The sequence below is a fragment of the Arthrobacter sp. PAMC25564 genome (assembly GCF_004798705.1).
GTDB lineage: Bacteria > Actinomycetota > Actinomycetes > Actinomycetales > Micrococcaceae > Arthrobacter.
The window spans coordinates 1434605-1490382 of the sequence record NZ_CP039290.1 but is presented as its reverse complement, the minus strand read 5'-3'; the positions used below and the strand labels follow the sequence as shown (position 1 = coordinate 1490382).

55 protein-coding genes, 3 tRNA genes and 2 pseudogenes (2 of these 60 running past the window's edge) are annotated in these 55778 nt (G+C 67.2%); 16 read left to right on the top strand and 44 right to left on the bottom strand.

Features of this window, described 5'->3' with window-relative positions:
• Positions 1 to 1151 carry the 3' portion of an ROK family protein gene (locus E5206_RS06775; RefSeq protein WP_136321832.1) on the top strand. 43 nt of this gene lie to the left of the window's left edge, so the window shows 1151 of its 1194 coding nt (coding positions 44-1194); its start codon lies beyond the left edge, outside the window; it ends in the stop codon at positions 1149 to 1151.
• A 171-nt stretch (positions 1152 to 1322) separates the two neighbouring features.
• On the opposite strand, the gene E5206_RS19215 is transcribed toward E5206_RS06775, so the two are convergent.
• Positions 1323 to 1787, bottom strand: a complete 465-nt coding sequence (locus tag E5206_RS19215; RefSeq protein ID WP_168709285.1) for a hypothetical protein — start codon at positions 1785 to 1787, stop codon at positions 1323 to 1325.
• Between the two features lie 82 nt (positions 1788 to 1869).
• Here E5206_RS19215 and E5206_RS06765 point away from each other — a divergent pair, with 82 nt between their 5' ends.
• Positions 1870 to 4035 (top strand): hypothetical protein, encoded by a 2166-nt coding sequence (locus E5206_RS06765; RefSeq protein WP_136321830.1) that lies wholly within the window; start codon positions 1870 to 1872, stop codon positions 4033 to 4035.
• A gap of 129 nt (positions 4036 to 4164) precedes the next feature.
• Here the strand turns inward: E5206_RS06765 and E5206_RS06760 are convergent, their stop codons facing one another.
• From E5206_RS06760 to E5206_RS06735, 6 genes are all read right to left on the bottom strand, one after another.
• Positions 4165 to 5733, bottom strand: a complete 1569-nt coding sequence (locus E5206_RS06760; protein WP_136321829.1) for a Na+/H+ antiporter — start codon at positions 5731 to 5733, stop codon at positions 4165 to 4167.
• Positions 5734 to 5848: 115 nt separating this feature from the next.
• Entirely contained in the window at positions 5849 to 6508 is a 660-nt protein-coding gene (locus tag E5206_RS06755; protein WP_136321828.1) for an NAD(P)H-binding protein, read from the bottom strand.
• Positions 6509 to 6608: 100 nt separating this feature from the next.
• A tRNA-Met gene (locus E5206_RS06750) sits at positions 6609 to 6682 on the bottom strand.
• Between the two features lie 62 nt (positions 6683 to 6744).
• Positions 6745 to 6816 (bottom strand) — tRNA-Thr (locus E5206_RS06745).
• A gap of 244 nt (positions 6817 to 7060) precedes the next feature.
• The gene (locus E5206_RS06740) at positions 7061 to 9208 is read right to left on the bottom strand and encodes a DEAD/DEAH box helicase (protein ID WP_136321827.1); all 2148 of its coding nucleotides are present in this window, start codon (positions 9206 to 9208) and stop codon (positions 7061 to 7063) included.
• A 422-nt stretch (positions 9209 to 9630) separates the two neighbouring features.
• Positions 9631 to 10284, bottom strand: coding sequence for an MOSC domain-containing protein (locus tag E5206_RS06735; RefSeq protein ID WP_136321826.1), 654 nt, complete (start codon positions 10282 to 10284; stop codon positions 9631 to 9633).
• Positions 10285 to 10361: 77 nt separating this feature from the next.
• On the opposite strand from E5206_RS06735, the gene E5206_RS06730 reads away from it, so the two are divergent.
• Positions 10362 to 11552, top strand: a complete 1191-nt coding sequence (locus tag E5206_RS06730; RefSeq protein ID WP_136321825.1) for an acyl-CoA dehydrogenase family protein — start codon at positions 10362 to 10364, stop codon at positions 11550 to 11552.
• A gap of 209 nt (positions 11553 to 11761) precedes the next feature.
• On the opposite strand, the gene E5206_RS06725 is transcribed toward E5206_RS06730, so the two are convergent.
• The 4 genes from E5206_RS06725 to E5206_RS06710 form a co-directional block, all read right to left on the bottom strand.
• Positions 11762 to 13153 (bottom strand): cytosine permease, encoded by a 1392-nt coding sequence (locus E5206_RS06725; protein WP_168709284.1) that lies wholly within the window; start codon positions 13151 to 13153, stop codon positions 11762 to 11764.
• A 53-nt stretch (positions 13154 to 13206) separates the two neighbouring features.
• On the bottom strand, positions 13207 to 13371 hold the full coding sequence (locus E5206_RS19210; RefSeq protein WP_168709283.1) for a hypothetical protein: 165 nt from the start codon (positions 13369 to 13371) through the stop codon (positions 13207 to 13209).
• 466 nt (positions 13372 to 13837) lie between these two features.
• A complete protein-coding gene (locus E5206_RS06715) occupies positions 13838 to 15238 on the bottom strand; it encodes an NAD(P)/FAD-dependent oxidoreductase (RefSeq protein WP_136321822.1) in 1401 nt (466 codons plus the stop codon).
• 213 nt (positions 15239 to 15451) lie between these two features.
• Positions 15452 to 15832 (bottom strand): cupin domain-containing protein, encoded by a 381-nt coding sequence (locus tag E5206_RS06710; RefSeq protein ID WP_136321821.1) that lies wholly within the window; start codon positions 15830 to 15832, stop codon positions 15452 to 15454.
• 382 nt (positions 15833 to 16214) lie between these two features.
• On the opposite strand from E5206_RS06710, the gene E5206_RS06705 reads away from it, so the two are divergent.
• On the top strand, positions 16215 to 16625 hold the full coding sequence (locus tag E5206_RS06705) for a cupin domain-containing protein (protein ID WP_240690007.1): 411 nt from the start codon (positions 16215 to 16217) through the stop codon (positions 16623 to 16625).
• Positions 16626 to 16963: 338 nt separating this feature from the next.
• On the opposite strand, the gene E5206_RS06700 is transcribed toward E5206_RS06705, so the two are convergent.
• From E5206_RS06700 to E5206_RS06675, 6 genes are all read right to left on the bottom strand, one after another.
• Positions 16964 to 18562 (bottom strand): IS1182 family transposase, encoded by a 1599-nt coding sequence (locus tag E5206_RS06700; RefSeq protein WP_136320799.1) that lies wholly within the window; start codon positions 18560 to 18562, stop codon positions 16964 to 16966.
• A 161-nt stretch (positions 18563 to 18723) separates the two neighbouring features.
• Entirely contained in the window at positions 18724 to 20076 is a 1353-nt protein-coding gene (locus tag E5206_RS06695; RefSeq protein WP_136321820.1) for an MFS transporter, read from the bottom strand.
• Positions 20073 to 20585: a helix-turn-helix domain-containing protein gene (locus E5206_RS06690; RefSeq protein ID WP_136321819.1), complete on the bottom strand. Its 513-nt coding sequence runs from the start codon at positions 20583 to 20585 to the stop codon at positions 20073 to 20075. Before E5206_RS06690 ends, E5206_RS06695 begins: the two co-directional genes overlap by 4 nt.
• Positions 20586 to 20661: 76 nt before the next feature.
• Positions 20662 to 21939 carry a glycosyltransferase 87 family protein gene (locus tag E5206_RS06685; RefSeq protein WP_240690005.1) on the bottom strand — a complete coding sequence of 426 codons (1278 nt, stop codon included), beginning with the start codon at positions 21937 to 21939 and terminating at the stop codon, positions 20662 to 20664.
• Positions 21940 to 21945: 6 nt separating this feature from the next.
• Positions 21946 to 23148, bottom strand: a complete 1203-nt coding sequence (locus tag E5206_RS06680) for a cystathionine gamma-synthase (protein WP_136321818.1) — start codon at positions 23146 to 23148, stop codon at positions 21946 to 21948.
• 57 nt (positions 23149 to 23205) lie between these two features.
• On the bottom strand, positions 23206 to 24591 hold the full coding sequence (locus E5206_RS06675) for a cystathionine beta-synthase (RefSeq protein WP_136321817.1): 1386 nt from the start codon (positions 24589 to 24591) through the stop codon (positions 23206 to 23208).
• Between the two features lie 120 nt (positions 24592 to 24711).
• Here E5206_RS06675 and E5206_RS06670 point away from each other — a divergent pair, with 120 nt between their 5' ends.
• Positions 24712 to 25845: an SLC13 family permease gene (locus E5206_RS06670; RefSeq protein WP_136323997.1), complete on the top strand. Its 1134-nt coding sequence runs from the start codon at positions 24712 to 24714 to the stop codon at positions 25843 to 25845.
• Positions 25846 to 25890: 45 nt separating this feature from the next.
• Here the strand turns inward: E5206_RS06670 and E5206_RS06665 are convergent, their stop codons facing one another.
• Positions 25891 to 26331 (bottom strand): VOC family protein, encoded by a 441-nt coding sequence (locus E5206_RS06665; protein WP_136321816.1) that lies wholly within the window; start codon positions 26329 to 26331, stop codon positions 25891 to 25893.
• A gap of 162 nt (positions 26332 to 26493) precedes the next feature.
• Here E5206_RS06665 and E5206_RS06660 point away from each other — a divergent pair, with 162 nt between their 5' ends.
• A complete protein-coding gene (locus E5206_RS06660) occupies positions 26494 to 27474 on the top strand; it encodes a 3-methyladenine DNA glycosylase (RefSeq protein WP_136321815.1) in 981 nt (326 codons plus the stop codon).
• 30 nt (positions 27475 to 27504) lie between these two features.
• On the opposite strand, the gene E5206_RS06655 is transcribed toward E5206_RS06660, so the two are convergent.
• A complete protein-coding gene (locus E5206_RS06655; RefSeq protein WP_168709281.1) occupies positions 27505 to 28476 on the bottom strand; it encodes a hypothetical protein in 972 nt (323 codons plus the stop codon).
• Positions 28477 to 28621: 145 nt separating this feature from the next.
• Positions 28622 to 30298, bottom strand: coding sequence for an AMP-binding protein (locus E5206_RS06650; protein ID WP_136321813.1), 1677 nt, complete (start codon positions 30296 to 30298; stop codon positions 28622 to 28624).
• 100 nt (positions 30299 to 30398) lie between these two features.
• Here E5206_RS06650 and E5206_RS06645 point away from each other — a divergent pair, with 100 nt between their 5' ends.
• The gene (locus tag E5206_RS06645; protein ID WP_136321812.1) at positions 30399 to 30677 is read left to right on the top strand and encodes an antibiotic biosynthesis monooxygenase; all 279 of its coding nucleotides are present in this window, start codon (positions 30399 to 30401) and stop codon (positions 30675 to 30677) included.
• A 95-nt stretch (positions 30678 to 30772) separates the two neighbouring features.
• On the opposite strand, the gene E5206_RS06640 is transcribed toward E5206_RS06645, so the two are convergent.
• From E5206_RS06640 to E5206_RS06605, 9 genes are all read right to left on the bottom strand, one after another.
• Complete coding sequence (locus E5206_RS06640; protein ID WP_136321811.1) at positions 30773 to 31186, bottom strand: thioredoxin family protein; 414 nt, start codon at positions 31184 to 31186, stop codon at positions 30773 to 30775.
• A gap of 139 nt (positions 31187 to 31325) precedes the next feature.
• Positions 31326 to 31871, bottom strand: coding sequence for an acyl-CoA thioesterase (locus tag E5206_RS06635; protein ID WP_136321810.1), 546 nt, complete (start codon positions 31869 to 31871; stop codon positions 31326 to 31328).
• A 61-nt stretch (positions 31872 to 31932) separates the two neighbouring features.
• Entirely contained in the window at positions 31933 to 32661 is a 729-nt protein-coding gene (locus E5206_RS06630) for a Type 1 glutamine amidotransferase-like domain-containing protein (RefSeq protein ID WP_136321809.1), read from the bottom strand.
• A 14-nt stretch (positions 32662 to 32675) separates the two neighbouring features.
• Complete coding sequence (locus E5206_RS06625; RefSeq protein ID WP_136321808.1) at positions 32676 to 33218, bottom strand: GNAT family N-acetyltransferase; 543 nt, start codon at positions 33216 to 33218, stop codon at positions 32676 to 32678.
• Positions 33215 to 33418, bottom strand: a complete 204-nt coding sequence (locus E5206_RS06620) for a hypothetical protein (protein ID WP_136321807.1) — start codon at positions 33416 to 33418, stop codon at positions 33215 to 33217. Before E5206_RS06620 ends, E5206_RS06625 begins: the two co-directional genes overlap by 4 nt.
• Positions 33419 to 33429: 11 nt before the next feature.
• The gene (locus E5206_RS19205) at positions 33430 to 33579 is read right to left on the bottom strand and encodes a hypothetical protein (RefSeq protein ID WP_168709280.1); all 150 of its coding nucleotides are present in this window, start codon (positions 33577 to 33579) and stop codon (positions 33430 to 33432) included.
• 47 nt (positions 33580 to 33626) lie between these two features.
• A complete protein-coding gene (locus E5206_RS06615) occupies positions 33627 to 34064 on the bottom strand; it encodes a DUF1801 domain-containing protein (RefSeq protein WP_136321806.1) in 438 nt (145 codons plus the stop codon).
• Positions 34061 to 35653 (bottom strand): ABC transporter permease, encoded by a 1593-nt coding sequence (locus E5206_RS06610; RefSeq protein WP_136321805.1) that lies wholly within the window; start codon positions 35651 to 35653, stop codon positions 34061 to 34063. The genes E5206_RS06615 and E5206_RS06610 overlap by 4 nt, the downstream gene beginning before the upstream one ends.
• Positions 35646 to 36584, bottom strand: coding sequence for an ABC transporter ATP-binding protein (locus tag E5206_RS06605; protein ID WP_136321804.1), 939 nt, complete (start codon positions 36582 to 36584; stop codon positions 35646 to 35648). Before E5206_RS06605 ends, E5206_RS06610 begins: the two co-directional genes overlap by 8 nt.
• A gap of 206 nt (positions 36585 to 36790) precedes the next feature.
• Here E5206_RS06605 and E5206_RS06600 point away from each other — a divergent pair, with 206 nt between their 5' ends.
• Together E5206_RS06600 and E5206_RS06595 are read left to right on the top strand one after the other, a co-directional pair.
• Positions 36791 to 37405, top strand: a complete 615-nt coding sequence (locus tag E5206_RS06600; protein ID WP_136321803.1) for a GAF and ANTAR domain-containing protein — start codon at positions 36791 to 36793, stop codon at positions 37403 to 37405.
• A gap of 14 nt (positions 37406 to 37419) precedes the next feature.
• Positions 37420 to 37857 (top strand): DUF1810 domain-containing protein, encoded by a 438-nt coding sequence (locus tag E5206_RS06595; protein WP_136321802.1) that lies wholly within the window; start codon positions 37420 to 37422, stop codon positions 37855 to 37857.
• A gap of 52 nt (positions 37858 to 37909) precedes the next feature.
• Here E5206_RS06595 and E5206_RS06590 read toward each other — a convergent pair whose 3' ends face one another.
• Positions 37910 to 38488, bottom strand: a complete 579-nt coding sequence (locus tag E5206_RS06590) for a DinB family protein (RefSeq protein WP_136323996.1) — start codon at positions 38486 to 38488, stop codon at positions 37910 to 37912.
• An 87-nt stretch (positions 38489 to 38575) separates the two neighbouring features.
• On the opposite strand from E5206_RS06590, the gene E5206_RS06585 reads away from it, so the two are divergent.
• From E5206_RS06585 to E5206_RS19200, 4 genes are all read left to right on the top strand, one after another.
• A complete protein-coding gene (locus E5206_RS06585; protein ID WP_136321801.1) occupies positions 38576 to 38761 on the top strand; it encodes a hypothetical protein in 186 nt (61 codons plus the stop codon).
• A 135-nt stretch (positions 38762 to 38896) separates the two neighbouring features.
• Positions 38897 to 39163 carry a hypothetical protein gene (locus E5206_RS06580; RefSeq protein ID WP_136321800.1) on the top strand — a complete coding sequence of 89 codons (267 nt, stop codon included), beginning with the start codon at positions 38897 to 38899 and terminating at the stop codon, positions 39161 to 39163.
• A gap of 92 nt (positions 39164 to 39255) precedes the next feature.
• The gene (locus E5206_RS06575; RefSeq protein ID WP_136321799.1) at positions 39256 to 40455 is read left to right on the top strand and encodes an SLC13 family permease; all 1200 of its coding nucleotides are present in this window, start codon (positions 39256 to 39258) and stop codon (positions 40453 to 40455) included.
• A gap of 112 nt (positions 40456 to 40567) precedes the next feature.
• A complete protein-coding gene (locus E5206_RS19200) occupies positions 40568 to 41182 on the top strand; it encodes a PRC-barrel domain-containing protein (protein ID WP_168709279.1) in 615 nt (204 codons plus the stop codon).
• 33 nt (positions 41183 to 41215) lie between these two features.
• Here E5206_RS19200 and E5206_RS19540 read toward each other — a convergent pair.
• From E5206_RS19540 to E5206_RS06550, 4 genes and pseudogenes are all read right to left on the bottom strand, one after another.
• A pseudogene (locus tag E5206_RS19540) lies at positions 41216 to 41428 on the bottom strand (hypothetical protein); the annotation flags it as partial.
• 202 nt (positions 41429 to 41630) lie between these two features.
• A pseudogene (locus E5206_RS06560) lies at positions 41631 to 42101 on the bottom strand (ferritin); the annotation flags it as partial.
• A gap of 166 nt (positions 42102 to 42267) precedes the next feature.
• Positions 42268 to 42349: transfer RNA gene (locus E5206_RS06555), tRNA-Tyr, on the bottom strand.
• Between the two features lie 150 nt (positions 42350 to 42499).
• On the bottom strand, positions 42500 to 42754 hold the full coding sequence (locus tag E5206_RS06550; protein WP_136321797.1) for a hypothetical protein: 255 nt from the start codon (positions 42752 to 42754) through the stop codon (positions 42500 to 42502).
• A 200-nt stretch (positions 42755 to 42954) separates the two neighbouring features.
• Between E5206_RS06550 and E5206_RS06545 the strand changes: the two genes are divergently transcribed.
• On the top strand, positions 42955 to 43446 hold the full coding sequence (locus tag E5206_RS06545; protein ID WP_136321796.1) for a YajQ family cyclic di-GMP-binding protein: 492 nt from the start codon (positions 42955 to 42957) through the stop codon (positions 43444 to 43446).
• A 131-nt stretch (positions 43447 to 43577) separates the two neighbouring features.
• Here the strand turns inward: E5206_RS06545 and htpX are convergent, their stop codons facing one another.
• Both htpX and E5206_RS06535 read right to left on the bottom strand, forming a co-directional pair.
• The gene (gene htpX, locus E5206_RS06540; protein ID WP_136321795.1) at positions 43578 to 44447 is read right to left on the bottom strand and encodes a zinc metalloprotease HtpX; all 870 of its coding nucleotides are present in this window, start codon (positions 44445 to 44447) and stop codon (positions 43578 to 43580) included.
• 37 nt (positions 44448 to 44484) lie between these two features.
• Positions 44485 to 45756 carry an MFS transporter gene (locus E5206_RS06535; protein WP_136321794.1) on the bottom strand — a complete coding sequence of 424 codons (1272 nt, stop codon included), beginning with the start codon at positions 45754 to 45756 and terminating at the stop codon, positions 44485 to 44487.
• A gap of 127 nt (positions 45757 to 45883) precedes the next feature.
• Between E5206_RS06535 and E5206_RS06530 the strand changes: the two genes are divergently transcribed.
• Both E5206_RS06530 and E5206_RS06525 read left to right on the top strand, forming a co-directional pair.
• Entirely contained in the window at positions 45884 to 46351 is a 468-nt protein-coding gene (locus E5206_RS06530) for a Fur family transcriptional regulator (protein WP_136321793.1), read from the top strand.
• A 24-nt stretch (positions 46352 to 46375) separates the two neighbouring features.
• Entirely contained in the window at positions 46376 to 47884 is a 1509-nt protein-coding gene (locus E5206_RS06525) for a catalase (RefSeq protein ID WP_136321792.1), read from the top strand.
• A 78-nt stretch (positions 47885 to 47962) separates the two neighbouring features.
• On the opposite strand, the gene E5206_RS06520 is transcribed toward E5206_RS06525, so the two are convergent.
• From E5206_RS06520 to E5206_RS06485, 8 genes are all read right to left on the bottom strand, one after another.
• Positions 47963 to 48568: a TetR/AcrR family transcriptional regulator gene (locus E5206_RS06520; protein ID WP_136321791.1), complete on the bottom strand. Its 606-nt coding sequence runs from the start codon at positions 48566 to 48568 to the stop codon at positions 47963 to 47965.
• Positions 48569 to 48621: 53 nt separating this feature from the next.
• Positions 48622 to 50166: an amino acid permease gene (locus tag E5206_RS06515; RefSeq protein ID WP_136321790.1), complete on the bottom strand. Its 1545-nt coding sequence runs from the start codon at positions 50164 to 50166 to the stop codon at positions 48622 to 48624.
• 186 nt (positions 50167 to 50352) lie between these two features.
• A complete protein-coding gene (locus tag E5206_RS06510; RefSeq protein WP_136321789.1) occupies positions 50353 to 50760 on the bottom strand; it encodes a DUF779 domain-containing protein in 408 nt (135 codons plus the stop codon).
• A gap of 16 nt (positions 50761 to 50776) precedes the next feature.
• The gene (adhP, locus tag E5206_RS06505; protein WP_205760017.1) at positions 50777 to 51799 is read right to left on the bottom strand and encodes an alcohol dehydrogenase AdhP; all 1023 of its coding nucleotides are present in this window, start codon (positions 51797 to 51799) and stop codon (positions 50777 to 50779) included.
• A 56-nt stretch (positions 51800 to 51855) separates the two neighbouring features.
• Positions 51856 to 53379 (bottom strand): aldehyde dehydrogenase family protein, encoded by a 1524-nt coding sequence (locus E5206_RS06500; protein WP_136321788.1) that lies wholly within the window; start codon positions 53377 to 53379, stop codon positions 51856 to 51858.
• A 131-nt stretch (positions 53380 to 53510) separates the two neighbouring features.
• Positions 53511 to 54881, bottom strand: a complete 1371-nt coding sequence (locus E5206_RS06495; RefSeq protein ID WP_136321787.1) for a GAF domain-containing protein — start codon at positions 54879 to 54881, stop codon at positions 53511 to 53513.
• Positions 54882 to 55098: 217 nt separating this feature from the next.
• Positions 55099 to 55305: a hypothetical protein gene (locus E5206_RS06490; protein ID WP_136321786.1), complete on the bottom strand. Its 207-nt coding sequence runs from the start codon at positions 55303 to 55305 to the stop codon at positions 55099 to 55101.
• A 61-nt stretch (positions 55306 to 55366) separates the two neighbouring features.
• Positions 55367 to 55778: the 3' portion of an FAD-dependent oxidoreductase gene (locus E5206_RS06485; RefSeq protein ID WP_136321785.1), read on the bottom strand. Its footprint extends 1046 nt past the window's final position; the window shows 412 of its 1458 coding nt (coding positions 1047-1458); the start codon falls outside the window, past its right edge — the gene reads right to left on this strand; its stop codon occupies positions 55367 to 55369.

The window sequence follows — 55778 nt, the reverse complement described above, 5'->3', positions numbered from 1 at the left end:
TCTTGCGCCGCGTCAACGCCCAGGCGGTCCTGGGCCATATCCGCGGCACCGACGTCGCCACCGGGACCGAGCTGATGGCCTCGACCGGCCTGACCCGGGCGTCCGTCCTCGCTGTCTGCGAGGACCTGATCGGTCGCGGCTGGATCCGCGAACTGGACAGCCCCCGGCGGGATGACGAGCCGGCCGGCAGCGCCCGGAAAGGCAGGCCGGCCAAGCGCTTTGAACTCAATGCCCGGGCCGGCTTTGTGCTGGGTATCGACATCGGCGCCGGCACCACGACGGCGGCCGTGGCGGATCTCCGCGGCATCGTCATCGGACGCTCCAGCCAGAGCTTCCGGGCCGTGGATATCCCGGCGGAGGAGCGGATCGGCGTCGTGGACCAGGCCTGCCGCCTGGCCCTCTCGGCAGCGGGGGCTGACCCGGGCAGGGTCCTCGCAGCGGCTGCCGGCATCGCCGCGCCGGTGGACCGCGCCGGCAAGGTGCTGGCATCCAAGCACTTCTGGAGCCTGTTCGACGTCGGGCTCCGCGCCGCGCTGAAGGAGCTGCACGGCTGGACGGTCCTGCTGGAGAACGACGCCAATCTCGCCGCGCTCGGAGAACACTGGCGCGGCTCCGGCACGGGTGTTGACGATCTGGTGGTCCTGCTGGCGGGTGAACGGCTGGGGGCCGGGGTGCTGGAATCCGGCCGGCTGCTGCATGGCAGCGGCGGCGCAGCCGGCGAAATGGGCTACCTGGACCTGGTGGAGGGCGTCGGGTCCAGCGACGGCATCGCGAGCCTGGCAAGGCAGTGGTCCGCGGCCGGCGGCGGACCCGCCACGGGAGGCGTTCCGAGCGCGAGGCGCGTGTTCGAGGACGCGGCCGCCGGGGACCCCGCCGCGCTGGCGATCCTGGACCGGATTTCGGAGCGGATGGCCCGCGTGATCGCGACCGTCTCAAGCCTCATCAACCCGGAGCAGCTCGTGATCGGCGGCGCCGTCGCCGAGTCCGCTGCCGCGCTCCTGCCCGGCATCATGGCGGCACTGCCACGTTTTACGGCGACTCCCCCGCGAGTGACGGTCTCCCCGCTGGGCGGTGGCATCGTGACCATCGGTGCCATCCGGCATGCACTGGACTATGTCGAAGCGAACGCCCTGGAGCTGGGCCTAACGTAGCCAGTGGGAGCGAAGGTGCCCCTGGCCAAGGCTTTCCTTGATTTTTGGCGAAGATTAGCCATCAAATCGAATTTTCTGCGCAAGTCGGCTGGCCTTATTTTGTTCCCTCCGTAGACTGTCGTCCATTCCCGGTCTCCCGCGGCCGCGCTGGGCTTCAGTGGTGCGGCGGTCTCACGAAGGTCTAAAAGTGAATTCAATACGGAAGACAGCCGCGCTGCTTGCCGCGCTGGTCATTTCTCTGGGGTCGCTCCCTGTTGTCGCGATGTCGCCTGCCTGGGCAGAGCCGACGCCTGCACCGACGGTCACCCCGGCACCCGCGGCGACGCCGGTTCCCACGCCGAAACCTGCAACCGACACGACCGCGGCGCCCACACCCTCGACCACAACTCCTGTGGAGGCCACGCCGGCAATGCCGGCTCCCACGCCGACACCCACGGCACCAGCGGAGAACACCGGTGGTGCACCGACGTCGGTCCATACCTTCGAATCGCCGCCGCCCACGGGCAATAAGGGCGCCTCCGCACGAAAGATAGCGACGGAGGCATATTCACTGGCCCGGGCCGGCGTTATCAACGTAAGGATCGTAAAGGTCCAGTTGGCCGATAAGAAGGCGACCATTTCCGATTCGGACGCCACGGGTGCAGTCGGTACTGCAAGCTCCTATTGGCAGGCAATGTCCAATGGCCGGCTTTCGATGTCCTGGGGAACCCCGGAAATCTTGAACAGCAAGGCTACCTCGACCCAGCGGTACCCGGACATGATGAACACCATCTCCACCGAACTCGGCTGGCCGGCCAGTCCCAACCCATGGACCGCACTCGTCGTGTTCGTGTCCACCCCGACACTCTCGGACGGTGCCTACGGAGCCGGCTGGAGCTACAACGGGGCCAGCGGACGAGTCATCATGCCCCTTCCCGGCCCGGGCCAGCTGACGAACAGTGTCATTACGCACGAATTCGGCCACGTCTTTGGCCTGATGCATGCCAACGCCCTCCAGTGCGGAAGCGGCGCACAGGACGTCGCCACGAACGCGGACGGGTCGTTCGCCGATGCCAGCTGCAGCATCCAGGAGTACAAGGACACGCTTGATCTCATGGGGGCTTCGCAGGCAAGCCAGCCGGTGATCAGCTCCCCCATGTGGGAATACGGAGGATTCGGCAATGGTCAGGAAATTCTAAACGCCGGAACGGCCCTGGGTAGGAACTCCTACCAGTTGACCGCTTGGAGCGGGGCGGCCGACAACCGCGCCGTGAAGTTCACGGATGCCATCAGCGGCGAGGTTTACTACCTGGAACTCCGCCTTCCAGTGGGTAATGACTCGGCCGTCGCGACTGGGGGCAATCGCGGGGTAAAGATCGTCCAGGCTCTGGGCGCGGGCTCCATCGCCCTGCCGCCCAGCACGCTGGCTTTTGCGGGCTATTACAGCAAGAATCAGGCCTGGCAGGCGGGGCAGACCTTCACAACACACGCCGGGACACGTGTCTCGATCGATTGGATCTCCGACGCGGCGGCGGGGGTGACGGTGACCGCGATGCAGTTGCCGCTGGGTAGCTTCGACGCCCTCGCGGTCAGCAATTCCGCCTCCGGTACGTCCCTGCAGGTCAGTGGCTGGGCTGTCGACATGGCGGACAGCAGCGTGTCGACCCAGGCGCACGTCTACATCACACGGCCCGACGGATCCACGTCCGGATATGCAGTCCCGGCAAACGGCTCGCGCCCCGATCTCGACCAAGTGTTGCACGTTGGCCCGAATCATGGATTCAGCCAAGAGTTCGGAGTGACAGCCCCTGGCACTTACAAGGTCTGCGTCTATGCCATCGGAAAATTCGGCAACCCGCAGCTTGGCTGTAAGACCCAGACCGTGATCGGGACGCCTTCACCGATCGGGTCCCTCGACCAGGCCACGATCTCCGGGAACTCCATAACCGCCCGGGGATGGACCCTTGACCCCGGCACACCCGGCACCTCTATCCCCGCCCACATCTACATCACCGCACCCGACGGGACCACCAAGGGAACCGCGTTCACCGCAGACCAGGCCCGTCCCGACGTCAACCAGGTCATCGGGGTTTCCGGCAACCACGGCTACACCGCAACCATCCCCATCACACAGCCCGGCAGCTACAAGGTCTGCGCCTACGGCATCGCCGTCACCGCACTCTCCAACGGCAACAGCCTCCTCGGATGCCAGACCATCCAAGCCCCGCGGAGTCCTTCCCCGATCGGGTCCCTCGACCAGGCCACGATCTCCGGGAACTCCATAACCGCCCGGGGATGGACCCTTGACCCCGGCACCCCCGGAAGCTCAATCCCCGCCCACATCTACATCACCGCACCCGACGGGACCACCAAGGGAACCGCGTTCACCGCAGACCAGGCCCGTCCCGACGTCAACCAGGTCATCGGGGTTTCCGGCAACCACGGCTACACCGCAACCATCCCCATCACACAGCCCGGCAGCTACAAGGTCTGCGCCTACGGCATCGCCGTCACCGCACTCTCCAACGGCAACAGCCTCCTCGGATGCCAGACCATCCAAGCCCCGCGGAGTCCTTCCCCGATCGGGTCCCTCGACCAGGCCACGATCTCCGGGAACTCCATAACCGCCCGGGGATGGACCCTTGACCCCGGCACCCCCGGAAGCTCAATCCCCGTCCACATCTACATCACCGCACCCGACGGGACCACCAAGGGAACCGCGTTCACCGCAGACCAGGCCCGTCCCGACGTCAACCAGGTCATCGGGGTTTCCGGCAACCACGGCTACACCGCAACCATCCCCATCACACAGCCCGGCGGCTACAAGGTCTGCGCCTACGGCATCGCCGTCACTGCACTCTCCAACGGCAACAGCCTCCTCGGATGCCAAACGATGTCTTACTGACCGGCGTCCACGCTTAGGAAGAGCAATGGTCCGGACGCTGACCGATGGAAGAAGGCCGGCACCCTGAGGTGCCGGCCTTCTTCCATGCGCTGGATTACGTCGAAGCGAACGCCTTGGAGCTGGGCCTGCCTACTCCGGCATGATCATGGTGCGCAGGTCCAGCTGGCGCAGGACGCGGTCCGCGACCTCGGGGTCCATATCCGGTTCGTTCCGGGCGGCCACGACTTCCTGCCGGGCCGCATCAAGCGCGATCGTCTGCACGGCAATCGCCAGCTCGCGGCCGCGCTTGCGCTTCTCCGCCACGCTTTCGTTGTGGAGGCTGCCGTCCAGGAGTTCCGCATGCAGCCGGGTCATCTTCTCCTTCACGAGCGCCACCTTCTCCGCCGGCAGCTCCTTCATGAGCCCGTTGTCTTTGAGCGCCGCGACCGCCGCCTGTTGGGCACGCCGCGCCAGGACCCGGGCGGCATCGCGCTCCTCCGAGCCGTCCCCGGATGCCTGCAGGACCCGCATCAGCCACGGCAGTGTCAGTCCGGGCAGCACCAGGGTGGCCAGCAGAACGGCACAGGCGATCACAATGAGCTGGCTCCGGGCAGGGAACGCGGAGCCGTCGGCCAGGGTCAGCGGAAGGGCCAGGGCCAGTGCCAGGGTCGCCAGGCCGCGCATGCCGCACCAGGTGAGGATCAGGACCTCCTTGGCGGAGGTGGGGCGCAGGGCATCCCGGGTCCGTGCGAGCCCGGACATCATCGCCAGCCACAGGAAACGGACCAGGAACACCAGCACGCAGACCGCTGCGGCGGTGCCGATCATGCCGAAAATGGCGGTGCCCTCGTCCCGGATGACCTTACGCACTTCGAGCCCCACCAGCCCGAACGCCAGTCCGGTGACCAGCAGTTCGACGACGTCCCAGAACGCCGTGCGGGTGACCCGCTCGGCTGCGTCCTGGGGCCGCGAGTGCCGCTTTATCTCCAGGGCCGTGACGACGACCGCGATCACGCCCGAAGCGTGCACCTCCTCAGCCAGGATGTAGGCGGCGAAAGGCACCACGAGGGTGACGGCGCTGCGGGCCACCATCGAGGTCACCAGCCGGGTAATGAGGCTCGTCAGCCAGCCCATGCCGATGCCCACCACGACGGCGATCGCTGCCCCCAGCAGGAACTGCCAGACGAGGCCGGGCCCTATCCTGCTGCCGGAAACGGTGGCGGCCACCGCGGCCTGGAAGATGACGATGGCGGCGGCGTCGTTGAAGAGGCCTTCGCTTTGCAGCACCGTGATGAGCCGGCGGGGCATGTGGACGCGGCCCGCGATGGATTCCACGGCCACCGGATCGGGCGGCGCCACCATGGCGCCGAGGGCGATCGCGGCGGGGATGCCGATGCCGGGGATCAGCAGCCAGGCGGCGCCGGCGACGGCCGCCGTCGAGACGACGACGAGGGCGACGGCCAGCATGATCAGGGTGCGCCAGCGGACCCTGAAGACCGCCCACGAGCTGCGCTGGGCGGTGGCGAAGAGCAGCGGGGGCAGGAAGATCGGAAGGATCAGCTCCGGCGGGATCTCCATCTCCGGAAAGCCAGGGATGAAGGTCAGCGCGGCGGCCAGGATTAACATCAGGACCGGATACGGCAGGCGCAGCCGGTCGCCCACGCCCACGGCCACCACGGTGGCAAGCAACAGTCCGACGATGAGTGCCAGCTGGTCCATGTCCTCACTTTCCCCGGGAGTTGCGCCGACCGCCATCCGTTCCGGATGCGCCGGCCGCCTCCCCTACTTTATCGGCTACGTGGCCGGCAACTGAGCCGGGCCGGCCGCGGCGGCGTCAGCTGAGCGGTTCCAGCGCCGCGGCGAGGGGCAGGGTGCCGTCCCGGAACGTGATGGTGCGGCCAGCGGTTGAAGGCAGCCCCAGCACCGCGGCGGCAACGAGGGCCACGTTGGCGCGGGCGGTAGCGGTGCCGCCGGAGGTGTCGGCGGGGTCGACGTCGATCAGTCCGTTGCCTGGACCGTCCGTCAGCGCGCCGGGTCCGAGGATGGTCCAGGCCAGGCCCGTGCCGCGCAGGTACGCGTCCGCGGCGGCCTTGGCCTGCGCGTAGGCGAAAAAGCTGTTGCCCTCGGGGACCCCGTGGTCCGGCCGGGCGCCCAGATACGACACCATGACGTACCGGCCGACGCCGGCAGCGGCCGCCGCGTCCATCGACCGAATCGCCGCGTCCCGGTCCACCGCATAGGTGCGTTCCGGATTGCCGCCGCCGGCGCCGGCGGACCACACCACGGCGTCGTGGTCCCGAAGAGCCTCGGCAATGTCCGCCGTCGTCGAGTTTTCAACGTCCAGGACCAGCGGCGTCGCGCCGGTGGCGGCGACGTCGGCCTGCTGGTCCGGGTTCCGGATGAAGGACGTCACATCGTGACCGTCCGCTGTGAGGATCCGGGCCAGCTCCAGGGCCACCTTGCCGTGGCCGCCGATGATTGCGATTCGCGTCATGGACCCATTCTGTCCCACTTCGTCGCGGACGCCCCCCCTTCGGGGAAACAACCCGGGAAACAAAAGGACTCCGCAGGCTTTGGCCTGCGGAGTCTTTCTGTAGCGGTGGGGAGGCTCGATCTCCCGACCTCACGATTATGAGTCGTGCGCTCTAACCAACTGAGCTACACCGCCATAAATGAGGAAAACCTGCGCTAAGCCGGTCAAAAACCGCCTTGACACAGGCCCTCATTCAGAGCCCCCCACCGGAATCGATCCGGTGACCTCGTTCTTACCAAGAACGCGCTCTACCACTGAGCTAGGGGGGCAACGAGTAAATACTCTACCGGAAGATTCCGCTACCAACAAATCGGCGGCCGGACGGGCCCGAAGGTGTTGAAATCTCCGGAAATCCGGGCGATTCGGGCCGCGAAAACACCGTCACGGACCGCCGCCTGACGAAGTTCGGCACGGGATGTGATGAAGAGAACTTAACAAAGAACGGGCCGGCTGTTAAGCCGGCCCGTCCTAAGAGAGCATCAGCGGGAACCAGTGGTCACCACGAACTGCTGGTTACCACTTGGTCCGGGGCTTGAAGCCGCCTTCGGTGCGGGGCTTGCGTGCCGCGTCCGAGGACACGCCGCGTTCGCTGAAGGAGCGTCCGCCACGGTCCGCCGAGGAACGCTCGCCGCCGCCGGCGAAACCGCCGCGGTCGCCGTCGTTCTTGCGGAATTCGCGCTTGAAGCCGCCGTTGCCCTTGAAGTTGCCACCGCGGTCCCCGCCGCCGGAGAAGCCACCACGGTCGCCACCACGGCTGCCGCCCTGGTAGCTGCCACGTTCACCGGAGGGCTTGCGGCCGTTGTCCAGCTCGAGGTGGATCAGCTCGCCGCCGATCCGGGTGCGGGACAGGGCCTTGAGCTGATCGGCGCTGAGGTCCGCGGGGAGTTCCACCAGGGAGTGGTCCGCGCGGATGTCGATGCCGCCGATCTGGGCCGAAGAGATGCCGCCCTCGTTGGCGATGGCGCCGACGATGGAACCCGGCATGACGCGCTGACGGCGTCCGACGGCGATCCGGTAGGTGGCGTTGCCCTCGGTCAGGGTGCGGGTCGGGCCGCGTGAGCCGAAGCCGTCCTTGGCGCGTTCGCGCTTCTGGAATTCAGGAGCAGCAGGCAGTTCCTTGACCAGGAGCGGCTGTCCGCCCTGCGCCATAACGGCCAGTGCGGCAGCGATCTCGGCGGCCGGAACGTTGTGCTCTTCCTCGTAGGAGGCGATGAGGTCACGGAAGGCCGCGACATCCTCGGACTCGAGCGTCTCGGTGATCTTCTCGGCGAACTTGCCCAGGCGCAGCGTGTTGACGGTCTCGGCCGTCGGCAGGTGCATCTGCTCCACCGGCTGGCGGGTTGCCTTCTCGATGGAACGCAGCAGGTACTTCTCCCGCGGCGTCATGAACAGGATCGCGTCGCCGGAACGGCCTGCACGGCCGGTGCGGCCGATGCGGTGGACGTAGGACTCGGTGTCGTGCGGGATGTCGTAGTTGACCACGTGGCTGACACGCTCCACGTCAAGGCCTCGGGCCGCGACGTCGGTGGCGACGAGGATGTCGATCTTGCCGTCGCGCAGGGCCTCGACCGTGCGCTCACGCTGCTGCTGCGGGATGTCGCCGTTGATGGCGGCGGCCTGGAAGCCGCGGGAGCGCAGCTTGTCGGCGAGATCCTCGGTAGCCATCTTGGTCCGCACGAACGCGATGACGCCTTCGAACTCCTCGACCTCAAGGATGCGGGTCAGCGCGTCAAGCTTGTGCGGGCCCATGACCTGCAGGTAGCGCTGGCGGGTGTTGGCGCCCGTGGTGGTCTTGGACTTGACCTGGACCTCGGCCGGGTTGTTCAGGTACTGCTTGGACAGGCGGCGGATCTGGCTCGGCATCGTGGCGGAGAACAGTGCAACCTGGCGGCCCTCGGGGGTCTGCTGGAAGATCTGCTCCACGTCTTCGGCGAAGCCCATGCGCAGCATCTCGTCAGCCTCGTCCAGCACCAGGTACTGGAGTTCGGACAGATCGAGTGAGCCCTTGGCGATGTGGTCGATCACGCGTCCCGGGGTACCGACAACAACCTGGGCGCCGCGGCGCAGGCCGGCCAGCTGGGGGCCGTAGGCCGAGCCGCCGTACACCGGCAGGACGGTGAAGTCATCGATGTGCTTGGCGTAGGAGGTGAAGGCCTCGGCAACCTGGAGTGCGAGCTCGCGGGTCGGAGCGAGCACCAGCGCCTGGGTCTTGCGGGACGGCCCGTTGAGGTCGTGGAGTTCGGCCAGGCGGGAGAGTGCCGGTACTGCGAATGCTGCAGTCTTACCGGTACCCGTCTGGGCCAGGCCCACGACGTCGCGGCCTTCGAGCAGCAACGGGATGGTTGCTGCCTGGATCGGGGACGGCTTCTCGTAGCCGACGTCCTGCAGGGCGGCGAGGACGCGGGCGTCAATGCCGAGGTCAACGAACTTGATGCCCTCTTCCTCGGCGTCCTCGTCCTTGGACGGGGCTGCCTTGGGGTCGGCGGACTTCGTGTCGTTCAGGGGGGCTTCGTTCAGGGGGGCTGCCTCGGCAGCGGCCGGAGCCTCGGTGGATACCGGTGCTTCGGTGGTGGATTCGGCTGCGGGGGCAGCCGTTTCAGAAGTCTCGACGTCGATCTGGACGGTTTCGGTTTCGACGGAGTTGTTCTGATTTTCGGGCATAGGTGAATTTTCCTCATCCATAGGGGCCAAGCGGCACAACCCGAGGTGAGCGGAGCCGCAGTACGCGTGACCAATGTGCCGGGCATACTTTGACCGGCCGGTCACATAGAAGTCCGGCGCTTTCGCAATCCCGTGGCAGGACTTCCCGCTGCAACTCTTGGCTGCTATCCCAGCAGTCTGTACAGCGTTTTCTTTAGCCGGCTCTCCCTATGAAAATGCCCGCATCTCAATTGCGCGGGCCCCAACACTTACCAGTCTTGCCTCAAGAATTGGGCAGGAAATAAGGGATTTCCGGAGTGGGGGATAGTTCAATCATAAGGCATGGATCCGCACATGGGTAACCGGGGAGGCCGACGGCGGCGGTGAGCTTGCGCACATGCCCGTCCGGCCCGGCGCCGGCCCGGCGGATGTTGGTCAGCCGGCTAGGCTCCGAGCCGCCGGCCCAGCTTTTCGAATTCTTCGTGGTATTCGGGCTGGAGGCGGATCTCGCCGTCGGCGTCGGCGTCGCGGAGTGCTTCCATGGCTTCAAGGGTGGGGTCGGAAAACCATTTGCCGATCGTCACGCCGTGGGTCGGGAGGAAGATCCGGTGGAGATGGTCCCCCGCCTCGATGCTGCCGGTCCGGACCACCCGGAGGTAAGTGCCCACCCGCCCGGCTTCGGTGAACCTCTTGACCCAGTCCGGCTCGTGCATCCGGCGCTGGAACGTCGCGCAGGGCGTGCGCGGCGACGTCACCTCGACCTCGACATCGAGCCCGATCTTCCAGCGTTCCCCGATGATGGCGTTGGTGGCGTCGATGCCGGCGACGCGCAGGTTCTCGCCGAAGATGCCGGGCGGCAGGGCGCGCCCGAGCTCCCCGGCCCAGTAGTCGGCGTCGTCCTGGGAGTAGGCGTACAGGGCCTGGTCCTCGCCGCCGTGGTGGATCCGGCTCGCCTGGATGTCTCCGTGCAGGCCCAGCTTGTGTACCCGGACGGGCCCGTCCACGGGACGCTTGTCGATCGCGGTCACGCCGACGCTTCCCGGGTCCTCGAGCAATTGGTGAACCCGGCAGACGGCAAGCACAGATGCGGTGTCCATGGCACCAGTGTAGGCCCGCCGCCGTCGGAGTGGCCGTCATCCGGCGGACCCGGGCCGCCAGACCGTAGGATGCTGAAATGAGCAGTCTTCCCGAGGTAACAGATGTATCCGATGTCCTGGCGATCGATTCCCTGCTGAGCGCCGGCGAACTGGCGGTGCGGGAGAAGGTCCGCGATTTCACGGACCAGCGGATCCGCCCCGGCATCGCGGCCTGGTATGACGAGGGCGTGTTCCCGCTCGATCTGGCACCGGAGCTGGGCGAGCTCGGGGTGCTCGGCATGGCGCTGGAGGGCTACGGCTGCCCCGGGCGCTCCGCCGTCGAATATGGCCTGGCCGCGATGGAGCTGGAGGCTGGCGACTCCGGGATCCGCACCTTCGTCTCCGTGCAGGGCTCGCTCGCCATGACCGCGATCCACAAGTGGGGTTCCGAGGAGCAGAAGCAGGAGTGGCTCCCCCGGATGGCCGCGGGCGAGCTGATCGGCGCCTTCGCGCTCACCGAACCCACGGCCGGTTCAGACCCGGCGTCGATGAAGACCTTTGCCCGCCGGGACGGCACGGGTGGGAACGCCGGCTGGGTGCTGGACGGTGCCAAGCGCTGGATCGGGCTCGCCTCCGTGGCGGATGTGCTGGTGGTGTGGGCAATGACCGACGACGGCGTCCACGGCTTCCTCGTCCCCGCCGGGACCCCCGGGGTCACCGCCACCCCGATCGGGCAGAAGCTTTCGATGCGCGCCTCGATCCAGTGCGATGTCACGTTCGACGGCGTCCGGCTGGGTCCGGAAGCGCTGCTCCCGGCGGCCCGCGGGCTGCGCGGACCGTTCTCCTGCCTGAACGAGGCCCGGTACGGGATCGCCTGGGGCGCCATGGGCGCCGCCCGCGACTCCTACGAAGCGGCGCTGAAGTACTCGCTGGAGCGGCTGCAGTTCGGCAAACCGCTCGCCGGGTACCAGCTCACGCAGGAGAAGCTGGTCAACATGCTGCTGGAGGTCCAGAAGGGCACGCTGCTGGCACTGCAGCTGGGACGGCTCAAGGACGCCGGCAAGCTGCGGCCGGAGCAGATTTCGCTGGGCAAGCTCAACAATGTGCGCGAGGCCATCAGGATCGCCCGCGAGGCCCGCACCGTCCTGGGCGGCAACGGGATCACCCTGGACTATTCCCCGCTGCGGCACGCCGCCAACCTCGAATCGGTCCGCACCTACGAGGGCACCGACGAAGTCCACACCCTGATCCTGGGCCAGCACATCACCGGCCTGGCGGCCTTCCGCTAGGTTCCGGCCGGTCCTGATCTCCCGGGCCGCCGTCCGGGGAAACTTTGGAGCCGATCCGGGCACCGGGGCGGCCAAGTGACGGCGTGTCCGTGCCAAAGTGCCCAGGGAGCGCGCCGCAGTTCCGCGCGGAGCCCCGCGCCACAGAGGGGAACCGGTCGCTGCTGCGAGCCCGGAGACTACGCCACTATGGAGACATGCCTTAGACGAGCTCAGCTGTTTGTCAGGGCATTTTTGGCATCAAGCGGCAACGCACTCGGCCCATACGCCTTGGGCTGAAGCCGCGCCAGGATCACATAGGCGACGGCCGTGGCCAGCGTTGACGGCAGCGTAGCGGTCGTGAAGGCAAACACGGGAGAGGACGCAAACGTGATCGGGTCAAGTAGAAGGAAGTAGACCACGATGCCAACGGCCATGCTGACAAAGCCCGGTATATTCATCCCCTTCCAATACCAGTACGCAGACCCTGCGCCGTCGTTGTACAGACCGTCCAAGTCCAGACGTTGCTTCCTGATGATGAAGTAGTCGGCGATTTGGAGCCCGCACAGCGGGCCGAAGACGACGGCCGAGAGGGTGAGGAAGGTTCCGAAATTGGCATAGAAAGGCTCCGCCACGAACACGATTACCGCGGCAACAGTCAGTCCTGCCACCGTTGTCGCACCCCTCCAGCTAAGGCGGGCGTCGATGGCAGGCTGCTGCTTGAGGGAAAGCGCTGCTGTGTAGGTGCCGACCATCGCTGTGCCGATGTTGGCAACGATGATGAACGCGAACGCCGGCAAGGCCAGCCACACTCCGCCGATTTCCAGCAGCCCAGGTAGTGGATTTCCACCGGAATCCGGGAAGATCAGGCCGGTGTAGAGACCAATCAGGCAGATTATCGCGAGGGCGAGGCCAAGTCCCAGGGTTACCGGCCGTACGGATTTACTCGTGCTCTTTGAGAACCGCGTCATGCCACCGACATACGGCCACCAGGACAGGGCCGTGGCGAGCATGAGCTCGATTGCCGTCGTGTAGTCCAACAGCTTGTTACCGCTGGCGGCGCTCGGCTTGGCTTCGAGGAGGGCACCCCAGCCGACCTTGGCAACAATCACGACGATGACCATGATCCCAAGCGCAAGGACCGAGCACGCAACAATTACGCCAACCCGTCGAAGAATGCCGGGGCCGCGGCTGATGAGCGCCCAAACGACCAAAAGGCAGATGAGGCTGCTCACTGTCTGCGCGGTGGGCCCATTAGTTTCGCTGACGATGCCTAGAGTGACCAGCAGCAAGGCAGCGGACTTTCCGCTGAAAATCATCAGCGTGGTCCCCCACCCGATCGTAAAGAGGAAGGTGAGGGCGACGGCGAAGAGGGAACCACGGGTTCCGAAGACGGGCCGCGTTGAGCGTACAGCCTCCAACCCGTACCGCGTTGCCATCGGGACCGTGGCCAGGAATACCAGGAACATTCCTGCCAGCATGGACACAATCATCACGATGGACCCTTGCACCGCTGGCAGATAGAAGGCCACAAATCCACCGATGATGAAGCACCAGGTGGCTACGGCAGCCTGGGCAGAGCTGAAGAACAGGGCTCTGGGGCTCCAGTTCCGCTCGTGGCTCAACAGGGGAAGCGATCCTTCGGTTCCCGATGTTGAGATTCCGTTCGTAGTCTGAGTCACAGGAACCATCCCACGATCAAAGCGATGACGGGAAGAGCAACGGTGATGGCAAGCAGCGTTCGCATGTCGGCGAACCTGAAGGGGGGTTCGAGCGTGCCGGACTTCCACTCGGTCAGTCTGACGTTGAGTTCTTCTTTGTACTGCTCTTGGATTGTGCTCACGTTGTGCCCACTTTCAATGCGTTGGAGTAGCACCGGAACTCGGTGGTGCCAAGAAGTGCGGGGGATGTTTCGCCCGGCTGGGGCCAGACCCGATCGCCCGTCGATCTACCCGGGACCGGAGTTAGCGAAGTGCACCCGGCCGCGCGGTTCGTGAAGCTGGTTGGAGAACTTCATGACCTGGCCTGGCCGGTAATTTATCCAGGTGCCACGCGATAACTCGTCCTTGTTCCAGTCGTGTGAGTCGATCGCGAGGACAGCGGAATCGGGAAGGAACTGCTGCACAGCAGCAGTCACCGCCTGCAGATCCACTGGGTCGGATTATTGTTCGATTCCGTCACAGCTCGGAGACGGCGTCGGCGGAGGCCGGCTCCGAGCTGTGCAGATTCAGAGTTGGGTTCTGGTCGAAGAAGCCATGGGGTCGTATGTCTTGGAATGTGCCTGAATTGGCCGCATGCAAGTCCTGGAATTACCTGGCGGCCACGGCGCCGGTGACAGCGGCTGGTATGCCGGCGTCCGCATCCTGCGAAGGGCCGTTCAGGTAGCGCTCCATGGAGTCATCCATGGCGTTGAGCCAGCGGGTGTGGTGCTTGGTGGCCATGGTGCCGGTGACCACGGAGCGGTGAAGCATGTCGCGGTAGCCCAGGATGTCCGTCTCCTTGTGGTGCATCCAGTCCTTGAACAGCTGGCACACTGCGTCCAGGTCGAAGGGCGGGTAATCCGTGGCGTCGATGAGCTCTCGCAGATAGTCCGTCTGGAAATCGGCCTCGGCGTCGTGATCGGACAGCGCGGCCTGACGCTCCAGCCAGGCCTGGATGTCCGCCTCGCGCTCGGCCAGCGGCGGCAGCTCTATCACACCGGTCATCACATCGCGGGCAAACCAGGCCTGCGCGTCAAACATATTGAAGGTGTAGTACTGGTCCTGGGCGCCCAGGTAGAACAGGTTGGTGTTCTGCTGCCACACCACTCCCTTGTAGAGGTTGCCCGGGTACAGCACGTTCGGCGACTTCAGCGACAGCTCGCTGGGCAGGTACGGATACTTGTGCTGGTATCCGGTGCAAAGTACGACGGCGTCAAAGTCGCCTTGGGTGCCGTCGCTGAAGTATGCGGTGGGACCGTTGAAGTGGGTGACAAGCGGGCGCTCCACCGTGTTCGCCGGCCAGTCGTAGGCCATGGGGGTGGTGCGGTAGCTCAGGGTGATGGATGCGGCGCCCATCTTGTGGGACTGCATACCAATGTCCTCCGCGGAGTAGCTGCTGCCGATCATCAGCAGGTTCTTGCCGTAGAACCGCTCGGCCCCGCGGAAATCATGGGCGTGCAGGACTTCGCCCGGGAAGGATTTGATGCCCTTGAACTCGGGGACTGACGGGACGGAGAAGTGTCCGGTGGCAACCACCAGTTTGTCGAACACATGGGTTTCAGTGATGTTGGTCTTGAGGTCCTCCACTGTCAGCGTGAATTCCTGGGTGGCCTCGTTGTAGCTGGTGTGCCGTGCAACGCTGTTGAAGCGGACGTACTTGCGGACGTCGGACTTTTCCACACGGCCCTTGATGTAGTCGAAGAGGACTTCCCGGGGCGGGAAGGACGAAATCGGCTGACCAAAGTGCTCGTCAAAGGAGTAGTCCGAGAACTCCAGGCACTCCTTGGGGCCGTTGGACCACAGGTGGCGGTACATGCTGGAGTGGACCGGTTCGCCGTGGGCATCCAGGCCGATCCGCCAACTGTTGTTCCACTGGCCGCCCCACTCGTCCTGCTTCTCGAAGCACATGATGCTGGGGATTTCGGCCCCTTTCTGACGTGCTGATTCAAACGCCCGCAGTTGTGCCATGCCGCTGGGGCCCGCACCAATGATTCCGACTCGCAATGTCATGTTGCTCTCCTCTTCCAATGGATCGTTTGGGTCGCTCGTGTGCGACGCCTTGAGATACGCTACGTGCCAGGCAAGCAGCCAACCTGATGTTGCTGTTCGGTAGCGGCTGATGCCTTTGTACTCGGCCATGTCTTCCGGGTGTCCGGCGATGCGCCGGGAACAGTAGTCAGATGCCTGTTGCCGGCGGCGTGGATGGGGAACCCGCGGAGGCCCCTAGGGTGCGAAGGTGCGGTCGCCGGCGAAGAACCCCAGGGCGTACTCGGGGGTCTCGAACTTGACGGTGGTGCCCTTGGGGAAGAACAGCACATCGCGTTCCTTGGCGTGCGTGACTTCTCCCGTCGTCTGGTCCGTGAGGATGAATTCACCCTGGATGACGACCTTCATTTCGTCGTAGGTGTACGTGTACACCAGCGGATCTGAAGCCTTCAGCTCGAAGAATCCTGCGCACATGACCGAGCCCTCGGGGTTGTGGAGGGAATCGCCGATCGCAGCGACCGTCCCCGGCTCGTTCATCGACGGCAGTCCGATGAAGCCTCCTTCCACCTTGTGGATGGATCCGGCCTTGCTCAGTGTTCCTACGAGGGTGGTTTCCATGGTCTCTCCCGTGAATAGTGTTTGTGAAAGATTTGTCAGAACTTTTCATCTTTTGGTACATATGAGCCCGCGCTAAAACCACTCCCAGAAACTCCGGTTGGGGCTCCGGGAGGGACCTTCTGCAAACCGGCATCAGCTAATTTCCAGAGGCCCGCCGGGCTCTGCTCCGAGCGCCGCCGATGTGATGCCAGTCACGTATGTTTGTCCCCAAACAGTGACAGGAACGGATGTTCACGTCAATAGTTCGAGACCATTGACTTGAACATTTGTTCCTGTCACAGTCTTGGGAATGCAGTGACCCGCATCACGATGACGCAAGGTTGCTGCGATTCACCAAAGCACGCCGCAAAGCAGATTCCCCACTGAAGAAACGGTAAAAGACATGACCACAACCACCCCCCAGGCCCCGGCACTGACGACGGATACTGCGATCAATTTCTGGCCTGCGCAGGCCCTGGCCCCTATGGAGGACAAATGGCAGAGCCTCCGCTGCAGGTTCATCACTTCCAATCCTGTCGGCCCCTGGGACGACTTCATCCTCTCGGAGTGGGAGCTCGAGGCCTGCGCCTGGGAGGACTTCCACCCCCACACCGAGACGAATTACGTGCTGGAAGGCGAACTCCATATCGAGAGCGGTGGCAAGACTGTCATCCTGAAGCCGGGCGATTCGGCACGCGTGAATCCCGGACGAAAGGGCCGATACTGGGCACCCGTCTACGCGCGGATGATCACCATTTACGGCCCCAACCCCGAAGGTTTGGAGTCACACTCCTTCCGATACTCCGAACTCTGAGCCCTGGCTCGCCCGCAAGGTCGCCCCGGACCGGATGATCTCCACCGCGGACCCCGATACCCGGCACGCGCACCGCGGCATCAGCAGGAACAACGCCAGGCTGCAGCTACGGATCGCGGGGCTGAACCTGCGTCGGCTCCTCAACCTAGGAGCGCGCTGAACTAATGGCTGTTTGAGGGGCCGGTTCGGTGTCTGGGCGTCCGGGGCGGCCCCTTCGTCGTTTCGGGGGTTCGGGCGGGACGGGCGTTTTCCGGTCGCCGGCCCGTTTGGAGTATCGGCGGCGGGGGCGTGGGTGCCTTCGCCGGCGGTGCCCGGAGGGCGCGGCTGGCGCCCCGGGGCTATGCGATGGCCCAGGCGCCCTCCCGGACGGTCAGCCCGAGGCTGAGGAGGCGTTTGAGGTTCACCGCGCCGGCCCGGAGCCGGAACCAGGCATCGTTTTTCGCCACGCCGAGGTAGCGCAGGCGCCGGTTGTTCCCGGCGGTGAGCCACGCGATGGAGCGTTCGACCATGGGCCGGTGCTGTTTGTAGTCGGACTGGAAGTCCTCGTTCCGGGCTGCGGCGCGGTGGGCGCGCATCAGTTCGTGGTCGGGATGCAGTTCGATCTTGCGGCCGCCTGCCGCGGTCGTGCACCTGTCTTTCAGCGGGCACCCGCGGCAGGCGGCGCCGAAGGTGACGCGGCCCTTGGCCGTGATCCTGCGGCTGAGCCCGTTCGGGCAGGTCAGCGTCCCGGCGGCCTTGTCGTAGGCGAAGTCATCGATCGTGAATCCGCCGGCGATGGCGGCGGCCAGCGGTTTGGGTTTGACCAGGGCCCGGTGTCCGGCCGCGGCGAGGGCCTTGAGCATGTCCCCGGTGCCGTAGGCCGAATCACCGAGGGCGTCCACCTGCTGGTTTTCCTCCACCGTCGGGTCCGCTGACAGCAGCCCGGCCCCGGCCTCGGCATCCGAGGAACCGGGGCCGGCGGCCTTCGTTACCGCGGCGGCAGTCACGATCCCGGTCCCGGGCTCGTTGACGATGTGTGCCTTGTATCCGTCCCGCATCGCCTTGCGGGTCTTGTGGGCGTGCCGCGCGTCGGGGTCCACGATGGAGATCATCCGGTCCGGGGCGGTTTTCCGGGCGATCTTCCACCGCCCGTCCGTGCCGTCCGAGTCCTCGGCCGGTTCCACGTCCTGCCCGGCAACCAGCGCCAGCAGCGCATACGCTTCGGCGGCCTTCGGATCGCCTGCATCGGAAGGATCGCCGGGGTTTTTGTCGAACTGCTGCGGGTCCACCGCCGCCAGCAGCGCCAGCGCGTCGTTGACCAGGGCGGAGATCAGCTCGTCCCTGGCCTGCGCGTCGTCCCAGGCGATGTCCGGTTTCCCGGCACGGGTGTAGTCGTACCCGGTGGCGTGGGCCGCGATCAGGTCCTTGCCGCCGGGCACATCGCGGCCGAAGCGGCGCACGGCGGCGATCAGCTGCGTGACGGTGTCCTGCCGTGCGACCGCGTCATCCAGGACCGTCGAGTCAAGTGCCCTGCGGTTGCGGCCCTTGAGGATCCCGGTGGCGGTGACGACTTCGGTGACCGCGTCCATGATCCGGTGCGGGTTCGCGCTTGCCGCCAGGCGCTTGCGCCAGTACACGAGCGTGGTCGGGTGGAACGCGGTATCCGTCAGCGCGTACCCGCAGGCCGCCTTCCACCGCAGGTCATACGTCAACGCCTCGGCGGTCTCCCGGTCCGAAAGCCCCTGCAGGGCCTGCAGCACCAGCACCGAGCCGATCACCGGCGCCGGCACCGAGGGCCTGCCCCGCTTCGACCCGAACAGGTCCTCCATCATCGAATCAGGGAACAACCGTCCCCGGTGTTCGGCCAGGAACGCGAAAACGCTGCCCGGGGCCAACAGCTCCCCGGCCAGCGCCTCCACGTCCAACAGCGTCCGCTGTTCCCGCTCACGTCCTTGCATAAGACCAGTCTTAACCACCGGGCCGGCAAGTCCAGCAGGCACGCCTTAAACCTTCGAGATTACCGACGCAAATTGTTCAGCACCCTCCTAGGACTCCGCCGTGGTCGGGGGTCCCGGCGCCGCGCCGTCGGGACCCCCCCATGGTGGGGAATCTCCGCCGGCTAGGCCGGGACCGGCACCGCCTCCTTCCTGGCCGTGTCCTTGCGGATGGTCGCGCTGATCACGGCGGCGACGGTGCACATGGCGGCGGCGGCGAACCACGCGTAGTTGTACTGCCCGGTGGCGTCCCGGATGGCGCCGGCGGCCAGTGCTGCGGCGGCCGCGCCGAGCTGGTGGGCGGCGAACACCCAGCCGAACACCACGCTGCCGTCGGCGCCGAACACCTGCCGGCAGATCGCGGCGGTCGGGGGCACGGTTGCCACCCAGTCCAGGCCGTAGATCACCACGAAGACGATCATGCTGGGCTGGACCGTGGCGCTGAGCAGCAGCGGCAGCACCAGCAGCCCGATCCCGCGGAACTGGTAGTACACGGCAAGCAGGATCCGCGGGTTGAAGCGGTCCGTCAGCCAGCCGGAGGCGATGGTCCCCAGGATGTCGAAGATCCCGACGACGGCGAGCAATCCGGCCGCCGTCGTTTCCGCCATGCCGTGGTCGTGGGCCGAGGGGATGAAGTGGGTGCCGATCAGGCCGTTGGTGGTGGCCCCGCAGATGGCGAAGCCGGCCACGAGGGCCCAGAACGTCCGCACCCTGCTGGCCCGCTTGAGCACCTGCAGCGCCCGGACGGCGGCATTCGGGCGGGGCCCGGCGGACCCGCCCGCGGGGGCCGGAGCCACGGCGTCCGCATCCGCCGCTGCGGGTGCCCCTGCGCCGGCCCCGGCTTCGGCCCCGTACGGCAGGGCGCCGACGTCGGCCGGTGAGTTCTTCAGGAACTTCAGCACGAGCGGCACCACGGCCAGCGCGCCGGCGCCAATCAGCAGCGACGCCTGCCGCCAGCCCGGATCCTGCGCCAGCGCGGCGATGAGCGGCAGGAAGACCAGTTGCCCCGCGGCGCTCCCGGCGGTGAGGATGCCGGTTACCAGGCCGCGGCTCCTGGCGAACCAGGTGTTGGCGATGGTGGCGGCGAAGACCAGCGCCATGGAGCCCGTGCCCAGCCCGATCAGCAGCCCCCAGGTCAGCAGGAGCTGCCAGGACTGGTTCACCAGCACGGTCAGCGCACTGCCCGCACCGATCAGGACGAGGGCCACGGAGGTGACGGCGCGGATGCCGAAACGTTCCATCAGGGCCGCGGCGAACGGGGCCGTGAGGCCGAAGAGGACCAGGTTGATGCTCACTGCGGCCGAGAGGATGGTGGTGGACCAGCCGAATTCGTTCTGCAGCGGGACCATCAGCACGCCGGGCGCGGCCCGGAATCCGGCGGCGCCGACGAGTGCCAGGAAGGCGACGGCGGCCACGGTCCACGCCGGGTGGACCCGGCGCCTGGGCGGGCGAGGCAGCGTGGTTTCGGGCGCGCTCATGCTGCAGCTCCGTTCTTCCCGGTCCGGGCGGTGGCTAGGGGCACGGGCTCCGCGGTACGCGTAAGGCTGTGCCAGCTGGTGTTGTCGGCCGTGAGTGGTTCCCCGCAGGCCGTGCAGCTGTCCGCGGAGGAGGTCCGTTCCCCGCACGTTGAATGGATGACGAACATGTGCGCCTGCGCGGACGGCGCCGGGAGGTGCTTTTCGGCCCAGATGACGACGGCGTTCAGCACCGGCAGGGCGTCCTCGCCCTTGGCCGTCAGCACGTATTCCTGGCGGGTGCGGCCGCCGTCGTCATAGGGCTGGCGGGTGAGCAGTCCGGACCGCACGAGGGACGCGAGCCGGTTGGTGAGGACGGAATCCGCTGCGCCGAGGCGGTTCTTCATGGCCTCGAAGCGGCCGTTGCCGAAGAAGACCTCGCGGAGGACGAGCATGCTCCACGGGTCGCCCAGGATATCCAGGCCGCGGGCCATGCTGCAGGTCCGCTGGGACCAATCTGATCTGAGTGCCATGCGGAAAACCCTATCTGACTATCTTAAAGAAAGCTAGGGTTCCGGATGACCAGGGTCCCGGCGGGATGAAGGGAAGCTACCGCCCCGCGCGCAGGGCCGCCCGGGACGGGCGGTAGGCCAGCGCCCAGTACACCAGCATGGCCATGCCGCAGAGCACGCCCAGGCTTGCGACGATGAGCTGCCACTGGGTCTGCGGATCCTTCCCCCACTCCTGCGCGCCGGCCAGCACCGCAAGGTACTTGGGCGTCAGGTAGAAGGCCACCGCGGACGCGGCCACGATGATCCAGCCGGCCAGGCGCATCTTCCCGTTCCGGGACGGCACCCGGTGGATCGCGAACCCCAGGCACGGCAGCGCCACGGCCATCCACACCCAGTGGTGGGACCAGGACACGGGGCTGACCAGCAGCATCAGCACGGCGGTGGCGGACACGGCCACGAAGTTCTCATCCGCATCCACCGCCCACTTGATCACCAGCGCGGCCACGGCGGCCAGCGCCAGGGAGAGCACCAGCCACAGCAGGGAGGTCAGCCCGGAATCCGGCAGGCCAAGGTGCAGCAGCAGGCCCTTGACGGAGAGGTTGTCCATGTACGCCGGGCCCCCGATGCGCCCGGTGTCCGGCAGGATCCGGGTCCAGAACGTCACCGAGGCCGTGGGCAGCAGCGCCCAGGCCAGGGCAATGGAGCCGAAAAAGCCGCCCGCCATCCAGCCGAGGGCCTTGAAGTCGCGGCGGACCAGGAAGTACAGCCCGAACGCGAGCGGGGTCAGCTTGATGCCGGCCGCGATCCCGATCAGGAGCCCCGCGGGCCAGCGGATCTCCCCCGCCCGGGCTTTGCCGTGCAGCGCGAAGTCGGCCAAAATCAGGCCCATCAGGATGATGTTGATCTGGCCGAAGTCGAAGGTGTCCCGCCACGGCCCCAGCAGCAGGATCGCCGCGGTTCCGGCCAGCGCCACGGCACGGAAACGCCAGTCGGCGACGGTGTCCCGCCATCGGCCCAGGCCGAAGTAGTGCCGCGCCAACCACGCCGAGACGACCGCCGCGCCCAGCAGCGCCGTCGTGATGAAGACCAGGCTCGCCACGGTCTGGCCGAGCGACGCGAGCGACGCGAACAGCAGCGCCGCGAAGGGCGGGTAGGTGAACGGCAGCCCGTCCCGCGGCGCGTAGAGTTCGTTGACTCCGGTCTCGCCGGTCTGCAGCACCCGGCTGCCGCCGTAGAAGTAGACCTCGAAGTCGTTCATCAACGGGATGTAGGCGGAGTACAGCACCACCAGGGCGACGACGACGGCGAGCCCGCCCGCCGCCGTCGCGAGCCGGCCGCGGCGGGTGGAGGGGGCGGCCTCGGTGGTGGTTGTCACTGCCTGCTAGCTGCCCGGCTCAAGGCGGGAGAAGGCCTGTTCAAGGTCGGCGATCAGGTCCTCGACGTCCTCGATGCCGCAGGAGAGCCGGATGAGGTTGACCGGTACGGCCAGTTCGGTGCCCTTGACCGAGGCGTGGGTCATCTCCGAGGGGTAGTTCATCAGGGATTCGATGCCGCCCAGGGACTCGGCGAGGGTGAACACGGAGGTCGATTCGGCAACCTTGCGCGCCGCCGCTTCGCCGCCCTTGAACTGCACGGAGATCATGCCGCCGAACTTCTTCATCTGCTTCCTGGCCAGCTCGTGGCCCGGGTGCGAGGGCAGGCCCGGGTACAGCACGGCCTCCACCTCGGGACGCTGCAGCAGCCATTCGGCGACGGCCTGGGCGTTGTCGCTGTGGCGGTCCATCCTGACGCCCAGGGTCTTGAGCCCGCGGGTGGTGAGGAAGGCATCCATCGGGCCGGAGACAGCGCCGACGGCAAACTGCACGAAGCCGATCTTCTCGGCCAGTTCCGGGTCGTTGACCACAATCGCACCGCCGACGACGTCGGAGTGCCCGCCGATGTACTTGGTGGTGGAGTGCACCACGATGTCGGCGCCGAGGGCGAGCGGATTCTGCAGGTAAGGGGAGGCGAAGGTGTTGTCCACCACGAGGAGGGCGCCGGCGTCGTGCGTCAGCCTGGCGATGGCCTCGATGTCGGTGATCTTCATCATCGGGTTCGACGGCGTCTCGACCCAGACGAGGCGGGTCTTGCCGGCGCTGCTTCCCCCCGCGGCGATGGCCTTCGCCACGGCGTCAAGGTCGGACATGTCCACCGGGGTGTTGCCGATGCCCCACTCCCCCAGGACACGGTTGATCAGCCGGTAGGTGCCGCCGTAGGCGTCGTTGCCGAGCACGATGTGGTCGCCCGGTCGGGCCAGGGCGCGGATCAGGGAGTCTTCGGCGGCCAGGCCGGAGCTGAAGGAGAACGCCGCGGTGCCGCCTTCCAGCGCTGCCAGTTGTTCCTGCAGGGCGTCCCGGGTGGGGTTGGTCCCGCGGCCGTACTCATAGCCGGCGCGCAGCACGCCGATCGCCTCCTGCGCATAGGTCGAGGAGAAGTGCACCGGCGGCACAACGGCGCCGGTGCGCGGCTCAAAGGCCTGGCCGGCGTGGATGGCGCGGGTGTTGAACCCGGGGTTTTTTGCGGAAGGGCTTTCTGGCAAAGACATGTGGGATCCTTTCGGCCGGTGGCGGGGCCCGCCGGGAAGGCGGGCCCCGCCGGCGGGTCAGTTGCTGAGGTACGCGAGGAGGTCGTGGCGGGTCAGGATCCCCACCGGGGCGCCGACGAACGTCACCATCAGGGTGTCGTTCTCGGAGAGGAGTTCGCGGGCGGTCGAGATCGATTCGAGCGAGCCGATCACCGGCAGCCGCGCCTCCATGTGTTCGGCGATCTTGTCCGTCAGTTTCGCCTCGCCGCGGAACAGCTTCGCGGTCAGGGAACGTTCGTCGACGGCGCCCAGCACCTCGCCCATGACCACCGGCGGCTCCGCGGAGAGCACGGGGATGTGCGAGACGCCGTACTCGTTCATGATGTTGATGACATCGCGGACGCTCTCGTTCGGGTGGATGTGGACCAGGTCCGGCAGCTCCCCGGTCTTGGCCTTGAGCACCTCCCCCACGGAGGCGTCATCGCCGCTGGCGAGGAAGCCGTAGGAGCGCATCCACTGGTCGTTGAAGATCTTGGCCAGGTAGCCGCGGCCGGAGTCGGGCAGGATGACGACGACGACGGCGTCCGCCGGGAGATCCTTCGCGACCTGCAGCCCCGCGACGACGGCCATGCCGGAGGATCCGCCCACGAGCAGGCCTTCCTCGCGGGCCAGCCGGCGGGTCATGGCGAAGGAGTCGGCGTCGGTGACGGCGATGACGTCGTCCGGAATGGACTTGTCATAGTTGGCGGGCCACATGTCCTCGCCGACGCCTTCGACGAAGTACGGCCGGCCCGTTCCGCCGGAGTAGACGGACCCGGCGGGGTCGGCGCCGATGATCTTGACCACGCCGCCGGCCGCCTCGGGCCGGTCCGCGGAAACTTCCTTCAGGTAGCGGCCGGTGCCGGTAATGGTGCCGCCCGTGCCCGCGCCGATCACGCAGTGGGTGACCAGGCCGTCCGTATCGTTCCAGATTTCCGGGCCGGTGGATTCGTAGTGGCTGGCCGGCGCGGCCGGGTTGGAGAACTGATCCGGTTTGTAGGCTCCGGGGATCTCGGTGACCAGGCGGTCCGAGACGCCGTAGTAGCTTTGCGGGCTGTCCGGGGCGACGGCGGTGGGTGTCACCACCACTTCGGCTCCGTAGGCCTGGAGCACGGCCCGCTTGTCCTCGCCGACCTTGTCCGGCACCACGAAGATGCAGCGGTAGCCCTTCTGCTGGGCCACGAGGGCCAGTCCGACGCCGGTGTTGCCGGAGGTGGGTTCCACGATGGTCCCGCCGGGAAGGAGCTTGCCGGTGCGTTCGGCTTCATCGATCATCTTCGCCGCGATGCGGTCCTTGATGGAACCGCCGGGGTTCAGGTATTCCAACTTCACCAGGACTGTTGCCCCGATGCCGTCGGTCACATGGTTGAGTTTGACGAGAGGCGTGTGGCCGATGAGTTCCAGAACGGAGTGCGCGTACTTCATAGGTATAAAGTTACCGTCTCCGCGGGAGAGCCCACGTCCGGCGCCCGCAGGTGCGAGGATTATGCGGTGAAACGCTGGGGCCGCCTGACGAGGCTGAAGAGTTACCTGTTCCCCGCCGGCATGCTGCTGGCCGGGACCGCCGCGCTGGCATCGGGCCTGCTGCCAGGTCCGGCCTTCCAGGAGCTGGCAGCCCGCACCGTGCCCGTGCTGGCCTTCGTCGTGGCCATGTCCCTCGTGACGGAACTCGTGGACGACGCCGGGCTGTTCCGGGTGGTCACCGAGCGTCTCGCTTCGCTGGGCCGCGGCCGGGTCATCCTCCTGTGGCTGCTCGTGATCGGCCTGGCCACCGTCTCCACCGTGTTCCTGTCCCTGGACACGACGGCGGTGCTGGTGACGCCCGTCGTCGTGCTGCTGGCCGTCCACGCCCGGATCCCGCCGCTGCCGTTCGCGCTGACCACGATCTGGCTGGCCAACACCGCATCCCTGCTGCTGCCGGTGTCCAACCTGACCAATCTGCTGGCCCAGGACCGGCTCAGGCTCAGCCCGGCAGCCTTCGCCGGACTGGTCTGGGCACCGGCGCTGGCGGGGATCCTGGTCCCCCTGGCGCTCCTGTGGCTGGCGTTCCGGAAGGATCTCCGCGGCCGCTACGGACCCCAGCCCGTCCACAAGGTCCGGGACCGGGTGCTGCTCTACTCGGCGGCCGGCGTGATGGTGCTGCTGCTTCCGGCCCTGGTGTCCGGCGTGCCGGTGCAGATTCCGGCGCTCGCCGCGGCGGCTATCCTGCTCCTGCTGTTTCTCTGGCGCCGACGCTCGGCGCTGCGCTGGTCGATGGTCCCGTGGCGGCCGCTTATGCTCACCTCGGGGTTGTTCATGGTGGTGGAGGCCCTGCATGCGAACGGACTGACCCGGTTCCTGTCCGGGATCGCCGGCTCGGGCGACAGCCTGCCCGCGCTGCTGCGGCTCGCGGGGCTGGGCGCCGGCGCGTCGAACGTGGTCAACAACCTGCCGGCCTACCTGGCCCTGGAGCCGGTGGGAGGATCGCCGGCCCGGCTCGCGGCCCTGCTGATCGGGGTGAACCTTGGCCCGCTGGTCACCCCGTGGGCGTCGCTGGCCACGCTGCTCTGGCACGAACGGCTCCGCACGCTGAACGTCGAGATCCGCTGGGGAGGCTTCGCGCTGGCCGGCCTCGCCGCCGTCGTCCTCACCGTCCCCCTCGCGGTCGTGGCGCTGTGGCTCGTGACGGGCATGCACTGACCGGCGTGCGCTGACGGCAGGCCCTGACGGCACGTACCAGGGCCCTCAGGCGCCGATGTCGTTCGCCGTGGAAGCGGCGCCGTGAGCGTCCGCGGCTCCGCCTGCGGGGGCCGCGTTCTGCCAGAGGCCCACGATATTGCCCTCGGTGTCCTTGAAGTAGGCGGACCAGCCCATGCCGCCAACATCCTGGCGCGGCATTACGGTACTTCCGCCCAGTGCATTGATCTTCTCCAGTGCCGAGTCAATGTCGTCAACGTCCACGGTGATAACGGGGGACGCGACCGTTCCTTCGCGGCGGAACATCCCGCCGTTGATAGAGCCTGGAACGGAGGGCAGCCCCGATTCGTCCGTCGGCGTGGTCTTGATCATGGTGTAGCTCAGTTCCGGCATCGGATTTACTTCCCATCCGAATGCCGAACTGTAGAACGTTCCCGCACGGTTCTCGTCGTCGGCGGGAATCTCGAAATGTACTACTCCACCAGTCATTGAGTGCTCCTGAAAACCCCAGGGCCTGGGCCCCAGCAGGCGCGGGCGGTCCACGCCACACCCGGATTCTAGTCCCGCGCGGGCTTCTTTTTCAGTGCCGTTTGTCCCAAACTTCCGGGCCGGGGCAGCGTGCCGGCCAGGCGGACGTGGGAACATGTTTGAATGACCATCGCAGACGTTCCCGCCGGCTTTGCCGCCGCGGCGGACGCCTCCTTGCGGTGGCACCCCGGCGGCCGGTTCGACCTGCTCCAGACGGTCGGGACCCTGCTGCGCGGCCAGGGCGATCCGTCTTTCCGCGCCGTCCCGGGCGGGCTGTGGATGGCGTTGACGACGCCGGCCGGCCCGGCCGCCGTGCGGCTCGCTGCCGGCGGTCCGGACTCCGCGCCGTTCGTTGATGTACAGGCGTGGGGACCGGGGGCCGCCGACGCTGCCGCCTCCGTCCCGCGGCTGCTGGGCCGCGACGACGACTGGTCGGCGTTTGACGAGGCCGCCTACCGAGCCACCCTCCCTCGCCTGGTGGTGGAAGCCCGACGGCGGAACCCTGGCGTGCGGCTGCCCGCCACCGGCCGGATGATTGACTCTCTCGTGCCCACCATCCTCGAGCAGAAGGTCACCGTCATCGAGGCCCGCCGCGGCTACCGCTATCTGATGTACCGCTTCGGGACCGCGGCGCCCTCCGCGGGCGTGGCCGCTCCGGAGAACCTGATGGTCCAGCCCACGCCGGAACAGTGGCTGCGCATCCCCTCGTGGGAGTGGCACAAGGCCGGCGTGGGCCCGCAGCGCTCGGCGACCGTCATGCGGGCGCTGCGCTCCGCCGTCGCGCTTGAACGGCTCGCGGCGCTGCCCTCCGCGGAAGCGTCCACGAAGCTGCAGACCATTCCCGGGATCGGCGCGTGGACCGCGGCGGAAGTCGTGCAGCGCACCCACGGCTGCCCGGACTCGATTGCGGTGGGTGACTACCATCTGGCCGCGTATGTGGGCGCCGCTCTGACCGGCCGGCGGACGGACGACGCCGGCATGCTCCGGCTCCTGGCACCGTGGGCCGGCCACCGGCAACGGGTGGTCCGGATGCTCGGGCTGAGCGGTTTCCGCAAGCCGACCTTCGGCCCGCGGATGACCATCCAGGACCACCGCCACCACTAAAAGCAACGCGTAAAAGCAACGCGGGGTCACTCACGGCCCATGCCGGGGCCCGGGATGGACGCTATCTGACCCCGCGTTGGACTGGACGGAGCGGAGCCACGCCCTTTTGATCCGGGCGATGACGCCCTGGAAATCCTCGGCCAGGTCATCGGCGTTGACCTTGAAGTAGGACCAGCCCGCGCTGCGGAAAGCCTCGTCCCGGCAGTTGTCCCGGGACTGCTGTGCCCGCGTGAGGTGGTGGGCGCCGTCGTACTGCACCGCTATCCGGAACCGCCGGTAGCCAAGATCGGCAGCGGGAGACCATGCATCGTGCGGGTCAAGACGGAGCTGCAGCTCGGGTTCCGGCAGCCGTGCGTCCAGCATTGCCAGCCGCAGGAACGTCTCAGGGAACGAATCGGCGCCTACCCGCATCTCCGCGAGGGCAAGCCGGGCCTTCTCAACGCCTTTCAGATTGGGATGCTGACGGATGAGCAGCCGCAGCCCTTCCTTGAAGGCATAAGGATCCGACCTGCCTTCCAGTCCTGGCCTGGGCATCCGGATCAGCTGGTCCCCCATGGCAATGAGGTAGCTGAGCGGCAGTTTCGCCGCCAGGTCCAGCCAGGTCCGGGGCCTGCCTGAGACCGGAATCCCCTCGATCATGGTCAGCTCACCCGGGATTACCCGAACCCGGTGGCCCGTGACTCCGGCCCGGCGCACCCGCGGCAGTTCGTGCGGCTTGCTCAGATGAATGGTTGATTCGACGTCGAACCAGGGCGGCAGGCCGAGCCCGGACAGGTGGGCCGCCGTCTCATGGGAGACCCAGGCGCCGGAAGTCGCCATGGCGAGGACCCGCGCTCGCTCGATCGTCTCCAGGTGGCGCCCGGCCGGCAGGTAGATCAGCCGCCCGCCGTCGGACAGGTCCGTGGCCCGGAGGCGTTTGGGCGGTATGCCCAAGGCACGGGACTCGTAGACGGTGAACGGGGTCTGGCTGAGGCTCTCCGGGAGCGGCGTAATGCGGACCATGGGCACCATTGTGGCCGCGTCCCGGTGCCCCCGCGGAAGTTATCCACAGGCCAGCCTAAATCCGGGCAACGCGGGGTCACTTCCGGCCCATGCCGGGGCCCGGGATGGGCCGTGAGTGACCCCGCGTTGCCCTTAGCTGTTGCTGTCAGAGGCCCAGCCGGGCGACCGCTTCCTTGCGCATATCCACCTTGCGGATCTTCCCGGACACCGTCATCGGGAAGCTGTCCCGCACGTCGACGTAGCGCGGGATCTTGTAGTGCGCCAGCTTGCCGCGGCAGAACTTGGCGAGGCTCCCGGCGTCCAGGGGCGGCGCGCCGGGCTTGAGGATCACGCAGGCCATGAGTTCCTCCCCGTACCGTTCATCCGGGACCCCGATCACCTGCACGTCCTGGATGTCCGGGTGGGTGTAGAGGAACTCCTCGATCTCGCGCGGGTAGACGTTCTCGCCGCCGCGGATCACCATGTCCTTGATCCGGCCCTCGATCACGATGTAGCCGTCCGCATCCATCCGGGCCAGGTCCCCGGTGTGCATCCAGCCCTCGGCATCGATCGCCTCGGCGGTCTTGTCCGGCTGGTTCCAGTACCCCTTCATGACGGAGTAGCCGCGGGTGCACAGTTCACCGATCTCCCCGCGCTCAATCACCCCGCGGGTCACCGGGTCCACGATCCGGCTCTCGAGGTTCGGCATCGTCCGGCCCACGGTCTCGGTGCGCCGGGCCATGCTGTCCACGCTGCGGGTCATGGTGGACACCGGGGAGGTCTCCGTCATGCCGTAGCAGATGGCCACATCCTTCATGTTCATCTCCGAGATGACCCGGTTCATCACCTCGATGGGGCACAGCGATCCGGCCATGACGCCGGTGCGCAGCGTGGCGAGGTCATAGGATGCGAAGTCCGGCAGCGCCAGCTCGGCGATGAACATCGTCGGCACCCCGTACAGCGAGGTCCCGCCGAAGTCCTGCACCGCTTCCAGCGCCGCCGCGGGCGCGAAGCCCCGGCCCGGGATGATGGTGGCGGCGCCGTGGCTGAGGGCGGCCAGGTTCCCGATCACCATGCCGAAGCAGTGGTAGAAGGGCACCGGAATCACCACCCGGTCGTGCTCGGTATAGTCCAGCAGTTCGCCGATGGAATAGCCGTTGTTCAGGATGTTGTGGTGGGTCAGCGTGGCCCCCTTGGGGAAGCCCGTGGTGCCGGAGGTGTACTGGAGGTTGATCGCGTCGTGCGGGTCCAGTCCGGCCATCCGCGCCTTGAGGTCGGCATGGGCGACGTCGTCGGCCCGCTTGAGCAGTTCCGCGAAGGTCCGTTCGGCTTCGTTTTCGGGCTCGCCGGCGGTGAGCTCGGCCAGGCCGGCGTCGGGCAGGAAGACCAGCTCGCGCAGCTCTGGGCATTCCGCCAGCGCCCGGCGTGCCATGCCGGTGTAGTCGCTGTTCCTGTCCGACGGCGCGCAGACCAGCATCCGCATGCCGTTCTGCCGGACCACGAACTCCAGTTCGTGGCTGCGGTAGGCGGGATTGACGCTGACCAGGATCGCGCCGACCTTTGCGGTCGCGTACTGCACGATGGTCCACTCCGCGCAGTTGGGGCTCCAGATGCCGATCCGTTCGCCCTGCCCGACGCCGACGGCGAGCAGCGCGCGGGCGACGCGGTCGACGTCGTCGTTCAGCTTGGTGTAGCTCCACCGCCGGGCCTCTTCGCCGGGCACCGCCGCGGCCTCGATCAGCGCGTCGTGCAGGGGGAACCTGGCCACGATCCGCTCGAAATTCGCGCCGATGGTCTCGTCGAGCAGTGGGACGTCAGTGTCCCCGGCTGTGTATGCAAGCATGGTGTGACGCTACCAACAGACGGGCGGCAATAGAAGAGTAAAGCTTGGAAGTCCTACGAAATCTTCAGGGCCCGCGGCAGGCTCCGGGTATTGTGAACGCATGAGCGCTCCCATTGACCTCCAGGCCACTTTCATCCCCAACGAGGGCGAATTCTTCCGCGTGAAGCTCGCCCTGGAAATCGCAATCGACGAGGTTGTCAACGAACCCGGCTGCATCCGTTATGAGCTCACCGAAGCCACCGAGGAACGCCTCGTGCTGGCCGAGCTGTGGGCCTCGCAGGAGGACCTGGACAAGCATGCCAAAGGCACGGCACTCCAGGACCTCAACGAGTCCCTGAGCGCCCTGCTGGCCGAGCCGGTCAAGATCGAAAAACTCTGACGGCACCCTCCGAATAGAGCAACGCGGGGTCACTCAGCGCCCATAAACACTATGGTGATGGGCGCTGAGTGACCCCGCGTTGCTGTTAAAACGGCTCAGGCCTCGGGGATCTGGGTCCCGTCCTGCCTGGTTGCGGGGGCGGCAGCCTCGGCCTGCGAACGGGCCACATGCGCGTGGACTTCCTCCATGTCCAGGGCCTTCACGGCGTCGACCACCTGCTCCAGCTGCTGGGCGTTCAGCGCGCCGGGCTGGGAGAACACCAGCACCTTTTCGCGGAAGGCCATCAGGGTGGGGATGGACGTGATGCCGGCCTCGGCGGCGAGCTGCTGCTCCGCTTCGGTGTCCACCTTGGAGAAGAGGACGTCCGGGTGCTTCTCGGAGACTGCTGAGTACGTGGGTCCGAACTGCTTGCACGGGCCGCACCATTCGGCCCAGAAATCGACGAGGACAATGTCGTTGTCCTCGACGGTCGATGCGAACTGTTCACCTGTGATGTCTACGGTAGCCATGGGTCAACGGTACGGGAGCGGTCCGGGAATGTCCCCTCGGTTTCGCTGATGGCACAGCAGGGAATACCCGACGGCGGCCGCCCGCCGGGTCGCTCGCGGCCGCCCCGGAGGGACGCCGTCCGCCCGGTCCCGGACGTACTCAGGCCCAGACGTGCGGGGCGGAGCGCCGGGCGCCGGGCAGCGCGTTGCTTTCGCGCCATTCATGGATCCACCCGGGCAGCTCCAGGTCCGCCGGGGGTGCGCCGAATTCGCGCAGGATCTCCGCCTGGCTGACGGGCTTCCCCTTGCTCACGAGGCGGGTGGCAATGTAGGCGCGGGCGTAGATCTCGCCGTCGACGACCATCCGCTGCTCAAAATAGATGGCCTTCGCGTCGAGACCGATGATCCTGGACTCGACCGTGTATCGCTGCCACAGCTGGAGGGAGCGCCGGAAGGCGATGGTCTCCCCCGCGGCCACCGGGGTCCAGCCGCGGCGGCGGATCCGTTTCCAGGTTCCGCTACGCGCCATGAGGTCGAACCGGCCCAGGTCCATGAGCGAGAAGTACATGCCGTTGTTGACGTGCAGGGCGATGTCGATATCGCTCGGCAGGACCCGCAGCGGCAGCGAGGACGTGTCCCAGATGCTCAGCGGCGGCCGGCGGGAGGACGTGAGCAACAGGAGGAGGGTGCGGAGCAGCAAATGCATGGGCCCAACGTTACCCGCGAGTAACCATGCCGCCAAGCGGGTCGGCACGGCGAGCCACTGGTTATGCGGCGGACAGCACCGAGACCGTGGCCTTGTGTCCGGTGCCGCGGACCAGCCAGCAGTTTCCCGTCCCGATGGCCTGCTGCTCCTGTGGATCCGAGTGCGGCAGGACGAGGGCGGTGTTTTCGTCCACGGCCACTGCTTTGTCCACGAGTCCGCTGACCACCGCGGCGACGGCCCGGCCCAGGGTGCCCGCCTGCGCCGCGTGGACATCGACGGCGAAGGGCACCAGGCCGAGCCCGTCGCGGATCTCGACCTCGTCGAGGCCTTCGGAGCATTCCTCCCCGCAGACCTCCGTGCCGCGCACCCGGTAGCCGCCGATGATCGCCCGTGACGGCGCGACCATCGCTCCCGCGGAGAAGCCCAGATACGGCGCACCGGCCGCGACTGCCAGCCGGATGGCCGGCGCCGCGTTCCGCAGTGCGTCGAGGTAGACGGGAGTGGGGCCACCCCCGACGACGATCGCGTCGACGTCGGCGAAGACGTCCGGGGCCACCGCCCCGCCGGGATGGAGCAGCACGGTGACCACCTCGCAGGCGGCCCGGGCCCGCAGGGGATCCAGATAGGCGGGGAGGAAATACTCCGAGCTGCCCTCGTCGTCGACGAGCACCACCACGATGCGCGCAACCCTGCCCCCAGCTGCCCGGTGCCGGACTTCCCGCATGAACCGGTCGAACACAACAGGGGTCGTGACGGTGTCGGGGCCGCCGCCGACGAGGAAGATGCTCATGGCTCCCACGGTAGTCAGTACAGGAGGCGCTGGTACAGGATGTGGTCCTGCCACGAGCCGGCAATCTGGAGGTAGGCCGGGGCCAGGCCGATTTCCTCGAATCCGGCCCGCTTGAGGATCTTCCGGGACGCGGCATTGTGCGGCAGGGTCGAGGCCTGCAGCCGGTGCAGCCCCAGTTCGCTCCGCGCAGACTCAACGGCGAACTCGACGGCCGCCGAGCCGATCCCGCGGCCGTTGAATTCCCGGGCCACCCAGTAGCCGAGGTGGGCGCTGAGGAACGGTCCGCGAACGATCCCGCTCAGGTTCATCACCCCGATGATGCGCTCTCCGTCCAGCAGCACCTGCGGAACTTCGGAACCGGCGATGAACAAGGCGACCTTCGACTCGATGCTGGCGGCCTGGCCGTCAGCCGTGAAGAACTCCTCGGCCCGCAACGGCTCCCAGGGGGCCAGATGCTCCCGGTTCCGCCGGTAGGCGGCAGCCATCCGCCCGGCGTCGGAGCTGCGCAGCACCCTCACCCGGACGCCACCCAGCAAGACCGTTCCCTTCCCGCTCATCCGCAGCCACCCGCCGTGGCGGTCTCAACCGCCGTCAAGCCCTTCACCGGCACTTCGAGAATCGTCTCCAGGCCGTCGTCATCGTCCCACTGATCCCCCGCTTCGCGGAACCCGTACTGGTCCAGCAGCCGCCGGGAGGAGAGGTTGTCCGGCCGCACGGTGGCCCGGACGACGGCGACTTCCGGGTGATACTTCGCCATCTCCAGGAGGATCACGAGGGCGCCCCGCGCGTGGCCCCGGCGGCGGTCACGGCGCGCGCTGCGGCCAGATCGCCGTCGGCGAGCGCATCCGGCACGGCCGGCGGAAGCCGCACGAGTTCGAGGGCCCCGGCCCAGTCGGACGCCCACGGTTCTTCGGTCATGTCCATCCCGCCATCATGGCAGACAGGCCCCCGCCCCTCCGGAACGCTCAGCGCGACATCGGGCCGCCGGTTTTGAGCTTCCGCCAGCCGCCGGCACGGTTGTTCGCGATGATCTGGCGGAATATCTGCACCAGGGCCGGCGCGTTGATGGCCTCGTCCTCGCGGAAGGCCACCGTCCGGGCGGTCTTGTTGCTGTGGCCGGCGGTGATGATCCCCTCCGGATCCGGAACGATCCCGCCGTCGTAGAGGAAGACGTTGACGTGGTCCTTGGCGGCCTGCAGCGCGCAGATGTTGCCGTCAAGCACGAAGTAGGGCCGGGTGGTGCGCTTGATGGTCTCGGAGACCCCAGGGTCGGCGGCATGCGCAAGTTCGCGGACCTCGCGGCAGACGGCCTGCTGCCAGCCCGGCAGCACCTCGATGAACGAGTCAACGCGGGGATCCCGGCTGGAACCCGGGCTGCTGTCCGTGCGGCCGGCGGCGCTCATGCGGCGAGGTCCCGGCGGCGCCAGCCGGAATAGCCGACGCCGGCGAGCGCCGCGGCGACCACGGTCAGTGCCAGCAGCGGGCCGGCGTCGCTGGAATCGAGCGGCAGCAGCGGAGAGTGCCGGAACGGCGAAAGATCCATCAGCCACTCCGGCGCGTTCCACAGCACCCCGAACTCGCCAAGCGCGACGAAGGCGAGCAGCAGGCCCCACACGGCCCCGGTCAGGCGGGGCGCCCAGCCGAACACTGCCAGCACCGCGCTCGTGACGACCCACGCTGCCGGGATCTGGGCAAGGGCGGCCAGCGTGACCCGGCCGAACTGTGCTCCGTCGCCCAGGGCGGCGGCAGCGCCGGCGCCGACCGACATGCCGGCCAGCAGCATGAGCAGGGCAACCCCGGCCGCGGCGGCCGCAAAGTGGCTGGTGGCCCACCGTGCCCGGGTGGTCGCGGTGCCCAGCAGCGCCTCAACATGGCCTGCGGTTTCCTCCTCGCGCAGGCGCGCGGCCGCGGACAGTCCGTACGCGGCGGCGAGGAGGCCCATGATCCCGACTTCCGCGGACAGGAACGCGTCGGTCATCGCCTGGCTTCCACCCAGCGTCCTGATCAGCTCCTGGGCGTTGGCGGAACTCAGCAGATCCGCGACGTTGCCGGCAAGCGAGCCGACCACCACGCCGAAGACGAGGAACGCCACCGACCAGGCCAGCAGCACACGGAACTGAAGCCGCACGGCCAGGTCCCAGACACCCCGGAGCGAGCCGCGCGCCGGACCGGGCCGCTCCTCGCGCAGTCCGGAGCCCAGGTCCCGGCGCGCCCGGAGCGCCAGGGCCACCGGCACGAGGACCGCGCACAGGGCAAGGGGCAGCGCGAGCACCCACCAGCGGTCCCCGGCAAAGGCGCGGATCTGCTGGTTCCAGCCGATCGGTGACAGCCAGGACAATGCGGAAGGTCCCGGTTCGGCGAGGTCGCCCACCGCCCGCAGGGCATAAGTGACGGCAATGACGCCGACGCTGAGCCCGGTGGCGGCCCGTGCGCTGGCGGTCAGCTGCGCGGCCACTCCGGCCACCGCACTGAAGGCCATCCCGGTGGCCGCCCAGCCCAGCCCAAACGCGAGGGACCCTGCGGCCGGCAGCCCTCCCGCCGCCAGGGACGCGGCTGTCACGAGACCGAGGACGAGGCTGGCCCCGAAGCTGATCACCAGGGCGGCGGCCAGCGGGGCGTCGCGCCCCAGCCTCCCGCCGCCGAGCAGTTCCAGGCGGCCGGACTCTTCGTCGGCGCGGGTGTGCCGGATGGTGATCATGGCCATGAGGACCGCGAGGATGGCCGCCATGAAGGCGGTGTACTTGATCAGGGACAGCGCCCCTAAAGAGGCGGGGTCGTAGATCCGGCCGAAGAGTGCCACGAGGGAGGCTGTGGCGTTCAGGGCCGTCGCCGCCTCGACCCGGCTGCCGACGTCAGGATAGAGCTCGGCTCCGGCCAGGGCCGTGGAATACGTCGTGGCGGCGAAACCGGCGATCCAGACCGGAAGCAGCCAGCGGTCCCGCCGCAGGCCCAGCCGGATCAAAACCCCGGTCCCGGCGAGCGACTCAGGCATTGCCGGGCCGTCCCGTACCCGACGCTGCCGCGGTGGGCACTGCCCGGGCCGCAGGGCCATAGTGCCGCAGGAACAGGTCTTCGAGCGTGGGTGGCTGGCTGACCAGCGAATGCAACCCGACGTCGGTCAGCGCCCGCATCAGCGGCGCCAGTCCGGACGGTTCCACCTGGGCGCTGACCCGGTGGTTCACCACGACGACGTCGTGTACCCCCGGAATGGCGTCGAGGCCCGGTGGCACGGCTGCGACGTCGGCGGTGACAGAAGTCCGGGTGAGGTGCCGCAGCTCTTCGAGCCTGCCGGTGTCCACCACCCGGCCCTCGCGGATGATGCTGACCCGGTCCGAGAGTGCCTCGGCCTCGCTGAGGATATGGCTGCTGAGCAGGACAGTGCGCCCCTGGTCCCGGAGCTCCCTGACACATCCGCGGAAAGCGTCCTCCATCAGCGGGTCCAGCCCGCTCGTGGGCTCATCCAGCAGGAACAACTCGGCGTCGGTGGCCAGGGCTGCGATCAGCGCCACCTTCTGGCGGTTGCCCTTGGAGTAGGCGCGCGACTTCTTCGTCGGGTCCAGGTCGAACATCTCCAGGAGGCGGTCGCGCCGGGCCTGGTCCTGGCCGCCTTGAAGCCGTCCCAGCAGCTCGATCACCTCGCCGCCGGTCAGGTTGGGCCACAGCGCCACGTCCCCGGGGACATAGGCCAGGCGGCGATGCAGCGTGGCCACGTCGCGCCAGGGGTCCAGGCCAAGCACCCGGACCGAGCCGGCGTTGGCCCGCAGCATACCCAGCAGCAGCCGGATCGTCGTGGACTTGCCGGCACCGTTGGGGCCGAGGAAGCCATGCACCTCCCCCGCCTCGACCGAAAAGTCCAGCCCGTCAAGGGCCGTCACGGACCCGAAACGCTTAACCACACCGACCATGTCCAGGACGCTCGTCATAGGGAACACGATACGCCGCGCGCCTGCGCGGCGACCCTCAGGCAAGGCAACGATTCAGGACCTGCCTGAGCATCCCCGGGCGCAGTCCGTGGCGGCCGGTATTCTGTACGGCGCGTCCCTTCCGCCGTCCGGCCCCTCGCAATAGCATCGAAGCAGGACCTCGTTTGGTCATCGGGCAAACGTGCGGTCAGGAATTGGGGGCTTACATGATTGACGATCTTGCCATCACGTCACGCGGCGGTACCGGGCGCCTGCTGGATCTGGTCCTGGACAGCGACGATGCCGCGGCGGGCGTCGACGATTTCCTGGCCGCACTCGCGGCACTGTCCGCGCAGCACTTCTCGCGTCCCGAACGTCCCGTATCCTGCGGAATCGTTCTAAGCCAGCGGAAGAAATTCACCGTGAATGCCGGCAGCCGCGGCGCCGCGGCCAGTTCCACGCTGAGCATTCCCCTGGTTCTGGACGACGGTGACACCGCCGTTCTCAACGTCTTTTCGACGCAGGCTGATGCCTTTTCCGACGGAGACGCCACGTTGGCCGGGGCCTTTGCGGCACAGGCCTCCCGCGCCCTGTTGGTGGGCCTCCGGCTGGCCCGGCTCACCGAGTCGCGCGACGATCTGGCCGCCGCAATGCAATCAAGGACGGCCATCGATATGGCCATCGGCGCCATCATGGCCCAGAACCGCTGCAGCCGGGCGGCGGCCTTCAAGATCCTGCGAAATACCTCCAACAACAGGAATGTGAAGATCCGCGACGTCGCCGCCTCGGTCATCTCGTCGATCGCCGGAGACGAAGACTTTTCCCCGCACTTCGACGAATGACGAAGGGCACTCCCATGCACGATCGCTACGGTCTGGAACGGTTCGTGACCGCCCAGGATGCCGCCGGGACGTACCAGCGTGCCCTCACGGAACTCCGCGAAGGGTCCAAGCGGAGCCACTGGATGTGGTTCGTCTTCCCCCAGACCGCCGGGCTGGGGCAGAGCCCGACCTCCCGGAGATATGCCATCGCCTCGCTGGACGAGGCACAGGCCTATCTGCGGCATCCCGTGCTGGGTCCGCGGCTGGCTGAATGCGCAACGGCCGTTGCCCGGCTCGAAGGACGTACGGCGGTCCAGATCTTCGGCGGCATCGATGCCCGGAAGCTGCACTCTTCGGTGACGTTGTTCCTGCGGGCCGCGCCGGAGGAATCCGTTTTCCAGGAAGTTCTTTCGAAGTACTTCGAGGGCCTTCCCGATCCGGCCACGGACCGGCTCCTGGGCAACCAGGACTGAGCTGGCCGCCGCGTGCCGCCGTCCAGGCGACGCTGCCCGGCATGTACCACACCTACCAACCCGCCGCGCGTGCGGCGGCTTCGATCCGGGCCCGGTGCGCGGCCCACCCGGCCGGGGTCCGTTGCGTGAGGTTCGGGTCTCCCGGGCGTTGCCCGGCCGTGCCGTCGATCAGTTCACGCAGGATGTCGGCATGCCCGAGATGATGGGCCGTCTCGACGCACATGTGCACCAGGATCTGGTGCAGGCTCACACGGCGCCGATCCGCCGGCCACCACGGTACGTCGCCCGGCGCGTCGAGGGGAAGCTCCTCGATAGTGGCGTCACTGTGCGCGGCCGACAGCCGGTGCAGCGCGATGATCTCCTCGCGGGTCTCGTCCGGGGCGACCCACATATCGGCGTCCGGTTCGGCGTCGTCGGCCAGCGACGGCAGGGCCACCCCGGCGGGCCGCCCGAAGACCTCACCGAAGTATCCGAGTTCAACGCTCGCCACATGCTTGACGAGGCCCAGCAGGTTGGTTCCTGTCGGCGTCAGCGGCCTGCGCGCGTCGTACTCACTGAGCCCGTCGAGTTTCGCGAGCAGGTCCTCACGCCGGGTCCGCAGGTAGCGGTGCAGGGTCGCCTTGTCATCCATAGCGCGCACTATACCGAACGCTCGGGTATCGACGGGCGGGCGGATGGGGAGGAGGATTAAAGGGCAGTCACCATAAGGAGGTCAGTGATGTGCTATCAGTACAACAGGGATTTCCGGCGGGACATCAAGAAGGATGCCTCACAGGAATCTGAGGAGCGCCCGGAGCCCCGGGTCGAAGCGAAGGACTTCAAGTTCTGGGCCTTCCCCCGCCGCAGCAGGGAATTCACCGTCGAGGAGCCGGCGACGGTCGACCGGACCCGCGAAAAGGTCTAGCTCACAAGAAGAATGGGAAGGCTCCTCGATGAGGGGCCTTCCGCTCGTCCGGAACGTCGGTCCGGCAGCGCCGTGCCGGCATACCGAAGAAGGTGCGGGAGACTGGAAGTCCCCGATCACGAAGGCAGGACCGCATTGATTACTCTCCAGCAGGACGCCGAAGGCTTTATCCGCATGAAAAGGCACTTTCCCGTCAGCACCGTCATTTCCATCACCTTCAACGACGGCTCTTCGGAGGAATTTTCCGGGCAGCAACTCAACACGATCTATGACGAGGCTCTTGCCGTCTACCGGGCCGGAAATCACCTGGACGCCAAGGGATACTCCCGGGCACCGAGAAAGACCGTCCAGCCCGTGAACCAGATCGAATTCGTCGCGGTGCACCCCGGCATGACCAGATAGGCGCCGGGACACCCGCCTCGAGCGTGTATCGGCACTTGCGGGTGGGAGGTTCCGGGCCTGGTGGCCCGTGTTCCGGGGCATAGAATCCGTTCATGCGTCTGGCGATCATTGGAGCCGTGTTGCTTGTGGCCGGTGCCGTGGCGGTGGCCGCCGGGGCCCTGCCCTTGGCCGACCTGGCGGCACTGGTTGACCGGGTGGCTCCGATCCTGCTCTTCGTCGTCGCGATGACCGTTGTGACGGAACTGGCGAGCGAGGCCGGTGTCTTCCTTTGGACCGCACGACGGCTCCGGCATTGGAGCCTCGGACGCAGCATTTTATTGTGGCTGTTCCTGGCGGCATTCGCGACGCTGAGCACCGTCTTCCTGTCACTGGATACAACGGCGGTGCTGTTGACCCCGGTCGTAGTCAGTGTGACCCGGCAGGCCGGGCTTCCGGTGCTGCCTTTCGCCCTGACCACTGTGTGGCTGGCCAACACCGCCAGCCTGCTGTTGCCTATTTCCAATCTGACGAACCTTCTGGCCCAGCACAGCCTGGGCGGCATCCGTCCGGCCGGGTTTGCGGCCCTGATGTGGGCACCGGCCCTTGCGGCCGCCCTCGTGCCGCTGGTGTTTATCGGCATCGTCTTCCGCCGCGATCTTCGCAAGCGTTATTCACGGATACCGGTGGGCCGGAGCAGGCCGGAGCAACCAACCGAAGACAGGTCAAGGCCTGAAGCGGCGGACCGTATTCTGCTCGGGGCCGGCGCCCTCGTGCTGGCATTGCTGCTGCCGGCTCTGGTGTCCGGGGCCCCGGTCTGGATCCCCGCCGCGGCTGCCAGCATTGTGTTGGCAGTGATGTTCGCGCTCCGGCGACCCCGCGTGCTCAAGGTCTCGCTGGTTCCCTGGTCCTTGCTGCTGTTCGCCTCCGGACTCTTTCTCGTGATGGAAACCACCCGGCATCTGGGCGCTCCGGTGATGCTGAGCCAACTCGCCGGGCAGGGCCAGGCCACTCCGGACTTGCTCCGGCTGGCCGCGACGGGCGCCGTCGGTTCGAATCTGCTGAACAATTTGCCTGCCTACCTGCTAGCCGAGCCACTGGCGGAGACGCCTCAGCGGCTGGCGGCCCTGCTGATCGGAGTCAATGCCGGCCCGCTCATCACCCCGTGGGCGTCACTGGCCACCCTGCTATGGCACGAACGGCTCGTGCGGATGAATGTCCTGATCACGTGGAAGGGCTACGCGCTCTTCGGTCTGATCGTCGCGCCCCTGACCGTGCTCGCGGCGGTGGCCGCACTGGCAGCAACAGGGCTGTGAGTCCTCTCACGGGCCGTCCGGAAGGGGCTCAATCGCCGGTTTCGAATAATCAGGAAAGAATAAAGGACAGCGGCCCGGCGCCCCCGGCGCCCTCACCAGAAGGAAGTGCGTCATGCTCAGCTTGCAGGACATTGACAACATCGTCCTCAACGGAGGCATCGTCGTGGACGCGGACGGGGAAAAAATCGGCTCCGTGGAACAGATCTTCACCAGCGGCGATTCCGGGGAGCCGGTCTTTGTCACCGTGCGGACAGGCCTGTTCGGCATGTCCGAGTCCTTCGCGCCGCTCTCCGGGGCCAGCCTCGAGGAATCTGTGATCAGGGTCGCCTTCGCCAAGGACACGGTGAAGAACGGCCCGCGCATCGACAGCAACCGCGGCGTGATCACGGCGACGCAGGAGCGGGAACTCTACCGCTACTACGGGCTCGCGGCCGACGCCTCCGGTGAAGGATCCGGTACGGGAACAGCCCCGGACGATTCGGCGGCCGCCGGGGAGACTGTGCCGCGACAAACCACGGCCGATGCCGCGGGTAACGAAGGACGGATCGAAGCCGATAGGGCACGGTCCACGCGGGAGATGCCCCTGCGCCCTCTGCCGCATGCCGGCCCGCCACCCCCGCCGCCACACCTGCAAGAATATGTGCCCCCGCCCCCGCCCCCGCATCCCGGCCCACACCCGCCGCACCGGCCGCCTGGTCCCCCGCCCGAACCGGGTCCCATTCCATAGCCGCGGCCGGTTGCCGGAGGACTTCAACCCTCTCTACATGGAAGACCGCGTCGGGGAAGGCCTGTTCTCCGCCGGCAAAATGGCTGGCCCCCGTCCGGCTGCGAACAGCCCTTCGCCGAGATGGCCGCCTGGCTTGACCCCGGGAGGAACCGCGAACAGGCCGGAGCCGGTGTGCTCGAGGTATTCCACCGCCAGGGAGTCGTGCCGGGCCGTGGCCATCTGCATGGGCACGTAGTGGGTGCGGGGCGACAATTAAGTGAAAGATTTATGACCTAATTATGACCGGGGCCGGCCCGGCCGGAGTCTCCCGGCCCCGGCGGGGGTCAGACCCCTGATCGGGATAGGCGCGACCCCAAAGTGATCCGCCGGCAGCCTCCGGCGTGCCGGAGTCATCGGCGGGTCCGCCGCCCCCGTGGCCGTGCTGACCCCCGCTCCTGCCACCGTGCTGGCCGGCATCGCCCACCCGTTCACGGGCCAGGAAAGTCTCGACGTCGAAGAGGTTGTCCGCCCGGCGGGCGACGTTGAGCAGCGTGGACATCGATGCCACCTCCTCGACCTGCTCCTTGAGGAACCAGAGCATGAACTGTTCACCCAACGGGTCGTCTTCCGCGCGGGCCACGGCGAACAGTTCCTTGATACGGTCCGTGACCTCAACTTCCTGGGCGAGGGCAAGGAAGAGGGGTTCTTCCGCCGAAGCGAAGTCGTTCCGGACCGGATCGATGCCGGGGATGGCGATCCTGATTCCGCGGTCCAGGATTTACCGGACCATCATCATCGCGTGATTCCGCTCCTCCAGGGATTGTCGGTAGAAGTGTTTGGCAAGCCGGGGAAGGTCCTGCCCGTCGAACCAGGCGGCGACGGCGATGTACCGCTGTGAGGCGGGGATCTGCCGGGTCCCGGACTGCCGGCGGGCCTGCAACGAGAGTCTTCCACCGGGAGTGCCCGTCAAGGTCCGGCCTGTCCCTTCGGGCCGGGGTCGTTCAGCCGAAGCCCCGCCTGCCAGGCGCGAGGGTCGGGCACGGGGCCGGCGCCAGGGCAAAGGAAAAGCCTCCGGAACCAGTTGGTTCCGGAGGCTTTTCCAAGGGTGGCAGATGAGGGATTCGAACCCCCGTAGGCGTTGCCAGCTGATTTACAGTCAGCCCCCTTTGGCCGCTCGGGTAATCTGCCGAACTTCAAAAGAAGATCACTCGCGGCTTCCTTGTCCAGAACGGCTGTTTCCAGTCCGTTCCGCTTCCAGTAACCGCGGGCAAGACAACTTTACAGAACTTCTGCCGAAGAATCGAATCGGCGTCCTGCGGCCCCAAAAAGCCCGGAATTTCAGGCTTCTCCGAGGATGCGCCCGGCCAGTTTCGCCTCGAACCGTGCCGCCTGCTCCTCGGTGACCTGGTTCAGCTGCACCGCACGGGACAGGTCCGCGTGGATTCCATCCATCCGGGAGGAGGCATCCGCGGCCGGACTGAGGATGATGGAGGCGGCCAGCGCCGCGGCGGCTACGGACGATGCCGCCGCGGCGATGGTGCCTGCGGCTGCGGCAGAGGAACGGGTGACATACCGGACGGCTTTGGGGTGCATGGGCTTCGCCTTTCGAACGACTCTTCCAACCCCTGCAACTCTGGAACCCGTTGCTTGGTTCCCGCCGTGTCCAGGCTTTGAGCGGGCTGGGAACCGGTACCGCGGCCGGCCGGCCTTCACATCGGAGGCATCCGTACTAGTCTGGAATGCAGATATCACCGCCTTTCAACAGGCACCCGGCAACCATCAGGAGGACAGTCATGGCAGGCGAATCCACATTCGACGTCGTCAGCAAGGTAGACAAGCAGGAAGTCGCGAACGCGCTGAACCAGGCCCAGAAGGAACTGGTCCAGCGTTACGACTTCAAGGGCGTCGGCGCCGAGGTCGATTTCAGCGGCGAGAAGATCCTCATGAAGGCCAACTCCGAGGAGCGTGTGCTCGCCGTCCTGGACGTGCTGCAGTCCAAGCTCATCCGCCGCGGCATCTCGCTGAAGTCCCTGGACACGGGCGAGCCGTACGCCTCCGGAAAGGAATTCCGGCTGGAGGCCTCCATCAAGGAGGGCATCGCCCAGGATCTCGCCAAGAAGATCAACAAGCTGATCCGCGACGAGGCCCCCAAGTCCGTCAAATCGCAGATCCAGGGCGACGAGCTGCGCGTGACGTCCAAGTCACGCGATGACCTGCAGGAGACCATGAACATCCTCAAGAAATTCGATGAGGCCGACCTGCAGTTTGTGAACTTCCGCAGCTGACCGGCCGGCCACCGACGCGCGATCTGCTGCGCGACGCGCAAAAGGGCTGGCGACACCGGAATTCGGGTGTCGCCAGCCCTTTTGCGCGTCGCTGGCGATTTTGCGCGTCGGGGGACTTCCGACGGCGGCACTCAGCCCAGCGGCCGGCCTGCCATCCGCTCCAGCCGGCCGATCCGCTCGCTCATCGGCGGATGCGTGGCAAACAGTTTCACCATGCCGCCGCCACGGAACGGGTTCGCGATCATCAGGTGCGAGGTATTGACCAGCCGCTGGTCCTGCGGCAACGGTGCCAGCTGCACGCCCTGCTCGATCTTGCGCAGGGCGGAGGCGAGCGCCAGCGGGTCTCCGGTAAGGGCGGATCCGTCCTCGTCGGCGTCGAACTCCCTGGTCCGGGAGATGGCCATCTGGATCAGCGACGCCGCGAAGGGTGCCAGCAGCGCCATGGCGATCATCGCGATCGGATTCGCGTTGCGCCGGTCCCCGCCGCCGAAGAACAGCAGCATCTGGCCCACCGAGGTGATCACGCCGGCGACGGCGGCGGCCACCGACGAGGTCAGGATGTCGCGGTTGTAGACGTGCATGAGTTCGTGGCCCAGTACTCCCCGCAGCTCGCGGGCGTCGAGCAGCCGGAGGATCCCCTCCGTGCAGCACACGGCTGCGTTCTGCGGGTTCCGGCCGGTGGCGAAGGCGTTCGGGGTCAGGGTGGGCGAAATGTAGATCCGGGGCATCGGCTGGTTGGCGCGGGCGGACAGTTCCCGGACAATCTGGTACAGCTGCGGCGCCTCCGCCTCGGTGACCGGATAGGCCTGCATCGACCGGATCGCGATCTTGTCGCTGTTCCAGTACCCGTAGGCCGTGGTGCCGACGCCGATCAGCGCCATGATCCAGATGGGGGCCGCGCTGCGCATGCTGGATCCGATCAGGGCCCCCAGCGCCAGCAGTACTGCCCACAGCACCCCGAAAAGCGCCGCGGTCTTCAGTCCGTTGTGATGCTGGTGCACTGTTCCTCCCCTTACGTCTCTTCACGAAAACGAACTGCTAGGGCACCGGGTTCCGGGCGTCGTACTTCAGGAATCCTGACTGCAGGTGCGCCACCGTCCACGCCAGGCCGATGCACAGCAGGCCGCCCAGGAGCACAACCCAACCCTCACTCAAAAGCTTAGTCCCGCCGCCCGCGAGCAGGTCCCCCAGCCGCGGACCGCCTGCCACCACAACGACGAACACGCCCTGGAGCCGTCCGCGCAGATGGTCCGGGGTGGACGCCTGCAGGATGGTGGTGCGGAAGACGGCGCTGACGGAATCCGCGATGCCGGCCAGCGCGCAGCACAGGGCGGCGGGCAGCAGCCACGGCGTCACCCCGGCCGCTCCGGTCCGGCCTGCCAGCAGCACCACCAGGCCGAACCCGGCGATCGAGGCGCCCCAGCCCATGACGGACCACACGACGGCAACGCCCTGCCTGCGTACCCCGCCGAGCGGCCCGGAGAAGAGTCCGGCCAGGAAGGCGCCGACGGCGGTGGAGGCCAGCAGGATGCCGACCGTTGTTTCCCCGCCGCCGATCATCAGCGCACCGATCGCGGGCATCAGGGCCCGCGGCTGGGCGAAGATCATCGCCACGAGGTCGATGACGAAGGTCATGCGCAGGTTGGGCCGGGTGCCGAGGAAGCGGAAGCCCTCGACGACGGACCGCAGCCCCGCGGGGCGGGCATGCTCCCCCGGCGGCATCGGCGGCAGCTTCAGGAGCGCCCAGAAGGCGAAGCCGAAGCTGAGGACGTCGATCGTATAGGTCCAGCCGAAGCCGATCCACGCCACCAGCACCCCGGCGAGCAGCGGGCCGGCGGTCATGCTCAGGCCGAAGCTGATCATGCTCAGGGCGTTGGCGGCGGGCAGCAGTTCCTTCCGGACCAGCACGGGGATGATGGCGCTGCGGGCCGGCTGGTTGATGGCCTGCGCGCCGCTTTGAACCGCCACGAGCACGTACAGCAGCCACACGTTGCCCAGCTCGAGCCAGGCCTGGAGCGCCAGGCCGGCCGTGGTCAGCCACAGCACAGAGGAGGCCAGCAGGGCCACCTTGCGGCGGTCGTGGGCGTCCGCGACCGAGCCGCCGAGCAGGCCGCCGAACACCAACGGCACAAGGGCGAAGATGCTGAGCAGGCCGACGTACAGGCTGTCCTGGGTGAGCCGGTAGACCTCCAGGCTGACCGCCACGATGGTCAGCTGGCTGCCCACGGCCGAGACAGCGGACCCCAGCCACAGACGGCGGAACGCCGGGCTCTCGCGCAGCGGCGTGACGTCCGCCAGAAATTTCCCCACCCGGCAACTCTAGTGGCGCCTGCCGCCAGCTTCGTGCGCTGGCTTCGTGACGCCGGCGGACGCCCCGGCGGACGTCATAAGCCTTGCCTTATTGTTATCGAGTCATAATAAATGCTTGAATGGGGGCATGACGGATCACACGGGCAGCGACGAAGCATGGTCTGCCGCCCTGCGTGCCCACGGCCGCCGGGTGACCAGACAGCGCCTGGCCGTACTGGCCGCCGTCGAACACCACCCGCATTCCCCGGCAGAGGGCATCCTCGCCGCCGCCCGGCAGGAACTGCCCGAACTGACGGCGCAGTCCGTCTACGTGGTCCTGGGCGACCTCACCGAACTGCAGATGCTGCGCCGCTTCGAACCGCCGCACTCCCCCGCCTTGTATGAGACGCGTGTGGGCGACAACCACCACCACGCCATCTGCATCAGCTGCGGCCGCGTCGAGGACGTCGAATGCGCCGTCGGCCACGCGCCCTGCCTCACCCCGCACTGGGACAAGGACGCGAAGCCGATGACCATCCAGATCGCCGACGTCATGTACCAGGGCATCTGCCAGGACTGCCAGCGCACCCAACAACTTCCCTCCGAATCCAAATAAGCAAGTAATCAACAAAGGAGAATGATGACTGCAAACCTTTCTGCGCCCATCTTGCACACCGCGACCACGTCTCAGTCAGGCGCCCCTGTCGCGTCCGACGAGCACTCGCTCACCGCCGGAGCCGACGGCGCCACCGCGCTGCACGACCGTTACTTGGTCGAGAAGCTGGCCCAGTTCAACCGCGAGCGCATCCCGGAGCGTATCGTGCACGCCAAGGGCGGCGGCGCCTTCGGCACCTTCACCGTGACCGGCGACGTTTCCAAGTACACCCGCGTGGCCGCCTTCCAGCCGGGCGCCCAGGTCGGCACCGCCATCCGTTTCTCCTCCGTGGCCGGCGAGATGGGCTCCCCCGACACCTGGCGCGATGTTCGCGGCTTCGCAACCCGTTTCTACACGCCCGAGGGCAACCTGGACATCGTGGGCAACAACACCCCCGTGTTCTTCATCAAGGACGGCATCAAGTTCCCGGACTTCATCCACTCGCAGAAGCGCCTGCCGGGCTCCGGCCTGCGCGACGCCGACATGCAGTGGGACTTCTGGACCCTCTCCCCGGAGTCGGCCCACCAGGTCACCTACCTCATGGGTGACCGCGGCCTGCCCCGCTCCTGGCGCGAAATGCACGGCTTCTCCTCGCACACCTACCTGTGGACCAACGCCGAGGGCGAGCGCTTCTGGGTGAAGTACCACTTCCGCTCCAACCAGGGCGAGCACAACATCACCAACGAGCAGGCTGAGCAGCTCGCCGGGGCCGACGCCGACTACTACCGCCGCGACCTCTACGAGGCCATCGCCGAAGGCAACTTCCCGAGCTGGGACCTGCACGTGCAGGTCATGCCGTACGAAGACGCCAAGACGTACCGCTTCAACCCGTTCGACCTGACCAAGGTCTGGCCGCACGCGGACTACCCGCTGGTCAAGGTCGGGCACTTCGAGCTGAACCGCAACCCGGAGAACTTCTTCGCCGAGATCGAGCAGATCGCCCTGTCCCCCGCGAACACCGTTCCGGGCCACGACATCTCCCCGGACAAGATGCTGATGGCACGCGTGTTCTCCTACCCGGATGCACACCGTTACCGCGTTGGCACCAACTTCAACGAGCTGCCGGTCAACCGCCCGGTCTCCCCGGTGAACAACTACTCGCAGGACGGCTCGCTGCGCCACGGCTTCAAGCCGGCATCGGCTCCGGTCTACGCACCGAACTCCTTCGGTGGCCCGGTGGCCGACGCTGCCCGCGCCGGCGAGGGCTCCTGGGAGTTCGACGGCGCCCTGGTCCGTGCCGCTGCGACCCTGCACTCCGAGGACAGCGACTTCGGCCAGGCCGGCACACTGTACCGCGAGGTCTACGATGAAGCAGCCAAGGCCCGCTTCCTCGACACCATCACCGGTGCCGTGGGCGGCGTCAAGAACGCTGAAATCAAGGAACGCGCCATCCAGTACTGGACCAACGTCGACGCCGAACTCGGCTCGAAGCTGCGCGCCAACCTGGGTGTTGCCGCCGTGTCCGCCGCCGAGGCAGCCAACAAGATCGGCTGATTCCCCTCTTCCGGACAACGAAACACCCCGCCACGGATCTCCGTGGCGGGGTGTTTCGTTGTGCTGCCGGGGCCTGCCTCAGATGTGCTGGCCCTCGCTGGCGAGGCGCCGGTCGAGGTTGTTGAAGAAGACCAGCATCATCAGCTCGAAGGCCTTGCTTGCCTCCCCGGGCTGGTTGTTAATGACGAAGTCGAACTGAAGCCCGTAGAACGCAGCGGTGAACAGCCGCGCATCGGTGTCCGCAAGCTCCTCCCTGATGCCTTGGAGCACGAGCCAGTCCCGGGCCTTCTCGTGCAGCATCCTGAAGTGCTCCTGCGCCGTGCCTCGGGGTGGATCCGCCACGACATCCTGCGCCGTGGCCTCGAATTCGAGCCTGGCCAGGTGGCGGTTCCGCTGGGCCATGGTCCAGCGCCAGGACACCAGCAGGAACTCCCGCCACGCCTCCCTGTCGATGTCACGCACGTCGGTGGCGCGGACGCCGTCGAGCCGGGATTCGATGCAGCGGATGATCTCGGTCACGAGCTGTTCGCGGTGGCCGAAGTGGTACACCAGGACGTAGCTTGAGACGCCGAGGCCCTCGGCCAGGCTCCGGAACGTCAGCTCCGCCAGCGTCTTGTCCATGAGGTAGTCCAGGATCGCCGCCAGCAGCTCTGACTTGCGTTCCGGTTTTGCTGGGCGGGCCATAGCTCCATCTTAGGGACCGGACAGCAACGCGGGGTCACCTACGGCCCATGCCGTCACCGCCGATGGGCCGTAGGTGACCCCGCGTTGCTGGTCTTGTCGAGGCCGTTCACGGCGGTCCGCGCCTCGGCGAACTTCTCGTTCAGGCGGGAGTGGCGCTGGCCGTAGGCGAAGTAGATGGCGATGCCGATCACCAGCCAGATCGCGAAGAAGATCCAGGTCTCCACCGCAAGGTTCGTCATCAGGTAGAGGCAGAGCGCCGCCGAAACAACCGGGACCACCTTGCCGAACGGCACCCGGAAGGCCGGCTTCAGGTCCGGGCGCTTCTTCCGCAGCACCAGGATGCCCAGGCTGACTGTCACGAATGCGGACAGCGTGCCGATGTTGATCATTTCCTCCAGCAGGTCCACGTTGGTCAGCCCGGCGACGACGGCGACGGCGGCGCCGCAGATGATCTGCAGCCTGGCCGGCGTCGCGCGGATGGTGCTCGTCTTGGACAGCGAGCGCGGCAGCAGGCCGTCGCGGCTCATCGCCAGGACGACGCGGGACAGGCCCATCAGCAGCACCATGATCACGGTGGTGAGGCCCACGAGGGAGCCGAACGCGATGACCTTGGCGGCGTCGGTGTTGCCCACGGCCTCGAAGGCGGTGGTCAGGGTCGGGTTCTTGGCCTCGGCCAGCTTCGTGTAGGACACCATGCCGGTCAGCGCCAGCGATACCAGGATGTAGAGGACGGTGACGACGGCGAGGCCGCCGAAGATGCCGCGGGGCAGCGTCTTCTGCGGGTTCTTGACCTCTTCGGCCGAGGTGGCCACGACGTCGAAGCCGATGAAGGCAAAAAACACGAGGGCTGCGCCGGCGAAGATGCCCAGCGTTCCGTACTGTGCGGGAGCCGCGCCGGTGAGGAAGCCGAAGAAGGACTGCTTGAGCACGTCGGCGGTGCCGGTCGAGCCGGTGGGCGCGGAGGCGGGCACGAACGGGGCGTAGTTTTCAAACTTCACGTAGCTGAAGCCGACCACGATCACGAAGAGGACGACGGCGATCTTGATGAGCGTGAAGATGTTGCCGACGCGGGCGGACAGCTTTGTCCCGAGCACCAGCAGCACGGTGAAGATCGCGACGATCAGGAAAGCGCCCCAGTAGAGGTCGATGCCGCCGAGATTGATGGAAGGCGGGACGTCCATACCCGTCAGCGCGAACACCTTGCTGAGGTAGATGCCCCAGTACTTGGCGATCACGGCGCCGGCGGTGAAGAGTTCGAGGATCAGGTTCCAGCCGATGATCCACGCGAGCACCTCGCCCATGGTCGCGTAGGTGAAGACGTACGCGGAGCCTGCCACCGGGATCGCCGTGGCGAATTCGGCGTAGCACATGATGGCCAGCGCACAGGTGACAGCGGCGATGGCGAAGGAAACGGTCACGGCCGGGCCGGCAAAGTTCGCGGCAGCCTTGGCACCGACCGAGAAGATTCCGGCACCGACGGCGACGGCGACCCCCATGATCATGAGGTCCCAGGAGCTCAGCGACCGCTTCAGCTTGCGTCCGGGTTCATCGGCGTCGGCCATGGACTGCTCGATGGATTTGGTCCGGAAAAGGTTCATAGGAAGGTCCGCAATCTCGATAGCTTGTTGGAAACAGACTTATCAAGAGTAGTGTCCATCCAGTGGACGGTCATAATTATCTCAAATAATGAGACGCAGAAACGGGCCGGGCCAAGTCTCCCGGCCTGGCCCGGCCCGCCTCAGCTTTCCGCTGGTTCCACTGGTTTTTCGGCTCGGTGACGCCGGTCAGACCGGCCAGTCCATCAGCGTGGACCGGATCAGGAACCGCTTGCCTTCCGGCGCCTCCACCGAGAAACCGCTCCCCCGGCCCGGGACGACGTCGACCGTCAGGTGGGTATGGCTCCAGTAGTTGAACTGTTCTTTCGACATCCAGAACTCCAGCGGCTGGGGCTGAAGACCGTCGGAAATGTCGAACAGGCCCAGCTGCACGTCGGAGTCCCCGGTGATGAATTCCCCGGCGGGATAGCACATCGGCGAGGATCCGTCGCAGCAGCCGCCGGACTGGTGGAACATCAGCGGTCCGTGCCGGAGCCACAGCATCCTGAGCAGTTCCACTGACTCGGCGGTGAGCGCCACCCGGGAGATATCCTCGCCGGGAAGCGTCACTGCCGCATCAAGCCTCGCCGCGGTCATCAGAAGGCCTCCATCATCAGTACTTGATGACGACTCGGCCGTCGATCTTGGCGTGCTTCATCTCGTCAAGAACGGCGTTGACCTCGGAGAGTTCCCGGGTCGAGACGGTCGGGTGGATCTTGCCCCGGGCGTAGAAGTCCAGGGCTTCCGCCAGGTCCTGCCGGGTTCCCACGATGGAGCCGCGGACGGTCAGGCCCTTGAGCACAATCTCGAAGATCGGCGCCGGGAAGTCGCCCGGCGGCAGGCCGTTGAACACGATCGTCCCGCCGCGGCGGGCCATCCCGATCGCCTGGCCGAATGCTGACGGGTGCACCGCCGTGACCAGGACTCCATGGCAACCTCCGGTTTCGCGCTGGATGACCTCGGCGGGATCCTCGTGCAGGGCATTGACGGTCAGCTCCGCCCCGTGCTTCTTGGCCAGGGCGAGCTTGTCATCGGCGATATCCACCGCGGCGACGCGCAGGCCCATCGCCACCGCGTACTGGACGGCGATGTGGCCGAGTCCGCCGATGCCGGAGATCGTGACCCACTGGCCGGGCCTGGCCTCGGTCATTTTGAGCCCCTTGTAGACGGTCACTCCGGCACAGAGCACCGGGGCCACCTCGACGGGGTCGGAGCCGGCCGGGATGCGGGCCGCAAAGCGCGTGTCCACCAGCATGTACTCGCCAAAGGAGCCGTCCACGCTGTAGCCGGCGTTCTGCTGCGCTTCGCACAGGGTCTCCCAGCCGGTGCGGCAGTACTGGCAATCGCCGCAGGCGGACCAGAGCCAGGCATTGCCCACGAGGTCTCCGACGGCCAGGTCCGTGACACCCTCGCCGAGGGCGACGACCTCGCCGACGCCTTCGTGGCCGGGGATGAACGGCGGGGTCGGCTTCACCGGCCAGTCGCCTTCAGCGGCGTGCAGGTCCGTGTGGCAGACGCCCGTGGTCAGGACCTTGACCAGTGCCTGCCCGCGGCCCGGGACGGGAACGGGAAGGGTCTGGATCTGAAGATCCTTGCCGAACTCGGTTACTACTGCTGCTTGCATTGTCGTCGTCATTGGCGAAATCCTTGCGTAGTTCAAGCGTGGGTGAAGCTAAGGGGTGTTGGTGCGGCTTAGAAGAAGCCGAGCTTGTTCTCGTTGTAGCTGACCAGCAGGTTTTTGGTCTGCTGGTAGTGGTCCAGCATCATCGAGTGGTTTTCCCGTCCGATGCCGGAGGACTTGTAGCCGCCAAACGCGGCCCCCGCCGGGTAGGCGTGGTAGTTGTTGACCCAGACGCGGCCGGCCTGGATCTCGCGGCCGGCACGGTAGGCGACGTTGCCGTTGCGGGACCAGACGCCGGCACCGAGGCCGTAGAGGGTGTCGTTGGCGATCCCCATGGCGTCGTTGTAGTCGCTGAAGCGGGTCACGGACACCACCGGGCCGAAGATCTCCTCCTGGAAGATCCGCATCTTGTTGTGGCCTTCGAAGACGGTCGGCTGGACGTAGTAGCCGCCGGCCAGGTCGCCCTCGAGCTGGGCGCGGGCGCCCCCGGTGAGCACCTTGGCGCCCTCCTGCTTGCCGATGTCGATGTAGGAGAGGATCTTTTCCAGCTGGTCGTTGGAGGCCTGGGCGCCGAGCTGCGTCTCGGTGTCCAGCGGATTGCCCTGGATGATCTTCTCCACCCGGGCCACGGCGTCGGCCATAAAGGAATCGTAGATATCCTCCTGGACCAGGGCACGGGACGGGCAGGTGCAGACCTCGCCCTGGTTGAAGGCGAAGAGCGTGAAGCCCTCCTGCGCCTTGTCGTAGAACGCGTCATTGGAGTCGGCAACGTCGTTGAAGAAGATGTTGGGGCTCTTGCCGCCCAGCTCGAGCGTGACCGGGATCAGGTTCTGGCTGGCGTACTGGCTGATCAGCCGTCCGGTGGACGTTTCGCCGGTGAACGCGATCTTGCGGATCCGCGGGCTGGAAGCCAGCGGCTTGCCGGCCTCGACGCCGAAGCCGTTGACCACGTTCAGGACGCCGGCCGGCAGCAGGTCGCCGATGAGTTCCATCAGGACCAGGATTGAGGACGGCGTCTGCTCGGCCGGCTTCAGGACGACGGCGTTGCCGGCGGCGAGGGCCGGGGCGAGCTTCCAGACGGCCATCAGGATCGGGAAGTTCCAGGGGATGATCTGGCCGACGACGCCGAGCGGTTCGTGGTAGTGGTAGGCGGTGGTGTCGTCGTCGAGCTGGGACAGCCGGCCTTCCTGGGCGCGGACCGCACTGGCGAAGTAGCGGAAGTGGTCGGCGGCCAGCGGGATGTCGGCGTTGAGCGTTTCGCGGATCGGCTTGCCGTTGTCCCACGATTCGGCGACGGCCAGCATCTCGAGGTTTTCGTCGATCCGGTCGGCGATCTTGTTCAGGATCGCGGCCCGCTCGGCGACGGAGGTCTTGCCCCAGGACGGTGCAATCTTGTGGGCCGCGTCGAGCGCAAGCTCAATATCCTCGGCGGTTCCGCGGGCGACCTCACAGAAGACCTTACCGGTGACGGGGGTGATGTTCTCGAAGTACTGGCCCTTGACCGGGGCGACCCATTCGCCGCCGATCCAGTTCTCGTAGCGGTCCTTGAAGGTGACCTTCGAGCCCTCGGTGCCGGGCTGTGCGTAAACAGTCATTGCTAGCTCCTTTGCTGTGCAAGATGGCGGCCAGATGTTGGCGGCAGCCGTTGCACCCAGCGTAGGAGCCGGAAGGTTGCAGTCAGGTTGCAAGCGGTGTGGGCCGGATCACTCCGGCGGGAACTGTGTCCTCAGGCGCTGAGTTCGGAGTCGAGCCGTTCCAGGTCGGCGACGACGGCGGCCCGCTTGGGCGAGCGGGGCGGCAGCAGCTTCAGCGCGGCGATCCGGACGTCGACGTCGTCCTTCGCCTCGGGCAGTTCCGCGTACTTCAGCAGCGACTCGGCGCTGCCGTCCGTCAGCAGGGCCTCGCGCAGCAGCGAGCCGACCCTGCTGCGGAGCTCCACGATGCCGGGGGCTTCCGAACGGGGCAGCACGGCACCGCGGTAGATTTCCAGGGCGATCCGGTGGGCTCCGCGCTGCAGGCAGCTGAGGACCTGGCCCGCATCCGGGACAAGGTCCATCGGCAGCCGGTAGGGGCGGGATGTCGGCACCGCCTCCGGGTTGAGCTGTTGCAGGATCTTCCGCAGGCGCACCATCTCGGCCCGCAGCGTCATGGTCGACGCCTCCCCGGCGTACAGCAGCGAGCAGAGTTCCTCTGCGTTCAGCCCTTCCGGGTGGGTGCTGAGCAGGGCCAGGATTTCGCTGTGCCGGGCGGACAGGGCCACGGTGCGGCCCTCGATGCTGAGCAGGGCCTGGTCCCGGCCCAGGAGCTGGAGGCTGTTCCGGTAGAGGCTGCCGGCGCCGTCCTGGCCGGACCTGGCAGCGGACGCGTGGCTCCGGCGCCGCGCCGGCGAGGTTTGAGCGGCGGCGGCCAGCTGCAGCCGTTCCACGCGCAGCTGGGCCTGGGCCGCGGCGACGGTGGCTTCCACGAGGGAGAGGGTGTGCGGGGCCACCGCCGACTCCGTGCCGGTAATGTCCACAACGCCGAGCAGGGCGCCGGAATCGGGATCATGGAACGGCACGGCCGTGCAGCTCCAGGGATGGACCGAGCGCTTGTAGTGTTCCGCGCCGGCGATCTGGATGCCGCGGCCCAGGGCGAGGGCCGTGCCAGGGGCGCTCGTGCCCACCGTGGCCTCGGACCAGTCTGCACCGGGAACAAACATCATGCCTTCGGCCCGGCGCTGCATGTCGGCGTCGCCTTCCACCCAGAGCAGCCGGCCCAGCTCGTCACCCACGGCCACCAGCATCCCGCTGTCATGGCTCGGGAGGACCAGGAGCTTGTGGATCACCGGCATGATCGCGGCCAGCGGATGCTGCCGCCGGTATTCTTCGAGTTCCTCGCGGTCCATCGCCAGCGGGGCCTCGGGATGGTCCGGATTGGCGTGCAACTGCGCGGAGCGCCGCCAGGACTCCTGGATCAGGCTGCTCAGCCCCGGAAGCCCATGCGGCCCGGGGAACGTCAGGCCCTCCGCGTCCAGCTCCTCGTGGGCCGCGCTGGCATACTTCTGGCGCAGCTCCGCGGGGTAACCATTGGGGGCTGCCGGATGGATCAGATTCCTCATTGAACTCCCACCGGATGGGCGCGACGGCGTGCCGGAGGCAGCCATGTCCGGTCCAGTCTAGTTCCGTCCGGGGCGTTTGGAAATGGATCGGGGACCCTCACGTCGCGACGCCCGGAGGAAGGACGTAGCTCCGCACCTCGCCGACGGGCCGGATCTCCGGACGGGCAGGCCGGCCTCCGCCACGAGTTCATGGAACTGCCTGCTGCTGCTGAACCGGTCAAAGACCTCGGCACTGGGGCAGGTATCCAGGACGGTCATGGCGGGAGACGTTGCCTGCGAGCCAGCGCGAACCCTCGGAGAACGGCGTCCCGTCGATCTCCAGCGCGAGGTCCTTGACGAGGAACGGCACGCCTGCGAACGGTTCTCCCCCGGACGGGGCCCCGTCCGGGGACCCGGGTTTCGGGGCCTTGCCGTCCAACTCCACGATGACGGCGTTCAGGGCGCCGGGCGGGGCTACGGGGCGTTGAGTGACTATGGGCTCGGGCCTAGCCTTTGGATGAGTCCCGGGAGATCTCCACCATGTCCTCACGGGGCACCACCTTGATGCGTTCCCGCACGACGCCGTTGGCGTCGTCCTGCGCCGTCCATTCCTCGCCGAGGGCCAGCTCATGCGCATCGAGCTTGATCCAGCCTTCCCAGGTGGTGTACTCGATCCCGCGCTCCTCCAGCAGCCCGATGATCGCCTGCGGATCCGGATTCGCGGCCGGCGGGAGGCTCAGCCGGTCCTCCAGCAGGAAGCCGATCGTCTCCAGGGCATCACCCTTGGTGTGGCCGATCAGCCCCACCGGGCCGCGCTTGATCCAGCCCGTGGCATAGATGCCGGGGACCGGCTTGCCCTCGGCGTCGAGCACCCGGCCGCCCTCATTGGGGATGACGCCGCGGCGGCCATCGTATTCC

Bases quoted from the DNA above. Each gene is read 5' to 3' on its own strand.
- E5206_RS06500 (WP_136321788.1), bottom strand. From the start codon at position 53,379: ATGACTGTTTACGCACAGCCCGGCACCGAGGGCTCGAAGGTCACCTTC.
- E5206_RS06735 (WP_136321826.1), bottom strand. From the start codon at position 10,284: ATGGACACCGCATCTGTGCTTGCCGTCTGCCGGGTTCACCAATTGCTC.
- E5206_RS06705 (WP_240690007.1), top strand. From the start codon at position 16,215: ATGACCACAACCACCCCCCAGGCCCCGGCACTGACGACGGATACTGCG.
- E5206_RS06740 (WP_136321827.1), bottom strand. From the start codon at position 9,208: ATGCCCGAAAATCAGAACAACTCCGTCGAAACCGAAACCGTCCAGATC.
- E5206_RS06710 (WP_136321821.1), bottom strand. From the start codon at position 15,832: ATGGAAACCACCCTCGTAGGAACACTGAGCAAGGCCGGATCCATCCAC.
- E5206_RS06700 (WP_136320799.1), bottom strand. From the start codon at position 18,562: ATGCAAGGACGTGAGCGGGAACAGCGGACGCTGTTGGACGTGGAGGCG.
- E5206_RS06620 (WP_136321807.1), bottom strand. From the start codon at position 33,418: ATGGCGAAGTATCACCCGGAAGTCGCCGTCGTCCGGGCCACCGTGCGG.
- E5206_RS06690 (WP_136321819.1), bottom strand. From the start codon at position 20,585: ATGGCACTCAGATCAGATTGGTCCCAGCGGACCTGCAGCATGGCCCGC.
- E5206_RS06615 (WP_136321806.1), bottom strand. From the start codon at position 34,064: ATGAGCGCCGCCGGCCGCACGGACAGCAGCCCGGGTTCCAGCCGGGAT.
- E5206_RS06625 (WP_136321808.1), bottom strand. From the start codon at position 33,218: ATGAGCGGGAAGGGAACGGTCTTGCTGGGTGGCGTCCGGGTGAGGGTG.
- E5206_RS06695 (WP_136321820.1), bottom strand. From the start codon at position 20,076: ATGAGCGCGCCCGAAACCACGCTGCCTCGCCCGCCCAGGCGCCGGGTC.
- E5206_RS06650 (WP_136321813.1), bottom strand. From the start codon at position 30,298: ATGCTTGCATACACAGCCGGGGACACTGACGTCCCACTGCTCGACGAG.
- E5206_RS06630 (WP_136321809.1), bottom strand. From the start codon at position 32,661: ATGAGCATCTTCCTCGTCGGCGGCGGCCCCGACACCGTCACGACCCCT.
- E5206_RS06520 (WP_136321791.1), bottom strand. From the start codon at position 48,568: ATGGCCCGCCCAGCAAAACCGGAACGCAAGTCAGAGCTGCTGGCGGCG.
- E5206_RS06655 (WP_168709281.1), bottom strand. From the start codon at position 28,476: ATGGTCCGCATTACGCCGCTCCCGGAGAGCCTCAGCCAGACCCCGTTC.
- E5206_RS06600 (WP_136321803.1), top strand. From the start codon at position 36,791: ATGATTGACGATCTTGCCATCACGTCACGCGGCGGTACCGGGCGCCTG.
- E5206_RS06605 (WP_136321804.1), bottom strand. From the start codon at position 36,584: ATGACGAGCGTCCTGGACATGGTCGGTGTGGTTAAGCGTTTCGGGTCC.
- E5206_RS06665 (WP_136321816.1), bottom strand. From the start codon at position 26,331: ATGACTGGTGGAGTAGTACATTTCGAGATTCCCGCCGACGACGAGAAC.
- E5206_RS06675 (WP_136321817.1), bottom strand. From the start codon at position 24,591: ATGAAGTACGCGCACTCCGTTCTGGAACTCATCGGCCACACGCCTCTC.
- E5206_RS06510 (WP_136321789.1), bottom strand. From the start codon at position 50,760: ATGACCGCGGCGAGGCTTGATGCGGCAGTGACGCTTCCCGGCGAGGAT.
- E5206_RS06660 (WP_136321815.1), top strand. From the start codon at position 26,494: ATGACCATCGCAGACGTTCCCGCCGGCTTTGCCGCCGCGGCGGACGCC.
- adhP (WP_205760017.1), bottom strand. From the start codon at position 51,799: ATGACGACGACAATGCAAGCAGCAGTAGTAACCGAGTTCGGCAAGGAT.
- E5206_RS06530 (WP_136321793.1), top strand. From the start codon at position 45,884: ATGACGGATCACACGGGCAGCGACGAAGCATGGTCTGCCGCCCTGCGT.
- E5206_RS06595 (WP_136321802.1), top strand. From the start codon at position 37,420: ATGCACGATCGCTACGGTCTGGAACGGTTCGTGACCGCCCAGGATGCC.
- E5206_RS06585 (WP_136321801.1), top strand. From the start codon at position 38,576: ATGTGCTATCAGTACAACAGGGATTTCCGGCGGGACATCAAGAAGGAT.
- E5206_RS06645 (WP_136321812.1), top strand. From the start codon at position 30,399: ATGAGCGCTCCCATTGACCTCCAGGCCACTTTCATCCCCAACGAGGGC.
- E5206_RS06495 (WP_136321787.1), bottom strand. From the start codon at position 54,881: ATGAGGAATCTGATCCATCCGGCAGCCCCCAATGGTTACCCCGCGGAG.
- E5206_RS06525 (WP_136321792.1), top strand. From the start codon at position 46,376: ATGACTGCAAACCTTTCTGCGCCCATCTTGCACACCGCGACCACGTCT.
- E5206_RS06730 (WP_136321825.1), top strand. From the start codon at position 10,362: ATGAGCAGTCTTCCCGAGGTAACAGATGTATCCGATGTCCTGGCGATC.
- E5206_RS19205 (WP_168709280.1), bottom strand. From the start codon at position 33,579: ATGACCGAAGAACCGTGGGCGTCCGACTGGGCCGGGGCCCTCGAACTC.
- E5206_RS06640 (WP_136321811.1), bottom strand. From the start codon at position 31,186: ATGGCTACCGTAGACATCACAGGTGAACAGTTCGCATCGACCGTCGAG.
- E5206_RS06680 (WP_136321818.1), bottom strand. From the start codon at position 23,148: ATGTCTTTGCCAGAAAGCCCTTCCGCAAAAAACCCCGGGTTCAACACC.
- E5206_RS06670 (WP_136323997.1), top strand. From the start codon at position 24,712: ATGCTGCTGGCCGGGACCGCCGCGCTGGCATCGGGCCTGCTGCCAGGT.
- E5206_RS19200 (WP_168709279.1), top strand. From the start codon at position 40,568: ATGCTCAGCTTGCAGGACATTGACAACATCGTCCTCAACGGAGGCATC.
- E5206_RS06755 (WP_136321828.1), bottom strand. From the start codon at position 6,508: ATGACGCGAATCGCAATCATCGGCGGCCACGGCAAGGTGGCCCTGGAG.
- E5206_RS06590 (WP_136323996.1), bottom strand. From the start codon at position 38,488: ATGGATGACAAGGCGACCCTGCACCGCTACCTGCGGACCCGGCGTGAG.
- E5206_RS06760 (WP_136321829.1), bottom strand. From the start codon at position 5,733: ATGGACCAGCTGGCACTCATCGTCGGACTGTTGCTTGCCACCGTGGTG.
- E5206_RS06635 (WP_136321810.1), bottom strand. From the start codon at position 31,871: ATGCATTTGCTGCTCCGCACCCTCCTCCTGTTGCTCACGTCCTCCCGC.
- E5206_RS06545 (WP_136321796.1), top strand. From the start codon at position 42,955: ATGGCAGGCGAATCCACATTCGACGTCGTCAGCAAGGTAGACAAGCAG.
- E5206_RS06575 (WP_136321799.1), top strand. From the start codon at position 39,256: ATGCGTCTGGCGATCATTGGAGCCGTGTTGCTTGTGGCCGGTGCCGTG.
- E5206_RS06550 (WP_136321797.1), bottom strand. From the start codon at position 42,754: ATGCACCCCAAAGCCGTCCGGTATGTCACCCGTTCCTCTGCCGCAGCC.
- E5206_RS06715 (WP_136321822.1), bottom strand. From the start codon at position 15,238: ATGACATTGCGAGTCGGAATCATTGGTGCGGGCCCCAGCGGCATGGCA.
- E5206_RS06610 (WP_136321805.1), bottom strand. From the start codon at position 35,653: ATGCCTGAGTCGCTCGCCGGGACCGGGGTTTTGATCCGGCTGGGCCTG.
- E5206_RS06515 (WP_136321790.1), bottom strand. From the start codon at position 50,166: ATGAACCTTTTCCGGACCAAATCCATCGAGCAGTCCATGGCCGACGCC.